Source organism: Nocardia acididurans (assembly GCF_016741815.1).
Taxonomy (GTDB): Bacteria; Actinomycetota; Actinomycetes; order Mycobacteriales; family Mycobacteriaceae; genus Nocardia; species Nocardia acididurans.
On record NZ_JAERRJ010000005.1, the window covers coordinates 398816 to 456153 of the forward strand.

Annotated in this window: 55 protein-coding genes; 26 read left to right on the plus strand and 29 right to left on the minus strand. The window is 68.5% G+C overall.

Translation table 11 applies throughout. From position 1 onward, the window contains the following. Positions 1-107: 107 nt before the first annotated feature. The 5 genes from proC to JK358_RS15090 form a co-directional block, all read right to left on the minus strand. On the minus strand, positions 108-929 hold the full coding sequence (gene proC / locus JK358_RS15070) for a pyrroline-5-carboxylate reductase (protein WP_201948036.1): 822 nt from the start codon (positions 927-929) through the stop codon (positions 108-110). A 151-nt stretch (positions 930-1080) separates the two neighbouring features. Continuing rightward, positions 1081-2004 (minus strand): thioesterase family protein, encoded by a 924-nt coding sequence (locus tag JK358_RS15075; RefSeq protein WP_201948038.1) that lies wholly within the window; start codon positions 2002-2004, stop codon positions 1081-1083. Between the two features lie 143 nt (positions 2005-2147). Beyond that, positions 2148-3071: a sugar phosphate isomerase/epimerase family protein gene (locus tag JK358_RS15080; RefSeq protein WP_307817525.1), complete on the minus strand. Its 924-nt coding sequence runs from the start codon at positions 3069-3071 to the stop codon at positions 2148-2150. A gap of 14 nt (positions 3072-3085) precedes the next feature. Beyond that, positions 3086-5122, minus strand: coding sequence for an Rv0497 family membrane protein (locus JK358_RS15085; RefSeq protein WP_201948040.1), 2037 nt, complete (start codon positions 5120-5122; stop codon positions 3086-3088). After that, the gene (locus JK358_RS15090) at positions 5119-6114 is read right to left on the minus strand and encodes a Ppx/GppA family phosphatase (protein WP_201948043.1); all 996 of its coding nucleotides are present in this window, start codon (positions 6112-6114) and stop codon (positions 5119-5121) included. Before JK358_RS15090 ends, JK358_RS15085 begins: the two co-directional genes overlap by 4 nt. Before the next feature lie 66 nt (positions 6115-6180). Here JK358_RS15090 and JK358_RS15095 point away from each other — a divergent pair, with 66 nt between their 5' ends. The 5 genes from JK358_RS15095 to JK358_RS15115 all read left to right on the plus strand — a co-directional run bounded on the left by JK358_RS15095 (position 6181) and on the right by JK358_RS15115 (position 9422). Next, entirely contained in the window at positions 6181-7041 is an 861-nt protein-coding gene (locus tag JK358_RS15095; RefSeq protein WP_307817527.1) for a DUF3109 family protein, read from the plus strand. A gap of 101 nt (positions 7042-7142) precedes the next feature. Further along, the gene (locus JK358_RS15100; RefSeq protein ID WP_201948045.1) at positions 7143-7796 is read left to right on the plus strand and encodes a hypothetical protein; all 654 of its coding nucleotides are present in this window, start codon (positions 7143-7145) and stop codon (positions 7794-7796) included. 40 nt (positions 7797-7836) lie between these two features. Further along, the gene (locus tag JK358_RS15105; protein ID WP_201948048.1) at positions 7837-8379 is read left to right on the plus strand and encodes a hypothetical protein; all 543 of its coding nucleotides are present in this window, start codon (positions 7837-7839) and stop codon (positions 8377-8379) included. A gap of 8 nt (positions 8380-8387) precedes the next feature. After that, positions 8388-8846: an Ig-like domain-containing protein gene (locus JK358_RS15110; protein WP_201948050.1), complete on the plus strand. Its 459-nt coding sequence runs from the start codon at positions 8388-8390 to the stop codon at positions 8844-8846. A 225-nt stretch (positions 8847-9071) separates the two neighbouring features. Then, a complete protein-coding gene (locus JK358_RS15115; protein WP_201948053.1) occupies positions 9072-9422 on the plus strand; it encodes a hypothetical protein in 351 nt (116 codons plus the stop codon). Between the two features lie 69 nt (positions 9423-9491). On the opposite strand, the gene JK358_RS15120 is transcribed toward JK358_RS15115, so the two are convergent. The 3 genes from JK358_RS15120 to JK358_RS15130 form a co-directional block, all read right to left on the minus strand. Then, complete coding sequence (locus JK358_RS15120; RefSeq protein WP_201948055.1) at positions 9492-10181, minus strand: response regulator; 690 nt, start codon at positions 10179-10181, stop codon at positions 9492-9494. Further along, complete coding sequence (locus tag JK358_RS15125; protein WP_201948058.1) at positions 10178-11428, minus strand: sensor histidine kinase; 1251 nt, start codon at positions 11426-11428, stop codon at positions 10178-10180. The genes JK358_RS15120 and JK358_RS15125 overlap by 4 nt, the downstream gene beginning before the upstream one ends. 165 nt (positions 11429-11593) lie before the next feature. Then, positions 11594-11980: a winged helix-turn-helix transcriptional regulator gene (locus JK358_RS15130; RefSeq protein ID WP_307817528.1), complete on the minus strand. Its 387-nt coding sequence runs from the start codon at positions 11978-11980 to the stop codon at positions 11594-11596. Positions 11981-12068: 88 nt separating this feature from the next. On the opposite strand from JK358_RS15130, the gene JK358_RS15135 reads away from it, so the two are divergent. Continuing rightward, complete coding sequence (locus JK358_RS15135; RefSeq protein WP_201948060.1) at positions 12069-12737, plus strand: NADPH-dependent F420 reductase; 669 nt, start codon at positions 12069-12071, stop codon at positions 12735-12737. A gap of 4 nt (positions 12738-12741) precedes the next feature. Here the strand turns inward: JK358_RS15135 and JK358_RS15140 are convergent, their stop codons facing one another. Then, positions 12742-14784 carry a CocE/NonD family hydrolase gene (locus JK358_RS15140; protein WP_201948063.1) on the minus strand — a complete coding sequence of 681 codons (2043 nt, stop codon included), beginning with the start codon at positions 14782-14784 and terminating at the stop codon, positions 12742-12744. Positions 14785-14934: 150 nt separating this feature from the next. On the opposite strand from JK358_RS15140, the gene JK358_RS15145 reads away from it, so the two are divergent. From JK358_RS15145 to JK358_RS15155, 3 genes are all read left to right on the plus strand, one after another. Continuing rightward, entirely contained in the window at positions 14935-15498 is a 564-nt protein-coding gene (locus tag JK358_RS15145) for a TetR/AcrR family transcriptional regulator (RefSeq protein WP_201948065.1), read from the plus strand. An 80-nt stretch (positions 15499-15578) separates the two neighbouring features. After that, complete coding sequence (locus JK358_RS15150; RefSeq protein ID WP_201948068.1) at positions 15579-16619, plus strand: medium chain dehydrogenase/reductase family protein; 1041 nt, start codon at positions 15579-15581, stop codon at positions 16617-16619. A 76-nt stretch (positions 16620-16695) separates the two neighbouring features. Beyond that, positions 16696-18033, plus strand: coding sequence for a carotenoid oxygenase family protein (locus tag JK358_RS15155; RefSeq protein WP_201948070.1), 1338 nt, complete (start codon positions 16696-16698; stop codon positions 18031-18033). Between the two features lie 83 nt (positions 18034-18116). On the opposite strand, the gene JK358_RS15160 is transcribed toward JK358_RS15155, so the two are convergent. The 6 genes from JK358_RS15160 to JK358_RS15185 form a co-directional block, all read right to left on the minus strand. Further along, entirely contained in the window at positions 18117-20168 is a 2052-nt protein-coding gene (locus JK358_RS15160) for a CocE/NonD family hydrolase (protein ID WP_201948072.1), read from the minus strand. A gap of 270 nt (positions 20169-20438) precedes the next feature. After that, positions 20439-21179, minus strand: a complete 741-nt coding sequence (locus tag JK358_RS15165; protein WP_201948074.1) for a phosphoglyceromutase — start codon at positions 21177-21179, stop codon at positions 20439-20441. Between the two features lie 4 nt (positions 21180-21183). Further along, entirely contained in the window at positions 21184-22104 is a 921-nt protein-coding gene (locus JK358_RS15170; RefSeq protein ID WP_201948076.1) for an ROK family protein, read from the minus strand. A 7-nt stretch (positions 22105-22111) separates the two neighbouring features. Further along, positions 22112-22648 (minus strand): type III secretion system chaperone family protein, encoded by a 537-nt coding sequence (locus JK358_RS15175; RefSeq protein ID WP_372440667.1) that lies wholly within the window; start codon positions 22646-22648, stop codon positions 22112-22114. 73 nt (positions 22649-22721) lie between these two features. Continuing rightward, positions 22722-24074: a D-inositol-3-phosphate glycosyltransferase gene (mshA, locus tag JK358_RS15180; protein WP_201948079.1), complete on the minus strand. Its 1353-nt coding sequence runs from the start codon at positions 24072-24074 to the stop codon at positions 22722-22724. Positions 24075-24190: 116 nt separating this feature from the next. Then, positions 24191-25015: an alpha/beta fold hydrolase gene (locus JK358_RS15185; protein ID WP_201948081.1), complete on the minus strand. Its 825-nt coding sequence runs from the start codon at positions 25013-25015 to the stop codon at positions 24191-24193. A 203-nt stretch (positions 25016-25218) separates the two neighbouring features. Between JK358_RS15185 and JK358_RS15190 the strand changes: the two genes are divergently transcribed. Continuing rightward, positions 25219-25953, plus strand: a complete 735-nt coding sequence (locus JK358_RS15190; RefSeq protein WP_201948083.1) for an SDR family NAD(P)-dependent oxidoreductase — start codon at positions 25219-25221, stop codon at positions 25951-25953. A gap of 170 nt (positions 25954-26123) precedes the next feature. Further along, positions 26124-27296, plus strand: a complete 1173-nt coding sequence (locus JK358_RS15195; protein WP_201948085.1) for a beta-ketoacyl synthase N-terminal-like domain-containing protein — start codon at positions 26124-26126, stop codon at positions 27294-27296. A 20-nt stretch (positions 27297-27316) separates the two neighbouring features. Here JK358_RS15195 and JK358_RS15200 read toward each other — a convergent pair whose 3' ends face one another. Beyond that, a complete protein-coding gene (locus tag JK358_RS15200) occupies positions 27317-28534 on the minus strand; it encodes a cytochrome P450 (RefSeq protein WP_232851284.1) in 1218 nt (405 codons plus the stop codon). Between the two features lie 135 nt (positions 28535-28669). Between JK358_RS15200 and JK358_RS15205 the strand changes: the two genes are divergently transcribed. From JK358_RS15205 to JK358_RS15220, 4 genes are read left to right on the plus strand one after another with little or no spacing between them, the layout of a single operon-like run. Then, positions 28670-29719, plus strand: a complete 1050-nt coding sequence (locus JK358_RS15205; protein WP_201948087.1) for a 3-oxoacyl-ACP synthase III family protein — start codon at positions 28670-28672, stop codon at positions 29717-29719. A 5-nt stretch (positions 29720-29724) separates the two neighbouring features. Then, positions 29725-30603 carry a beta-ketoacyl-[acyl-carrier-protein] synthase family protein gene (locus JK358_RS15210; RefSeq protein ID WP_201948089.1) on the plus strand — a complete coding sequence of 293 codons (879 nt, stop codon included), beginning with the start codon at positions 29725-29727 and terminating at the stop codon, positions 30601-30603. After that, positions 30600-31379, plus strand: a complete 780-nt coding sequence (locus JK358_RS15215; protein ID WP_504739712.1) for a glycosyltransferase family 2 protein — start codon at positions 30600-30602, stop codon at positions 31377-31379. The genes JK358_RS15210 and JK358_RS15215 overlap by 4 nt, the downstream gene beginning before the upstream one ends. Before the next feature lie 14 nt (positions 31380-31393). Beyond that, on the plus strand, positions 31394-32935 hold the full coding sequence (locus JK358_RS15220; RefSeq protein ID WP_307817532.1) for a class I adenylate-forming enzyme family protein: 1542 nt from the start codon (positions 31394-31396) through the stop codon (positions 32933-32935). Positions 32936-32966: 31 nt separating this feature from the next. Here JK358_RS15220 and JK358_RS15225 read toward each other — a convergent pair whose 3' ends face one another. The 3 genes from JK358_RS15225 to JK358_RS15235 all read right to left on the minus strand — a co-directional run bounded on the left by JK358_RS15225 (position 32967) and on the right by JK358_RS15235 (position 36757). Then, positions 32967-34283: a phthiocerol/phthiodiolone dimycocerosyl transferase family protein gene (locus tag JK358_RS15225; protein ID WP_201948091.1), complete on the minus strand. Its 1317-nt coding sequence runs from the start codon at positions 34281-34283 to the stop codon at positions 32967-32969. Positions 34284-34413: 130 nt separating this feature from the next. After that, the gene (locus tag JK358_RS15230) at positions 34414-35649 is read right to left on the minus strand and encodes a L,D-transpeptidase (RefSeq protein WP_372440669.1); all 1236 of its coding nucleotides are present in this window, start codon (positions 35647-35649) and stop codon (positions 34414-34416) included. Positions 35650-35713: 64 nt separating this feature from the next. Continuing rightward, the gene (locus tag JK358_RS15235; RefSeq protein ID WP_232851364.1) at positions 35714-36757 is read right to left on the minus strand and encodes a UDP-N-acetylmuramate dehydrogenase; all 1044 of its coding nucleotides are present in this window, start codon (positions 36755-36757) and stop codon (positions 35714-35716) included. 91 nt (positions 36758-36848) lie between these two features. On the opposite strand from JK358_RS15235, the gene JK358_RS15240 reads away from it, so the two are divergent. From JK358_RS15240 to JK358_RS15250, 3 genes are read left to right on the plus strand one after another with little or no spacing between them, the layout of a single operon-like run. After that, on the plus strand, positions 36849-37334 hold the full coding sequence (locus JK358_RS15240) for a DUF2505 domain-containing protein (RefSeq protein ID WP_201948096.1): 486 nt from the start codon (positions 36849-36851) through the stop codon (positions 37332-37334). A gap of 31 nt (positions 37335-37365) precedes the next feature. Next, positions 37366-37881: a DUF2505 domain-containing protein gene (locus JK358_RS15245; protein ID WP_201948098.1), complete on the plus strand. Its 516-nt coding sequence runs from the start codon at positions 37366-37368 to the stop codon at positions 37879-37881. 14 nt (positions 37882-37895) lie between these two features. Then, entirely contained in the window at positions 37896-38669 is a 774-nt protein-coding gene (locus JK358_RS15250) for a class I SAM-dependent methyltransferase (protein WP_201948422.1), read from the plus strand. Positions 38670-38684: 15 nt separating this feature from the next. Here JK358_RS15250 and JK358_RS15255 read toward each other — a convergent pair whose 3' ends face one another. Together JK358_RS15255 and JK358_RS15260 are read right to left on the minus strand one after the other, a co-directional pair. Continuing rightward, positions 38685-40187 (minus strand): hypothetical protein, encoded by a 1503-nt coding sequence (locus JK358_RS15255; protein ID WP_201948101.1) that lies wholly within the window; start codon positions 40185-40187, stop codon positions 38685-38687. A 66-nt stretch (positions 40188-40253) separates the two neighbouring features. Next, positions 40254-40856 (minus strand): type IV toxin-antitoxin system AbiEi family antitoxin domain-containing protein, encoded by a 603-nt coding sequence (locus JK358_RS15260; RefSeq protein WP_201948102.1) that lies wholly within the window; start codon positions 40854-40856, stop codon positions 40254-40256. Positions 40857-41440: 584 nt separating this feature from the next. On the opposite strand from JK358_RS15260, the gene JK358_RS40645 reads away from it, so the two are divergent. Continuing rightward, positions 41441-42127 carry an LmeA family phospholipid-binding protein gene (locus JK358_RS40645; protein ID WP_232851367.1) on the plus strand — a complete coding sequence of 229 codons (687 nt, stop codon included), beginning with the start codon at positions 41441-41443 and terminating at the stop codon, positions 42125-42127. A gap of 47 nt (positions 42128-42174) precedes the next feature. On the opposite strand, the gene deoC is transcribed toward JK358_RS40645, so the two are convergent. Next, on the minus strand, positions 42175-42834 hold the full coding sequence (gene deoC, locus JK358_RS15270) for a deoxyribose-phosphate aldolase (RefSeq protein WP_201948107.1): 660 nt from the start codon (positions 42832-42834) through the stop codon (positions 42175-42177). A 72-nt stretch (positions 42835-42906) separates the two neighbouring features. Here deoC and JK358_RS15275 point away from each other — a divergent pair, with 72 nt between their 5' ends. Together JK358_RS15275 and purU are read left to right on the plus strand one after the other, a co-directional pair. Then, on the plus strand, positions 42907-43458 hold the full coding sequence (locus JK358_RS15275; RefSeq protein ID WP_201948109.1) for a GNAT family N-acetyltransferase: 552 nt from the start codon (positions 42907-42909) through the stop codon (positions 43456-43458). Between the two features lie 106 nt (positions 43459-43564). Then, positions 43565-44455, plus strand: a complete 891-nt coding sequence (gene purU / locus JK358_RS15280) for a formyltetrahydrofolate deformylase (RefSeq protein ID WP_201948111.1) — start codon at positions 43565-43567, stop codon at positions 44453-44455. A 129-nt stretch (positions 44456-44584) separates the two neighbouring features. On the opposite strand, the gene JK358_RS15285 is transcribed toward purU, so the two are convergent. The 6 genes from JK358_RS15285 to JK358_RS15310 all read right to left on the minus strand — a co-directional run bounded on the left by JK358_RS15285 (position 44585) and on the right by JK358_RS15310 (position 50083). Then, positions 44585-45595 carry an alpha/beta fold hydrolase gene (locus JK358_RS15285; RefSeq protein ID WP_201948113.1) on the minus strand — a complete coding sequence of 337 codons (1011 nt, stop codon included), beginning with the start codon at positions 45593-45595 and terminating at the stop codon, positions 44585-44587. Positions 45596-45832: 237 nt separating this feature from the next. Beyond that, positions 45833-46849, minus strand: a complete 1017-nt coding sequence (locus tag JK358_RS15290; protein WP_201948115.1) for an alpha/beta fold hydrolase — start codon at positions 46847-46849, stop codon at positions 45833-45835. A 143-nt stretch (positions 46850-46992) separates the two neighbouring features. Beyond that, a complete protein-coding gene (locus tag JK358_RS39255) occupies positions 46993-47283 on the minus strand; it encodes a DUF2516 family protein (protein ID WP_307817533.1) in 291 nt (96 codons plus the stop codon). Positions 47284-47434: 151 nt separating this feature from the next. Continuing rightward, positions 47435-48109 (minus strand): heparin-binding hemagglutinin, encoded by a 675-nt coding sequence (locus tag JK358_RS15300; protein ID WP_201948118.1) that lies wholly within the window; start codon positions 48107-48109, stop codon positions 47435-47437. Further along, positions 48106-48648 carry a helix-turn-helix domain-containing protein gene (locus tag JK358_RS15305; RefSeq protein WP_232851285.1) on the minus strand — a complete coding sequence of 181 codons (543 nt, stop codon included), beginning with the start codon at positions 48646-48648 and terminating at the stop codon, positions 48106-48108. The genes JK358_RS15300 and JK358_RS15305 overlap by 4 nt, the downstream gene beginning before the upstream one ends. Positions 48649-48772: 124 nt before the next feature. Then, positions 48773-50083: a DUF445 domain-containing protein gene (locus tag JK358_RS15310; RefSeq protein ID WP_232851370.1), complete on the minus strand. Its 1311-nt coding sequence runs from the start codon at positions 50081-50083 to the stop codon at positions 48773-48775. A gap of 284 nt (positions 50084-50367) precedes the next feature. On the opposite strand from JK358_RS15310, the gene JK358_RS15315 reads away from it, so the two are divergent. The 3 genes from JK358_RS15315 (at position 50368) to JK358_RS15325 (ending at position 53875) form a co-directional block, all read left to right on the plus strand. Then, a complete protein-coding gene (locus JK358_RS15315) occupies positions 50368-51036 on the plus strand; it encodes a TetR/AcrR family transcriptional regulator (RefSeq protein ID WP_307817534.1) in 669 nt (222 codons plus the stop codon). A gap of 146 nt (positions 51037-51182) precedes the next feature. Further along, positions 51183-52613, plus strand: a complete 1431-nt coding sequence (locus tag JK358_RS15320; protein WP_201948122.1) for an ABC1 kinase family protein — start codon at positions 51183-51185, stop codon at positions 52611-52613. 20 nt (positions 52614-52633) lie between these two features. Further along, positions 52634-53875: a saccharopine dehydrogenase family protein gene (locus JK358_RS15325; RefSeq protein ID WP_232851286.1), complete on the plus strand. Its 1242-nt coding sequence runs from the start codon at positions 52634-52636 to the stop codon at positions 53873-53875. Between the two features lie 47 nt (positions 53876-53922). On the opposite strand, the gene JK358_RS15330 is transcribed toward JK358_RS15325, so the two are convergent. Next, positions 53923-55422 carry an NHL repeat-containing protein gene (locus JK358_RS15330; protein ID WP_201948126.1) on the minus strand — a complete coding sequence of 500 codons (1500 nt, stop codon included), beginning with the start codon at positions 55420-55422 and terminating at the stop codon, positions 53923-53925. Positions 55423-55695: 273 nt separating this feature from the next. Here JK358_RS15330 and JK358_RS15335 point away from each other — a divergent pair, with 273 nt between their 5' ends. Together JK358_RS15335 and JK358_RS15340 are read left to right on the plus strand one after the other, a co-directional pair. Next, the gene (locus tag JK358_RS15335; RefSeq protein WP_201948129.1) at positions 55696-56436 is read left to right on the plus strand and encodes an ESX secretion-associated protein EspG; all 741 of its coding nucleotides are present in this window, start codon (positions 55696-55698) and stop codon (positions 56434-56436) included. Positions 56437-56486: 50 nt separating this feature from the next. Further along, positions 56487-57338, plus strand: coding sequence for a polyphosphate kinase 2 family protein (locus JK358_RS15340; RefSeq protein ID WP_201948131.1), 852 nt, complete (start codon positions 56487-56489; stop codon positions 57336-57338).

A 57338-nucleotide genomic window follows, 5' to 3' on the forward strand; every position in this document is an offset into this window, starting at 1 on the left:
CGCAAACCGCCTCGTACGCGTGGCGCCGGTTGGGTGCCGAACCGATTTTGGTCGTCCCCGGCGAGTTACCCGGCCCGCACGAAATCAGTTGTCACCTGATAAAGACGTTAGTCGGCCAGCGCGCCCTGTTCGGCGGAACGGCGTTTTGCCGCATTCAGCGCCTCGTGGAAGGCCGAACGCACCGCGCCGCGCTCGAGTTCACGCAACGCCGCGGCAGTCGTTCCCGCAGGCGAGGTGACGGCCGCACGCAACTCCACCGCAGACTGGCCGGACTCCTCGAGCAGGGCGGCCGAACCGAGCATGGTCTGCACGACGAGCTGGGTGGCCACATCGCGGGTCAGACCCAGGCCGACGGAGGCGTCGATCATCGCCTCGACGACGAGGAAGAAGTACGCCGGGCCGGAACCCGATACCGCGGTCACCGCGTCCATCTGCGACTCGGAGACGGTGACGACCTTGCCGACCGACTCCAGTACCTCGGTCACCAGGGCCAGCTGCTCCTTGCGGGCGTAGCGGCCGGGCGCGATGGCGCTCATGCCCTGGCCCACCAGCATCGGCGTGTTCGGCATGACCCGCACCACCGGGAAGCCCGCAGGCAGCTTGTTCTCGAAACGCGAGGTGGGCACGCCCGCGGCCAGCGACACCAGCACGGCCTCGCGCTCGCCGTTGGAGAGCTCTACCTTCGCCAGATCGGTCAGCACCGGGTCCACGTCGTTCGGCTTCACCGCGACCACGATGAGATCGGCACCGGTGGCCGCGTCGGCCACCTCGCCGGTAACTCGAATGCCGAACCGCTGCGCCAGCAACTCACCGCGCGCCGCGACCGGCTCCACAACCACCAGATCTTTGACGGCACGCCCGGATTCGAGCAGCCCGGCGATCAACGCCTCCCCGATCCGGCCTCCGCCGATCACCGCAATCCTCGTCATAGGACTCAAGGCTAGCGGTGTACCCACGGTGCGCGTTAAGCCCGTATCCCAAGGCGACAACTGATTTCGTGAGATCCGGGTAACTCACCGGGTACGGCCGGAATCGGATCGGCTCAGACCGCAGGCACGCGTTGTCAACAGGCGACGGCTCTCACTGGTGCGCTGAGGGCTCGGAGAGGCGGGAAGGTATGAGGGCGAGCTGACGACTCTGGGCGACGACGGCTCCGGTGGAGTCGACGACGATCTGGTCCTCGTCGAACATGCGGCCGCCGACTTCGCGGCTGGTGGCGATGACGCGCAGCCAGCCGGGGGCCGGGCGGCGGCGCAGGTAGGTGGTGAGCTGCACCGTTGGGGACCAACCGAATCGGCCGAGGTTGAAGGGGACGGGCGGGCTCATGTCGGCGGCCATCATGGCGAAATAGGCTGCTACGTCAGGGTTTTGCTCATCGCCCGCGCGGGGGCGGATCCACAGCCGCAGGGCCGGGTCGCCCTGTTTGCCGCAGATGAAGCGGGCCCATTTGCCGTCGAGTGCGACCGAGGAGCCCTGGGCCACATGGACCATCTCGCCCATGGGGTTGGAGTCGTCGTAGTGCAGCGCCAGCGGGCCCGGTTCGGCGGTCATGTCGTCGGCGTGATCGGCCGTCCACGCGGGCTCCGAGTCGTCCAGGTGGCTGAACGTGAAGGCGGTGTGGACGAGGGTGCGGCCGTTCTGGATCAGGGTCGAATCCACCAGGCAGATCTGGCGACCGATCTTGCGGATGCGGACCTCGTACTCGACCTCGCCCGGATCGGGTGCGCCGAGGAAGTCGGTGCTGGCCGCGATGGGGAACATGGCGGAGTGATCGGGGGCGGTGCGGCGCAGCCAGGTGGTGGCGGCCGCGGCGCTGCCGGCGACCATGGTGCCGCCGTGCACCTTGGGGCCGATGGTCCAGATCGGGTCGATGACGCCCTGGAAGCGGCCGACGGCCGGGTCGTCGGAGGGCAGGTCGGTCAGGGTGCAGACGCGGGTGAAGGGCGCGTCGTCCGCGAGGTTCGCGGCGCTCGCGTCGAGATCATCGGTCAACTCCACTGTCATCCGCTGGTCCTCTCCGATCGGTCGGTTTGTACAGCGTACAAGCGTGGTACGCGCGTACAAGCCGGTCGTGGGATCAATCACAGGGCAAACGCCGGACGGATGACACGCGAGGCCGGCACGCGCCGGGCAACCCCGGCGGGCGATCAGCCGCGACGAGCGCCGGTCGGCTCCGGCTCGGGCATCGGCGTCACCCCGTTGAGGTGCTTGCGGGCGAAGGTCAGCGCACGGTGCAGCATGGCCGCGCGGGCCATGGTGGTGCGCGCCATCTGGGTGTTCACCTCGATCACGGCCTGACCGTCGAACCCGTTGTGCACCAGCACTTCACAGAGTTCGGCGACAGGCTGGGTGCCCTCGCCGGGGATGAGGTGCTCGTCGGTGGCCGCGCCGCGACCGTCCGCCAGATGCAGGTGGGTGAGCCCGGATCCCATGCGGGAGGCCAACTCCAGCGGATCCATGCCCGCCGTCGCGGTGTGCGAGGTGTCCAGGGTGTAGTGCCGGAACCCCGTATCGGTCGGATCGTAGGACGGGCTGAAAGTGGTCAGGGACGGCCCCGGCCCGCCCCGCCGCTCCAGCCGCTTGATCGACCCCTCACCGCGGAAGAACGAGTCCGCGCGCATCGGGAACATGTTCTCCACGGCGACCGAAACCGGGCTGGTGTCTTCGAGTTCCGCGACCAGCCGCACGAAATTGTCGGCGTAGCGGCGCTGCCAGCGGAACGGCGGATGCACCACCACGGTGGCCGCGCCCAGCGCCTCGGCGGTGTGCACGCTGCGGGTGAGCTTGGCGCTCGGGTCCGACCCCCAGACCCGTTGCGAGATCAGCAGACACGGCGCGTGCACCGCCAGCACCGGCACCCCGTACTTGCGGCTGAAGGACTGCACGGTGGAGATCGACTGGCTGGCCGGTTCGGCCCACACCATCAACTCGACTCCGTCGTAACCCAATTCGGCCGCGTACCGGAACGCGGCCTCGGTGTTCTCCGGATATACCGATGCCGTCGACAGCCCGACGCGGACTTCCCTTCGCCCCGCCCCGTTCTCGATGCCCCCGTGCACGCTGTTCCCCACTGCCCGCTCCCTGCTCAGTTCGTACTGAGTAGAAAGGCTAGCGGTCCGAGCGTCACAAAGACGCCCACGACGACGGCAATCACAGTGCTGAAAATGTCATCGGTGCGACGCAATACGCGAACGAGTGCGACCAGTCCGAGAATCACGATCATCGCCAATGCCAGGGCAACCCACGGGAGCAATTCCCACATGCGTTCAAATCCCTTGAACAGCAACATTCCCGCGATCGCCGCACCCGCGCTCTGGCCGCCCAGAATCATCCATTGACGGCGATTCTCCTCGTCGTCGGACAGGCGGGCGCGACCCGGCTTCGCGGCGCCCGCACGCGCGGACGCGGCGCCGGAGCGGGAAGCCGCCGAGCCGAGGTCGGCGCGCGCGGCGCGGGTGCGCTTCGCGGCGCGGGTGGCCACCGCGGAGAGTCGTCCGACCATCGAGCCACCGCGGTCGTCCGGATGGTCCTCGTGGTCGTCGAAGTCGTCGTGCTCGTCCCGGTCGTCGAGTTCGTCGACCGGTTCGTAGACGTCGGTCAGATGCTCGTCCGGATCCGGCTGTGCCCGATCCGCCCCGCGTCGCCGCGAGCCACCGGCCCGGCGTTTGCCACCCCGTCGCGAATTCTGTTCGGCGCGTTCCTCTTCGCGATCGCGCGCATCGCGTAGCAGATCTCCGGCAACCGTCTCGCCGGACAGCAGCTGCTGATCCTGTTCGGCCAGCGACCACGCGGCGGTCGGCACCGCCGCCTGCTCCGCGCGTTCGGGTGCCGCGTCCGCTGTGGGCGCTTGGCGTCTTCGCGCGGACCACGCGGGCAGGCCGCCGCCGTTGCGGGCGTCCTCACGTTCGTCGCGGCGGGCCGGGGCCGCGCCGTTCTGGGCGGGCTGCTCGCCACGCCAGCCGCGCGTCTCACCGTGCTGCGGCTGATCCTCGGGGTGCCGGTCGCGCCGGGACTGATTGCCCGAGCGCCAGCCCGGGATCTCCCGCGAGGACGGCTTCTCGCGCACCGGCTCCGCGCCCTGCCAGCCCTGTGCCTCCGCGCGCTGGTCGCCGTTCCAGGACGGCGCGTCCGGGCGCTGGTCGCCGCTCCAGGACGGCGCGTCACCACGCTGGTCGCCGTTCCAGGCTTGGGGCGCACCGCGATTGGCCTCGCGGCGCAGTTCCTCGTGCAGGCGGGCCTGCTGTTCGTCCTCGTCGCGGGCCTCGGCCTGCCTGCGCGCCGACCGGGACAGGGGCGCGGCCTGGGTGGGCGCGGGGTCGGGGGTGGTCGGCCAGGCGGGGCCGTCGAGGGGGGCGCGGGTGGCGTCACCGCGGAAGGGGCGGACCTCGGTGGTCTCGTCGTCCGGGTCGAAGCGGCGGCGCCGGCCGCCCTCGCTGGGCGCGCTGGGTGCGGCGGTGCCGTCGATTTCGTCGAGGGAGACGTCGGCGTCGAGCGGATCGGGTTTGCGGCGGCGGCCGCCGCGGGAGGGGGCCGCCGGGGCGGCGTAGCCGTTGAGCGGGTTCGAGCCGTTGAGCGGGTCGACGCGGCCGTTCAGGGGGTCGGCGTAGGCGTCGAGCGGGTCGGCGTGGCCGTTGCGGGCGCGGCGTCCGCCGGTGGGCGGTGTTTCGGTGGGCGGCCACTCGATTCCGGTGGAACCGTAGCCGCCCTGCTGTAGTGACTGATCGGCGCGCTCGGGGTCGTAGTACGAGATCGGTCCGGAGAGCGGTGAATACGAGGGCTCCGGATCAGGTACCGAGTAGGCGGAGTAGTCCGGCTGGGGCTCGGCGGAAGGAGCGGAATAGTCCGAAAAGTTCGAATAATCAGAATAATTCGAGAAGTTCGAAAAGTTTGAAAAGTCCGATTCACCGGAAGCTGGTTCGGGTACCGACTCGACCGGATCGTCCTCCGGGGCCGCGTGGGACCTGCCGCCCGCACGCACCGCCGGAATCTCCCCGGAGAGTTCCGCGACGGAAATGCCGCGGCCACTTCGTCGTCTGCGCCCTCCGCCTGCGGACGGCGCGCCCTGTTGCCCATTCCGCGCCAGTAGTTCGGCGACGGAAAGCTGATTCGCATCCTCGGTCATCGAGACACCGTTTCGATCGGTCCCGGCAGGCCGTCCGCATCGGGACGTCCGGCCAACGGTTCGCTGTCCAGGTCGGTATCAAGTTTTCGCAGGATCAATCCCTCCCGCAGTGCCCACGGGCAGATTTCGAGCGTATCCAGAGACAATGCCCGCATACTCGCCTCCGCGACCAGCGCGCCGGCCACCAGCTGCTGCGACCGATCAGAACTCACGCCCTCCAATTCTGCCCGGTCCGCGGCTGTCATTCTCGAAATAAACGCGATCAGCTGCCGCAGGCCGGAACTGGTGAGAGTACGCCGAACTCGCGGACCCGCAACCGAGGGGGCGGCGCCGGTGAGACGGGCCAGGGATCGGAAGGTCTTGGAGGTGCCCACCGCCAGGTCCGGGCGACCCACCTCGAGCAGCTGTTTCGACGGCAGCACGAGCTCGGCGTCGAGCCAGTCGCGCAGCACCGCCACGCGCCGTTTGCCCGGCGGGTCGTGCTTGAGCCAGTCGCGTGTCAGGCGTCCCGCGCCCAGTTGCAGCGACAGCGCCACATCCGGCACCTCGTCGGCGCCGTTGCTCATCTCGAGCGATCCGCCGCCGATATCCAGATTGAGGATTCGCGCGGCGCTCCAGCCGTACCAGCGGCGCACCGCGAGGAAGGTGCTGCGGGCCTCGTCGGAGCCGGAGAGCACCCGCAGGTTCACCCCCGTTTCCGCGCGCACCCGGGCCAGCACCTGCTCGGAGTTGGTGGCCTCGCGGACCGCGGACGTGGCGAAGGCCATCAATTCCACGCATCCGGAAGTCTTTGCGATACTTGCGAATTCGGCCACAGTCGCGATCAGTCTGGTCGCGCCCGCATGGGTGATGCGGCCGTGGTCGTCCATGTTCTCCGACAGCCGCAGGGCGGCCTTCGTCGAGCTCATGGGCATCGGGTGGCCACCACGATGCGCGTCCACCACGAGCAGGTGGACGGTATTGCTTCCCACATCGAGTACACCGAGCCGCACATAGAACAAGGTACTGGGTGCGTCGCCACTTCAGGCCAGGCGACTGAGCTGTTAGCGTTCCGCGTTGTGACGGCAGGTGCATCGGCGAGTGGTCCGACCGGGCTTCGACCAGCGACGAAGATCGACCCCGCGCCCGAAGTAGAGCTCGACTTCCCCCGCGAATGGCTCGAGTTCGTGGATCCAGCAAATGACGAGCACCTGATCGCGGCCGACCTGACCTGGTTGCTGTCGCGCTGGACCTGCGTCTTCGGCACCCCCGCGTGCCAGGGCATCATCGACGGACGCGAGAACGACGGGTGCTGTTCACACGGGGCATTCCTCTCCGACGCCGAGGATGGCAAGAAGCTGCACAAGGCTGTGAAAATGCTCACAGCGCAGGATTGGCACCTCATGGCGCACGCCCAGGACGACCAGGGCCGGGTGCGCAAGAAGCTGTATCTGGAAGAGGACGACCTCGACGACGAGCCCGCGCTGCGCACCCGTCGTTTCGACGGCGCGTGCATCTTCCTGAACCGGCCCGGGTTCGAGGGCGGCATCGGCTGCGCGCTGCACACCATGGCCCTGCGCAAGGGTTTGGAGCCGCTCACGGTGAAGCCGGAAGTGTGCTGGCAGCTGCCGATCCGCCGCACCCAGGAGTGGGTGGACCGGCCGGACGGGGTGGAGATCCTGCGCACGGCCATCGGCGAATACGACCGGCGCGGCTGGGGGCCCGGCGGTCTGGACCTGAACTGGTACTGCACCGGATCGCCGGACGCGCATGTGGGAACACGCCCGGTGTGGCAGGCGTACGCACCGGAATTGATCGAGCTGATCGGGCAGCCCGCCTACGACGAACTGGCCCGGCACTGCAAGCGCCGCGAGGGCCTCGGCATCATCGCGGTGCATCCGGCGACGGTGATCGCCGAGCGGAAGGCTGCCGAGGCGTAGCCGACCCGCCGGTAACTTTCTGAAAACTAGGAATTTCAGAACACGTTTCACTTACTGTGCGCTTGACCGACACCGAGTTGGTCAAGCGCACAGGAGAGCACATGAGCAACACCCCCGGCCGCCGCCACCTCGGCATCGGTCTCGCCGGACTCGCCGTCGCGTCCGGAATCGCGGTGGTCCTCGCCGCACCCGAACCGGCCACCGCCAACGCCGCCGTCGACGGCATCCGCATCGCCGGATCGGACTTCAAGGTCGGCCAGACCTACACCCTCACCGCCGATCTCAGCGGCGCGTCCTTCGGCCTGCTCATCTACTGGAGCGACAACGGCGTGGCCATGACCAGCCCGGCCGGCACCGTCCCGTGGCCCGCCTACCACGACGAAGAGGCGTGGACGCCGAAAACCCCCGGGCAGCACACGATTACGGCCAAGCAGGGCAGCAGCACCAAATCCATCGTCGTGACCGTGAGCGACGGGTCGACCACGACCGCGCCGCCGACCACCACGAATCCCCCTGTCACCACGACGAATCCGCCCACCACGACCGAGCCCCCGGTCACCACCACGCCGCCGGTGACCACGACGGAACCGCCCGTGACGACCACGAATCCGCCGACCACCACGGAACCTCCCGTCACCACGACGGAACCGCCTGTCACCACGACGAATCCGCCCACCACGACGGAACCGCCGACGACCACCACCAAGCCCAACACCGGCGGTGGCGGCAGCGTCGACCAGCTGTTCCCCTTCTGACCTTTCTCGAATCCCCTTGGGGCACACCGCAGGAGCACCCATGCGCAACACCATGACCGGGCGCCGGATCGGGGCCGGCATCGCCGGTCTCGCCGTCGCCGCCGCGACCGCCGCCGTCGTCGCCACCTCGCCCACCGCGGGCGCGGAGGTGGACGCCATCACCATCACCGGTGCGACCGAATACAAGGTCGGCAGCAGCTACACCCTCAGCGCCAGTCTGAGCGGGGCCTCCATCGGCCTGCTCGTCTACTGGTCCGACAACGGCGAGAGCCTCACCCCGGCGGGCAAGGTGCCGATGCCGGTCGGGCAGGCCAGCCTGGCCTGGATCCCGCGCAGCGCCGGGCAGCACATTCTCACCGTGGCACAGGGCGGCAGCACCAAGTCGATCGTCGTGACGGTCACCGACGACGCGAACCCGCCGACCACCGCGCCGACGACCCCGCCCGCGACGACCGCGCCGCCCGTCACCACCGAACCGACGACACCGCCGACGACCACCAAGCCGGGCAGTGGCAGCGGATCGGGCAGCAGCAGCGGCAGCGGCCTGCTGAACGGGCTGCTCGGCGGCAGCAGCAGGAAGTAGGGGCGAGGATGCGCAGCACCGACACCCGGATCATCGCGCGGCGCGCCGCGGGCACGGCCACCGGCCTCGCGGCACTGGCCGCCGTCGCCGTCCTCGCCGCGCCGTCCGCGCTCGCCAAGGTGGATTCGATCTCCGTCGACGGTGCGAATCACGCGGTCGGCAAGCAGTACACGATCACCGTGAAGCTCAGCGGGGCCGCGGCCGGACTGCTCGTGTACTTCACCGACAACGGGAACTTCATCGGCGGCCCGAAGGTGCCGTGGCCGCCGGGCAGCGCCACCATCTCGTGGACGCCGTCGGAGAAGGGGCAGCACGTGATCACCGCCGAGCAGGGCGGGTACACGGCCTCCACCGTCGTGCAGGTGGGCGACGAGCCGATCGGCTCCGGAAGCTCCAGCAGCGGAAGCGGATTCGGGCCCGGCGGGCCGCTGGGCAGCGGCAGCAGCGGCACCACGCCCGGCAGATGACCGTGCGCTGTGGGACTCGTCACCCTCTTCGTGACGAGCCCCACAGCGTGCCCGGGTGTACAGCAGGTGAATTCGCCGCCGATCATGCGGAATTCGAATCAGTCTGCGTGAAAAGCGGTTTCGAATGTCTTCGCAGCCGGTGACCTCGCGCGGTGAGTTGCCGGAAGTGCGCGCGACACCCGTGGGCTATGGCGAGTTCACCGGAGCGTGTTAGAAACCCGAGCCATGATCAAGAAAACCCTCGCCGTCGCTGCCGTGACCGCCGGCGCTGTGCTCGCGCTCGCTCCGCTGGCCGGCGCAGAGCCCGCCGACCCGGCCAAGTTCTCCGACGCCACGGCCGCTTTCGTGCCCTACAACGACCTGAACGTGCTCCAGGCCAAGGATCAGGGCAAGCTCATCATCGTCAGCCCGTACGGCACCGGCCGCACCATCGCCTGCCGCGGCAACGGCCAGGACGTGGCCTACTACGACTGCATGCAGAACGACTCCCTCGGCTGGATCAAGCTGAACCAGACCGAGCTCCCCGCCCTCGGCAAGGCGTGGGTCTACACCGGCGAGTCCGACCCCAACGCTTGATCCACAAGACCGAAGAGAACGATCGAGCCCGCTGCCTTCGCGCAGCGGGCTCGATCGTTTTCCGGGTTCCTAGGCTTCCAGTTTGTAGCCCAGGCCGCGCACGGTGACCAGGTGCTCGGGCTTGGCCGGGTCGGCTTCGATCTTGGAGCGCAGGCGCTTCACGTGCACGTCCAGGGTCTTGGTGTCGCCGACGTAGTCGGCACCCCAGACGCGGTCGATGAGCTGGCCCCGGGTCAGTACGCGACCGGAGTTGCGCAGCAGGTACTCCAGCAGGTCGAACTCCTTGAGCGGGAGGGTGACCGCTTTGCCGTTCACCTGGACCGTGTGCCGGTCCACGTCCATGCGGACGGGTCCGGCCTCCAGGACGCTGGTCTCGCCGCCGTTGTCGGGCTCGTCGCCCGCGCCGCGGCGCAGCACCGCGCGGATGCGCGCGATGAGTTCGCGGGAGGAGTACGGCTTGGTGACATAGTCGTCCGCACCCAGCTCCAGGCCCACCACCTTGTCGATCTCACTGTCGCGCGCGGTCACCATGATGACCGGGACGCTGCCGCGGGCTCGCAGCTGCTTGCACACGTCGGTGCCGCTCATGCCGGGCAGCATGAGGTCGAGCAGCACGATGTCCGCGCCGGACCGGTCGAATTCCGCGAGCGCGGAGGGCCCGTCACCGACCACGGTGACCTCGAACCCCTCCTTGCGCAGCAGGAACGCGAGCGGATCGGCCAGCGACTCCTCGTCCTCGACGATCAGCACACTCGTCATCGGGTTGCCTCCACACCGTTGGTTCTGGCCCGCCCGGCGGGGCGCGAGCCGTTCTCTTTCTTCACCGCCGGAGTGCCGGCGGAAAGCCTCTTGTCGCCCGCGCCGTTCAGGTCGGCGGGGTGGGCCGGGATGCGCAGCGTGAACGTGGACCCGGTGCCCAGTTTGCTCCACAGGGTGATCTCACCGTTGTGGTTGGCGGCCACGTGCTTGACGATAGCCAGCCCGAGCCCGGTACCGCCGGTGGCGCGCGAGCGCGCCTTGTCGGCCCGGAAGAATCGTTCGAAGACCCGTTCCTGGTCTTCCTTGGCGATGCCGATGCCGCGGTCGGTGACGGCGATGTTCACGTATCCGCCGCGCAGCGCCCGGCTCACCGAGACATGGGAGCCCTTGGGCGAGTACGCGATGGCGTTCTCGACCAGGTTGGACAGGGCGGTCACCAGCAGTGTGGTGTCGCCGAGCACCTCAAGTCCGCTGTTGAAGTCGGTGCTCACGGTGATGCCCGCGGCCTCGGCCACATTGCGGGACCGTTCGATGGCCTGGGTGACCACGGTGTCCACGTCGACGGCCTCGAGTTCGGGCAGCTTCTCCGCGCCCTGCAGGCGGGACAGCGCGATGAGCTCGGTCACCATCTTGCCCATGCGGCGGGCCTCGCCGTGCAGGCGCTCACCGAAGTGGCGCACCGAATCCGGGTCGTCCGCGGACTCCAGCAACGCCTCGGCCAACAGGCTCATCGCGCCGACCGGGGTCTTGAGTTCGTGGCTCACATTGGCGACGAAGTCGCGCCGGGTGGCCTCCATGCGGGCCTGCTCGGAGTCGTCGTCGGCGAAGAGCACCACGAAATTCGTGTTCTCCTGCGACAGCGGCCGGGCCACACCGCGAACCGCCAGCCGCGCCCGGCCGGGCAGCGGGATCTTGGCGGTCAGCTCGAATTCGACGTCCAGCCCGGTGACGAGCACCTGTTCGACGGCGGCCCAGGCGCGTTCGTCGAGCAGCCGGTCGTGCACTATGCCCAGCTCTTCGGCACGCGGGTTCACCAGCACGACGTCGCGGTACTGGTCCACGACGGCGATGCCGCTCTCGGAGGCGAGCACGATGAGATCGAGCACCTGCGACATGGTGAGTCCGGTATCGGTGGCGGCGCGCAGCCGCTCCTGCCGGGCGTTCACATACGGGATGAGCAGTCCTCCGACGGCCAGCCCTACAACGGCCGCCAGGACTGCCAACAGCACGGCCTGTGGAACGCTCACAGTCTGAATCGTACGGTCGCCGACGGTCGGTCAAACCCCGGGTGCAGGAAGTTTCACGCAGGTCACAGCTACTTAGACGGGTGTTCCCCCCGCGTTTACGCAATGTTCGCGTTCGGCGTGGCGGAAATCGAGCAGCTGTGCCGCAATCTTTTCCGCCCGCGCGATTCAGTCGTCCGGCTCGCCGTACAGCGCCGCCCGCACAGTGTCCCCGTGCCGATCGGCCCACTCCCCCAGCGCGAAGATCGGCACCAGCAGATCGACGCCCGCCGAGGTCAGCCCGTATTCCACCCGGGGCGGCGCCTCCGCGTACCGGCGACGCTCCAGCAACCCCATCCGCTCCATCCGCCGCAGCGTCTGCGTGAGCATCTTCTGACTGATCCCCCCGATCCCCGCCCGCAACTCCACCGGCCGCATCGGCCCGTCCCGCAGTGTGTACGCGATCACCATCAGCCACGAGTTCCCGAACAGATCCACCGCCAGCCGCGCCGGACAGTCCGCCTCCCGCTCCCCGTAATCCGGAAACCGCACCGGCCCCGGCGTCTCCACTGTCACCCCACCACCCTGCCACCGCCGTTGCACACCCGCGGGTGCCCATCGGAATTCCTACCGTCGACCTCGTCACCCCGACCAAGGAGTCCCCATGCGCATAGCAATCCTCGGCGCCGGCCAGATGGCCCGAGCCCTCGGCGCCGGCTGGTCCGCCGCCGGCCACGACCTCGCCATCGGCGCCCGAAACCCGCAGCAGGCCAACGACACCGCCGCCCACATCGGCGGAACCGCCTACGCCACAACCATTCCCGAAGCAGCCGCGTTCGGAGAAGCCGTCCTCCTGGCCCTCCCCGTCCCGGCCCTGTCCGCAGTCCTCCGAGCCGCGGCCCCCCACCTCGCGAACCGCACCCTCATCGACTGCACCAACGCCTACTCCCCCGACAGCTTCGCCCCCGGCAGCCCCGGCTTCACCCTCACCGAATCCGCGGTCGCCGAACGCATTGCGGCCACAGCCCCGGACGCCTACGTCGTCAAAGCCTTCAACCTCTGCGCCGCCGAGGTCTGGTCCTCCCCCACCCGCGACTTCGACGGCCGCCCCCTGGCCGTCCCTCTCTGCGGCGACGACCCGGCCGCCCTGGACACGGTCGCGTCCCTCGCCGAAGATCTGAAGCTCCGCCCGATCCGCGCAGGCGGCCTGGCCCAGACCCGGTACCTCGAAGCGACCTCCGCTTTCATTGTCGGCCTGTGGTTCTCGGGCCACGACGCCCGAGCCGCCTTCCCACCTCTGGAGGCCGCCTTCGCGGTACCCGACGGCGACTGAGCGGTCACCAGCCCGGGGTGCCGCGGACCGGGATGTTCACGTAGCTCGGTTCGGCGGGATCGAGCAGGAGGTGCTGGGGGCGGAGGCCGGTGTCCATGAGGATGGCCAGGGGTGGGAGGCCCTTGGGGAAGTTGCCCGCGTAGACGTCGACTCGTAGCCGGTGGCCCGGTTGGAGGACGGCGTCCACGCCCGCGATCGAGATGTCCAGTGCGACGGGGACTCCCGGTTGGGTGGGTTGGCGGGTGGACAGGGAGAGGTCGGGGACCGGGTCGGTGTAGTCCCCGTTGGGGAGGCGGGTGCTGCGGGATTCGTCGAGGGCTCGGAGGGAGGCGACGAGTTGGCCGGAGGAGAGGGTTGTCGAGGTGCCGTCGGGCGCTACGTCGTTGACGGTGGCGACCCAGTAGCCGTCGGTGGCGTCGTGAACCGTGTTGAGGTGTACGGCTATCGGGCCGGATAGCGTGGTTGGTTCGGCTACCGGGGAGCTGGTGAAGGTGAGGCCGTTGGATTCCCAGATGCGGGAGTCCTTACCGCAGGCGTCGATGATCGAGACTATGCCGATGGTTTCCTGGGCGGCGTCACGGGAGCAGAGGCCGGTGAGACCCGGTGCGACGGTGAGGGTTTCGGGCCACTCGGTGGGGGCGTCGACCAGGGAGCCGTCGTGGACGCTGTGGCCGCCCGTGCCGGAGGGGATCGGGGAGAGGTACATGCGCCGGTACTCGGTCTCCTCCTCCTGCGGGAATCCGGAGGCGGTGATCCAGGTGCCGCCCTGTTCCTTCATGGTGACGGGGCCGTAGGTGTCGATGCCGTTGTCGATGCCCTTGAGCCACTTGTCGAACCAGGCGCGCTGCAGGACGTCCATGCGGGGTGGCTGGCCGGGGCGGCCGGATTCGTTGCCGTTGGAGATGTGGTAGCCGTCGCCGATCAGGATCTGTTTCTGGCCGGCGGGGAGGGGGATGCGGCGGAAGACGTCGGCCTGGGAGGCGACGAAGACGTCGTGCCAGCCGCCGGAGATGAAGGTGGGGACGGTGATTCGGGCGGGGTCGGTTTCCCAGGCCTGGCGCATATCGCTGCCGGAGTCGAGGAGTTGCTTCACCTTCGGGCTCAGCTGGTCGATGTTCGGTTGCAGGAACACTTCCAGCAGGGCGTCGACGAAGGTGAAGGGATCGGACAGGCGGTCGGCCAGCCACTTCATGTCGAAGCGGCCCTGGAGCAGGGCGGTCATGTCCGGGACGAGTTTGCCGCCGTTCACGGCCGCCAGCCACATGGGCATGAAGGCGACGCCGATCGCGCCGCCGGGGGCCACCAGGTCGCGGAAGGGGTTGCGGCTGGGCACGACCGGGAAGATGGCCTTCAGCGCGGGCGGCTGCTCGGCCGCGGCCTGCAGCTGGTTGAGCCCGGAGTAGGAGACGCCGGTCATGCCGATGTCGCCGGTGGACCAGGGCTGCCGGGACGCCCAGTCGATGGTTTCCAGGGTGTCCTGCTGTTCGCGTTCGCCCAGCAGATTCCAATTGCCCTGGGAGAAGCCGGTTCCGCGGACATCGACGACGACCTGGGTGTATCCGGATCGGATGAGTTGTCGGTCGACGGTGAAGGTGCGGATGAGTCCGCCGCCGAGCGCCTTGGTGAGGTCGGTGAGCCCGGAGATCGGGGTGCCGGTGAGGTCGAGGTTGCGCGCCAGCTGGACGATCAGGTCCGACAGGACGGGGATGGAGAAGGCCGAATCCCCGATCATGGAACCGAGTTTCGTGTACGGGGTGAAGTTCACGATGGTCGGTGTGGGGGTGTCGATCGGACGGCCCGAGGCGTCGGCCGGGTGGTAGACATTGCTCTTCAGGACGGTGCCGTCGCTCATGGTGATGGGCACATCCCATTCGATGTACACATTGGGATAGAGCTGTGGATTGTCGTGTGTGGCAGCCCATTCCGCGCCCGCCGCGCCGCCGTCCGGGCCGGTGGCCGTGACGGCGGCGGCCGTCGGGGTGACGAACTGGGTGAACGCCAGCGCCGCGGCGGCGACGGCGAGCAGGGATCTCGACAGGAGACGCATAGTGCCCCAACCACTTTCCGAACTGCGGACTTCGATCCGAACCTAGGACAGCCCGAAATAGTCTGGGACAGTTCGCCGAAACTTGGTGAATGTGCACAAGTCGTTCGCGAGGGTTGTCACGCCGACGAGAGTGAGTGTACAGTCACTCACATGACGAAGCGCGGAGCCACCCTCTCCACCTCCGACGTCCGGCGCGAGGCCGTCCTCGACGCCGCGATCACGGATTTCGCCAAGTCCGGCTACCGCGGCACCTCGATCAACACCGTGGCGGTCACGGCGGGCATCTCCCCCGCCTACGTGTTCAAATTGTTCCCCAGCAAGACGGAGTTGTTCGTCGCCGCGATCGACCGCTGCTACGAACTGGTCGAACAGTCGCTGGCCAAGGGCGCGGCCCGCACCCCCGACGGCGACGCGGAGCAGATCCTGTACGAAATGGGCGGCGCCTACGCCGAACTCATCGGCGACAAGAGCCTGCTCATGCTGCAGGTGCACGCACAGTCGGCGGCCGATGTGCCGGAGATCGCCGAGGCCGTGCGCCGCGGCCTGCGCCGGGTCACCGAGTACGCGCAGCGCCGCTCGGGCGGTTCGGACGCGCAGGTGCAGCGGTTCATGGCCTACGGCCAGCTCTGCCACCTGATCGTCACTCTCGGCCTCGAACACGAGCAGGCCCCCTGGGCCACCGCGCTCACCGCAGGCATCCGGCACCCGAACTAGCTTTTCACGCCCTCCGACGAGGGCGTCTTCATCACCCTCCGAGTGATTGACCAATCACTCACGCCAGAAAGGATCGACCGATGTCGACCACCACCACCGCCCTCGAAGTCGTTCTCCCCGGCCGCGTCGAACCGCATCAGCTCGAACTCGCCCACCGCGAACTGCCGCCGCTGCGACCGGGCCAGGCGCTGCTGCGCGTCGAGGCCACCGGCGTCTCCTTCGCCGAACAGCAGATGCGCCGCGGCAAGTACTACGACCAGCCCGCCTTCCCGTTCGTCCCCGGCTACGACGCGGTCGGCACGGTCGTCGCGGTCGGCGGGGCCGCGGACGAGGCGCTGATCGGCCGCCGGGTCGCGGCGCTCACCAAGACCGGCGGATGGAGCAGCCACCTGATCCTGGAGGCCGCGGACCTGATCCCGGTCCCCGCCGAACTGCCCGCGGACGCGGCGGAGACCTTCGTCGTCAACGGCATCACCGCCTGGCAGATGCTGCACCGGATCGCGAAAGTCCGTGCCGGGCAGACGATCCTGGTGCACGGCGCGAACGGCGGCGTCGGCTCCACCCTGGTGCAGCTGGCGCGGCTCGCCGGCATCCGGGTGATCGGCACGGCGTCGGCGCGCAATGCCGAGGCGGTGCAGGCCCTCGGCGCGCTGCCGGTGGACTACCGCGGTGACGTGGTGCGACAGGTGCGCGAGTACACCTCGGACGGCGTGGACGCGGTCTTCGATCACGTCGGTGGCCCCGGCATCGTCGACTCCTTCGAACTGCTCGCCCCCGGCGGCACGCTGGTCGCCTACGGCAGTGCCTCCACCAAGGACGAGGAGGGCAACTCCCGGCTGCCCGTGCTGGCGCTGCTCGCCCGGCTGATGTGGTGGAACCTGCTGCCCAACAGGCGTTCCGCGCACTTCTACAACATCTGGGCCGGACAGCGCCGGCTCACCCGCTTCCGCAATCAGCTGCGCGAGGACCTGACCGCCGTACTCGACCTGGCCGCCCGCGGCGACCTGCACGCCCAGATCGCCGCCCGATTCCCGTTGCGCGAGGCCGGAAAAGCCCTCGCCCTCGCCGAATCGCGCACGGTCACCGGCAAGGTCGTGCTCGTCGCCGACTCCGAGGACTGAGCCCGGCCGGGCCGTTCATCCACAGCCATCCACAGTTCTTGCCGCACAGCCCGATCCACACCTGAGAAGGACCGCCATGCTCTCCGCCCCGTACCTCACCGGCCACTACGAGCCCGTCGCCGACGAGGCCACCGCCCATGACCTGACCGTGCGCGGCGCGATCCCGCCAGAGCTGAACGGCCGCTACTTCCGCAACGGCCACAACCCGAAACCCGGTGACATCCCGACGCATTGGTTCAAGGGCGCGGGCATGATCCACGGCCTGCGGCTGCGCGAGGGCCGCGCCGAGTGGTATCGGAACCGCTGGGTGCGCACCCCCGCCCTCGACGGCGCGCCCTGCCACCGGGCGGACGGCAGCATCGACCTCACCGCCAGCGTCGCCGGCACGCACATCATCGAGCACGCCGGGCGCATCCTGGCACTCCAGGAGGCCAACCTGCCGTTCGAGCTCACCCCCGAGCTGGACACCGTGGGCGCGTACGACTTCGGCGGCAGACTGACCACCGCCATGACCGCCCATCCCAAGGAGGATCCGGTCACCGGCGAACTGCACTTCTTCGCCTACTCGCCGGTCGCGCCGCATCTGATCTACTACATCGCCTCCGCCGAGGGTGTCATCCGGCATCAGCGGACGGTCGAGGGCGCGGGCCCGTCGCTCATGCACGATTTCGCCGTCACCGCGAATTACGTGGTGTGGCTGGATATGTCGGTGGTCTTCGATCCGGCGGAGACCTCCGGCATCCCCTACCGCTGGAGCGACTCCTACCAGCCGCGCATCGGCCTGCTGCCCCGCTCCGGCGGTGGCGAGGTGATCTGGTACGACGTGGAACCCGGTGCGCTGCTGCATGTTTCGAACGCCCACGAGGACGAGCACGGCCGCGTGATCGTGGAGGGCCCGCGTTTCGACCGCCCGGCGTGGGAGTCGTCCTGGAAGTGGTGGGTCGGCGCACCCGGCTACCCGGTCTCTCCGAACGGCGGTGCGCTGCACCACCGTTACGTCCTCGAGCCCGGGAAGTCCACGGCCCGCGAGGAACTCCTCGACACCCTGATCACCGATTTCCCGACCGTCAACGAGAACTATCTCGGCCGCCGCAACCGGTACAGCTATGCCGTCGCCTTCCCCGGTTCGGGTCTGGACGGTATGGGAATCGTCAAGTACGACAACGACACCGGTGCACGAGCCCTGTGGCGGGGCGGTCCCGGCCGGGTGCCCGGCGAAGCCGTCTTCGTCCCCGCCGCCGACGCCACCGGCGAGGACGACGGCTACCTGCTCACCCTGGTGAGCGATGCCGCCGCGCGCACCTCGGAACTGCTGATCCTGGACGCCCACGATCTCACCGCGCCGCCGGTGGCGGTGGTGGAACTCCCCCGCCGGGTCCCGGGCGGCATCCACGGTTCGTGGATCGAGGATTGAATTCCCTTGCCCCCCATAAAAGAAAACCCCGGGTGTGCGCGACATTGAGCACACCCGGGGTTTTCACTCCCGATGAGACGGAATCACCAACCGGAATTTCCGCGGACCGGGATGTTCACGAAGCTCGGACGGTTCGGGTCCAGCTGCAGGTGCTGCGGCTTCAGACCGGTATCGATGATCATGGGCAGGATCGGCACGCCCTTCGGGAAGTTGCCCGCGTAGACGTCCACGCGCAGCCGGTGTCCCGGCTTCAGCACGGCTTCGGTAGCGCCCAGGGCGATATCGAGGGTGGTGGCCTCGCCCGGCACCACCGGCAGCGCGCGCTCGATCGAGGTGTAGGACCGCGGATCGGTGTAGTCGCCGTTGGCCGAACGCGAGCTCAGCGATTCGTCGACCGCGCGCAGCGAGGCCATGAGCTGCCCCGAGGTGAGCACGGTGGAGGTGCCGTCGGGGGCGACATCGTTGACGGTGACGGTCCAGTAGCCGTCCTCCGCGTCCTGAACGGTGTTGAGCCGCACCGCGATCGGACCCGAGATCACGGTGGTGTCGGCGACCGGCGCACTGGTGAAGGTGAGCGCGTTGGTCTCGGCGACGCGAGAGTCCTTGGCGCACACGTCGATCAGGTTCAGGAACCCGGCGGTGGCCTGTGCCGCGTCGTTGGAGCAGATGGTGGTCAGGCCGGGCGCGACCGTCAGCCGGGTGTCGTCGCCGTTGGCGTCGCCGGTGAGCGAGCCGTCGTAGACGCTGCCCGCGGTGCCGCTGATCTGTCCGGAGAAGTACATGCGCCGGTGTTCGGCGGCCTCGGAAACCGGCGCGGATTCACCGAATCCGTTCTGCGTGATCCAGCCGCCACCCTGCTGCTTGAGGGTCACCGGGCCGTAGGTGTCGATGCCGTTGTCGATGCCCTTGAGCCACTTGTCGAACCAGGCGCGCTGCAGCACGTCCAGGCGCGGCGGGGCGCCCGGCTTGTTCACGTCGGCGCCCGAGGTGACGTGGTAGGTGTTGCCCATGAGCAGCTGCTTCTGCCCGGCGGGCAGCGGAATCTGGTTGTAGATCTGGGATTCCGAGTAGGTGAACAGGTCGTGCCAGCCACCGACGACGAAGGTCGGGACCTGGATGTTGGACGGATCGCCCAGCCACGCCTGGCGTGCCGAGGACAGCTCGTTGAACAGATCCTTCAGGCGCGGATCGGCATTGGCCATATCGGTGGTGGTGTAGGCGGCCATGAGCACGTCCATGTAGGTGAACGGGTCGGCGGCGCGGTCCTGCAGCCACTTGAAGTCGAATTTGCCCTGGGCGACGGCGACCAGGTCGGGCAGCAGCTTGGTGCCGTTGATGGCGGCCAGCCACAGCGGAATGAAGTTGAAGCCGAAGCCGCCGCCGGGCGCGAGCACATCGTCGACGAGGTCGCTGCCGGGCACGATGGGGAAGATGGCCTTCAGCGCGGGCGGCTGCTTCTCGGCGGCCTGCACCTGGTTGATGGCGCTGTAGGACAGGCCGCTCATGCCGATGCGGCCGTTGGACCAGCCCTGCCGCGACGCCCAGTCGATGACCTCGACGGTGTCCTGCTGTTCGCGCTGGCGCAGCATGTCCCACTGGCCCTGCGAGAATCCGGTGCCGCGCACGTCCACGACGACTTGCGTGTAGCCGGACTTGATGAGCTGGCGGTCGACGGAGAAGTTGCGCAGCTGGCCGTTGCCGACCGCGTTGAGCAGTTCCCCGAAGCCGGTGATCGGGGTGCCGTCGAGGTTGATGTTGCGGAACGCGGTGAGCAGCGCGTCGCCCAGACCCGGGATGGCGAAGGCCGAATCCGCGACATTGGACACGAGTTTCGTGTACGGGGTCAGGTTGACGACGGTCGGCGTCGGGGTGTCGATGGGACGGCCCGAGGCGTCGGCCGGGTGGTAGACGTTGCCCTTGAGGACGGTGCCGTCGCTCATGGTGATCGGCACGTCCCATTCGATGAAGACGTTCGGGTATTGCTGGGCCCCGTCCTCGGCGGCGGTCCAGGCCGCGCCGAGTGCGCCACCGTCAGGGGTTCCGGCCGTGGGGGCCGCATCCGCTGTGATGCCGGTCAATGGGACGAGCAGCGCGGCGACAGCCGTGGCCACTGTGGCCCGTAGAGCGTTCCTCATCGAACGTGATCCACCTCTCGCAAAATGGTCGAACGACCAGAGCATATCTACTCCGAAGTAAGTTGCAAACTCCGGGTTACAGACATCCTTTTAAAGGGGCAATTGTTCGGCAAATTCGAAATCAATTGGCAAGAAATACCTTACGGAAGCGTATTGTGACCGCAATCACAGCGGCGTTCATTTCAAAATACCAGCATGTGGTGCGGGAAAAACGAAAAACGCGCTGCAGCCGAATAATTCGGCTACAGCGCGTTTGGTGTTACCGGAAAACTACTTCTTGCCGCCCTGATTGGCGACCGCGGCGGCGCCGGCCGCCGCGGCCTCGGGATCCAGGTACACGCCCGGACCCAGCGGACGCAGGTTCTCGTCCAGCTCGTACTTGAGCGGAATACCCGTCGGAATGTTCAGCTCGGCGATGTCCTCGTCGGAGATGTTCTCCAGGTGCTTCACCAGCGCGCGCAGCGAATTACCGTGCGCCGCAACGAGAACCGTCTTCCCCGCGCGCACATCGGCGGAGATGGTGTCCTCCCAGTACGGCACCATGCGGGCCACGACGTCCTTGAGGCACTCGGTCTTCGGCACGTCGATGCCGGCGTAGCGCGGATCGCCTTCCTGGCTGTACTCGTCGCCGTCCTCGATCGGCGGCGGCGGGGTGTCGTAGCTGCGACGCCACAGCATGAACTGCTCGTCGCCGTATTTGTCCTTGATCTCCGCCTTGTTCTTGCCCTGCAGCGCGCCATAGTGCCGCTCGTTCAGACGCCAGTCCCGCACCACCGGAATCCAGTGGCGGTCGCACGCGTCGAGCGCGTTGTTGGCGGTGCTGATCGCACGGCGCAGCAACGAGGTGTAGACGATATCGGGCAGAATGCCCTGCTCGGCCAGCAATTCACCGGCGCGCTTGCCCTCGGCGACACCCTTGTCGGTCAGTCGCACGTCCACCCAGCCGGTGAACAGGTTGAGGGCATTCCATTCGCTCTCACCATGGCGGAGCAACACGAGGGTGTACGTCATGGCCTCATCCTCCCACGGGGGAGAAGTCGCACGGATACGTGGTGCCGTCGCAGGCCAGCAGGCCCGCGCCCATGATGGTGGCCTGGTCGGTGAGCTCGGACGGCAGCACCCGCAACTCGCGCAGGAAGGTGAGCCGGGCATGCCGGGCGACCGTCTCGCGCAGCGGCCGCCACAGCGGTTCCCCCGACTGCGCGAAGCCGCCGCCGACCACCACCAGATGCGTGTCGAGAAGGGCTGCGGCCGAGGCGATCGCGTAGCCGAGCGCCGTGCCCGCCCGGCCCAGCGCGGCCACGGCGATCTCGTCACCCGCGTGCGCGGCCTGCGACAGCTCCACCCCGGTGGATCCGGTCCAGCCCTGCCGCCGCGCCCAGCGCACCGACGACGGCCCGCTGGCCACGGCCTCGACACAGCCGAAACCACCGCAGGCACAGGGTTCTTCGTTACCGGGCACGATGATGTGGCCGATGTGCCCGGCATTTCCGGTGCGGCCCACCACGACCCGGCCCTCGGAGATGACGCCGCCGCCGATGCCGGAGGACACCGTCAGGGCGAGCACGCTCGGCACGCCGCGCGCCGCGCCCCAGTGCTGTTCGGCCAGCGCCAGGCAGACGCCGTCGATGGCGAAGCGAACCTCGGCTCCCGGGAACACTTTTCGCACCGCGTCGACCAGCGCGAAACCGGAGGCCCACTCCGGGATGTTGATGGGACCGGTTGTGCCGGTGCGCACGTCGACCGGACCGGCCGAGCCGATGCCGACCGCGCTCACCTCCGCGCCGTCGGCGACACGCAGCAGCAGTTCCCGGCAGCCGTCCCACACGCCCGATGCCGGAACCGGGATCCGTTCGATCCCTCCCACGACACCGTCCGAATCCACGGTCCCCGCAGCGAATTTGGTCGCACCGATATCCAGTGCCAGCAAAGTCATGCCGGGCTCAGGGCTGGTCGGCGGAGTCTACGAGATGTTCGAAGGCACGCAGATTCGTCAACGACTCTCCGCGCGAGACCCGCCATTTCCATTCCTTCCGAATGGATTCGGCGAATCCGGTTTCCAGCAGCACGTTGAAGTCGGCGTCCACGGCCTCGAGGATCTGACCGAACCAGCGGTCGAGTTCATCGGCGGTGACGCAGTGCGAGGACATGCGGCCGAGGAGGTAGATGTCGCCGAGATTGTCGAGCGTGTAGGCCACGCCGTACAGCCGCCGATTGCGGCGCAGCATGAATTTGTAGACGCCCTCGAAGTTCTCGTCCGGCTTGCGGCAGACGAAGCTCTCCATGCGCACGCCGTGATTGCCGACCGAGACGATGACGTTCGTCTTGAGTTTGCGCTCGCCGGGCAGCACCACCACGAACATGTCGGGACGCTCACGGCTGTACTCGATTTCGCGATCACGCAGCGTCTCGTCGATGAGTTCCGCGGTGGCCACGGCCGTCTCGTTCATGGGCGAGGTGGGCAGGGTCGGGTCACTCATGCCGCGACCTCGCTGCGCTCGGCCACGACATGTGCGACGCACGCTGTGCCTTCGGTTCGCTCGCTGCGCTCGCTCACAGACGTGCCACTCCCATCCGGCGCCGCCAGAGCGCCCGCGATCTGGCCTGATTGCTGTCGGTGAGCAGGCTACTCCGCCGGGTGCGCAGGTCGCGGAACCCGGTCAGCGCGGCCGAGTAGCTGTCCAGCAGGCCGTCGGCGGTATGCGCCCAGGAGAAGTTCGACGCGTGTTCCACGGCGGCCGTGCCCATTTCGCGCAACCGGCCCGGGCTGTCGAGCAGCGACCGCAGCGCCGCGGCCCAGTCGGGGGTGCGATGACCGGGTACCAGCAGGCCCGAAACACCGTCGCGCACAGCCGTTCCCAGCCCGCCCACGTCGGCGGCCAGCACCGGCGTGCCGCTGGCCTGCGCCTCGATGGCGACCAGGCCGAAGGATTCGTTGTAGCTGGGCACCGCCACCAGATCCGCGGCCCGGTACACCTGCACGAGCTTGTGCGGCGGCTGCGGCGGCAGGAAGGTGACGTGGTCGGCGATGCCGAGTTCGGCCGCCAATTCGATGAGCGCGTCGGGCCGTTCCAGACCGGAACCCGAGGGTCCGCCCACGATGAGCACCCGCAGCGGGCGCTCCGGCTCTCGCGCCAGTACCTCGGCGGCGGCGCGCACGAGCACGTCGGGGGCCTTCAGCGGCTGGATGCGCCCGACGAAGGCGACGATGCGCTCGTCCAGCGGCAGCCCGAGTTCCAGGCGCGCGGCGGTGCGGTCGCCGGGACGGTAGCGGGACAGGTCCGCGCCCGGCAGCACGACGTCGATGTGGTCGGCGTCCGCGCCGTACAGCTGGACGAGTTCGCGGGCTTCCTCGCCGGTATTGGCGACCAGCCGGTCGGCCTCGGCGACGATCTGCTTCTCGCCGATCTCGCGGGCGGCCGGTTCCGGGGTGTCGCCCTCGGCCAGATGCGCGTTCTTCACGGCGGCGAGGGTGTGCGCGGTGTGCACCATGGGCACCCGCCAGCGGTCTCGCGCCAGCCAGCCCACTTGGCCGGAGAGCCAGTAGTGCGAATGAATGAGGTCGTAGTGGCCGACCGGATGCCGGGCCTCGGTGCGCAGCACCTCGGCCGCGAAGGGGCACAGCTGTGTGGGCAGGTCGGTCTTGTCCAGGCCCTCGAACGGCCCGGCCACCACATTGCGCACGAGCACGCCGGGCGCGGCCTCGACCACGGGCTCGTCGGCGGAGGAGGTGGCGCGGGTGAAGATCTCCACCTGGGTGCCGCGTTTCGCCAGTTCGATGGCGGTCTGCAGGACGTAGACGTTCATGCCGCCGGCGTCGCCGGTACCCGGTTGGGCCAGTGGCGAGGTGTGCACCGACAGCACGGCAATCCGATTCGGCCGTAGGTCGCTACGTTGACTCACCACCAGTCCAGTGTGCACGCGGAAGGTAGCCGGGCCATCATGAGTTCCCCCACCAAGTGAGCTCGGTCACAAAGGGATTCATCGGCGTATGCGAGCGGTTCGCGAACCGGCCGCCCGGTTCAGGCCAGGTTTCCGGCGAATTCGGCGACCTCGGCGACGAACCGCTCGGGATCCTCGATGAACAGGCCGTGCTGGGAGCCCTCCCAGTAGGAGGCGCGGGCATTCGGCACGGTCTCGGCGATGTAGCGGCCGTTCTCCACCGGCACCACCGGATCCTCGGTGCCGTGCATCACGAGCACCGGAACATCCAGGCCACGCAGGGTGTCGGTGTTGTCGACGGTCCGGTAGAACAGCGCCTTGCGCACCCGAGGCAGCGTGCCGATGCTGCCGCCGAACAGGCGCTGCGCGTCACCGCCCTTGTCGCGGCCGGGGCCGGTGTTGGCATTGCCGAAGGCGGCGAACCCGCGCATGGCCTTGCCCGCGCTCTCGTCGAAGACATCCGGGATGGCCTTCTGCATGGCGGTGCCCGTGCCCGCGCCCGGCACGCCGGGACCGATGCCCGCCAGAGATCCGGTGTAAACCACACCCGACACGGCCGCGGTGCCGTACGCCGCCAGGTAGTCGGTCTGCACGATGCCGCCGTAGGACCAGCCGAGCAGGATCGCGCCTGCGGTGATGCGCTCCCCCGCGAGCACCGCGGCGACATCCCCGGCCCAGTTCTTCGGATCGTCGTATCCGCTCTCGGGAGTCCCCGAGTAGCCGTGCCCGCGCAGGTCCATTGCGATCACCCGGAACTTTTCGGCGAGCAGTTCCTCGGCCCGCCCCCAGTTGCGCAGGTTCCCGGCCCACCCGTGCAGCAAAACCAGAGGTCGCGCACCCTCAGGGCCACTCACCCGGTAGACGATGCTGGTTCCGTCGGCACTGACCACTTCACGAATCGGCATACCCGCCAGGCTAGTCCGCCTCTCCGCGCCTTCAGCGCACAGCTGAGAGCCGCAAAAAGCCATGCACGCGTGCCGACGTTGGGAGCCGATCCGACTCTGGACGTACCCGATGAGTTACCCGGATCTTGCGAAATCAGCTGTCGCCTTGCGATGGTCGGCAACCTCGCCGCGCCGACAGGACACGCCGTGTTTAGGCTCTGGGCATGAGCACTCGTACCGCTGTTGTGACCGGAGCCAGCTCGGGGATCGGTGAGGCCACCGCCCGTGAGCTCGCGAAGCAGGGGTACCACGTGTATGTCGGCGCACGGCGGGTCGACCGGCTGGAGAAGCTGGCGGCGGAGATCGGCGGGACGGCGCTGCCGCTGGACGTGACCGACGAGGAGTCGGTGCGGGCGTTCACCGAGGCCGTCGAGCGGGTGGATGTGCTGGTCAACAATGCCGGTGGGGCAAAGGGATTGGCGACGGTGGCCGAGGCCGATCTGGACGACTGGCGCTGGATGTGGGAGACGAATGTGCTCGGCACGCTGCGGGTCACCAAGGCGCTGCTGCCCAAACTGATCGATTCCGGGGACGGGCTCATCGTGACCGTCACCTCGGTGGCGGCGTTCCACGCCTATGACAATGGTTCCGGCTACACCTCGGCGAAGCACGCACAGGCCGTTCTGCACCGCACGCTGCGCGGCGAGCTACTCGGAAAGCCGGTGCGGCTCACCGAGATCGCGCCGGGCGCGGTCGAAACCGAGTTCTCCCTGGTGCGTTTCGACGGTGACGAGGAACGGGCCGCGAAGGTGTACGACGGGATCGATCCGCTGGTGGCGCAGGACATTGCGGAGATCGTGGGCTTCGTGGCCTCGCGCCCGCCGCACGTCAATCTCGACACCATCGTCGTGAAGCCGCGCGATCAGGCCGATCCGGGTCGCTTCGCCCGCCGCGGCTGATGCCCGGCGGGGTCCTCGCGGCCCGGCCTCTCACCCGTCACGGGTGACCTCGCGAACTTCCGGCAGCTTTGGTACGCCCTGTGCGCTGCGGTTCGGCCGTGTCCTTCTTATGATCGTTCACAATGACTTGTCGGACCGTCCAGTACGGCCGGGCGCGCGCTTGGAGAACGATGTCGCAAAACGCAATTCGCAACAGGGCGGTGATCGCCGGCATCGGTGCCGTCACCGGCTACGGATGGGGCCGGGAGGCTCTGTGGGACGGCCTGCTCAGCGGAAAACCCGCCGCCAAGCTACATCCTGGCTACGGTCCCGGGCAGGATCAGGACTGGTGGGCCGCCCTGATCCCGGACGACGGCGGCGCACCCGGCGACACCGGCAGCAAGTTCCTGCGCGCCCTGCTCGCCTCGACCCGTGAAGCCGTCGCCGACGCCCGCGCGCGCAGCTGGCAGCCCGGCCGCACCGTCGGCCTCATCCACGCCGTCGTGCTCGGCGACGCCTACGACTGGACCGACTTCCACCGCAACGGCCACTGGACCCGGCGCAGCCGCGAATACCTCCCGCTGCTGCCCTCCACCCCGATCTCACTGGTCATGCAGGAGAACGGTTTCCACGGCCCCACCATGAACGTCACCTCCGCGTGCAGCTCCGCCAACGCCGCCCTCATCACCGCCAAGATGTGGCTGGACCACGGCTTCGCCGACGATGTCGTGTGCGTGGCCACCGACCTGACCTGCGCCCCCGAACAGGTCGACTACTTCGCGCGGATGGGCGCGGCCGTGGTCGACGCCGACCCGCTCGACGCCTGCCGCCCCTTCCAGGAGGGCAGCCGCGGCTTCGGCTTCGGGGAGGCGTCGGCGGCCTTCGTCGTCTCCCGCGACGCCGGGCACCCATACGCCGGCGTCCTCGGCGGGGCCATGACCAATGACGCGCACCATGTCATCTCGGTGGATCCCGGCCACGAACGCGTCCTCGACTGCGTGCAGCGCGCCCTCACCCTGTCCGGCGTCACCGCCGACGAGGTGCGCTACTACAACACGCACGGCCCCGGCACCCAGCAGTGCACCGAGGCCGAATTGTCGGTCCACGAGCATATTTTCGGCGGACGCCCGCACCTGTACGCGCTCAAACCACTGGCGGGGCACTGCCAGGCGGCGTCGGCGGCCGTGGAGGTGGCCGCGGCGGCGCTCGGCTACGAACGCGGCGTCCTCCCGTCCGCCCCTATCGTGGCGCAGGCGCATCCGAATCTGCTCGACGGCGCAACGCCTTTCGAGGGCGGCCTGACGCTCAAGGTCTCACTCGGCATGGGCGGCAACAACTCCGCCGTGATGCTCGGCGCGGCCTGATCCGCCCCGGCGGCAGGGTGTCACCCGGCCAGGCGGATCCGCAGGGTTTCGTAGGTCGGGATGAAAACCTTTCGGCGGTAACGCCGTTCGACGACCTCGAACGGTCTGCCCGCCGCCGTGAGCGCGTCCAGCAGCCCGGTCAGCTCCGAATGCACCAGCTGCGCACCGAGACACAGGTGCCTGCCGCCGCCGAACCAGAGCTGCCGGGTCTGCGCGACATAGTCGCGGTGCACCCGGAAATCGCCGACGGCATTGGTGATCGACCAGGTCAGGATCTTGACGTGCTCCCCCGCCCGCAGCTGCCGCCCGGCCACCTCCACATCGGCGGTGACGGAACGCCCGACCAGGTACGCGGGACTGGTGACGCGCAGGGCCTCCCGCACCGCGTCCGGGAGGCGCTCCGGCGCGGCCAGCAACGCGTGCTGTTCACCGCTGTCGTGCAGTAGGGCGACCATCCGGGTCATGGCGCTGGCCAGGGTGTCGGTCCCGGCGACCGCCATGAGAATGGCCAGGCCGGAGGCGTGCTGGAGGGGCAGCCCGAGTTCGCGGCAGCGGCCGAGGGTGGTGTTCGCGTCCGCGCGCTCGTAGGCGGCCGGGACCGAGATCGCGAGTTTCCCGGCCAGGGTGCGCGCCCGCGCGACGGCCACCGGGTCGAGCGTAGTGGAGGCCATGGTGCCCATGGCCAGGTTCACCAGTTCCTCCACGTGGTCGAAGAGGATCCGGAAGGGCTCGTCCGGATCGTCGCCGTGGTCGGCGAGTTCGAAGACGGCCGCGATATCGGCGGGCGTCATGCCGACCAGATCGGAGACGCTGCGGCCCACCAGGACCCGCGCCCGCTCGGCGATGTCGACGGTGCGGCCCGCGTCCAGGTCGACGGTGAGCTGCTGCAGCGCGTCTCCGATGACCCGGTGCACCAGGTCGTCGGTGTGCTTGGCGGCGAACAGGTCTCGCACCCGGGTGCGGAGTTCGGTGTGGCCGGGCCCCTCGAAGAGGTCCTCCACCCACTCCCCGACCACCTGCGCCCACCAGTGCCCGGCCGCGCCCTCGGAGACGATGCTGAAGTGCGCGCTGTCGTTGTAGATCTGCCGGGCGACGAGGGGGTCGGCGACGAACCAGCCGAGTTTCGGGATCTTGCGGATCGGCCGGGCGGCGCGGCCCGCGAGCAGCAGGGCGGGCAGCCAGGGTTGTCCGGCGGCGAGCAGGGCGAGTTCGTGGCGGGCGGCGGGGTTCAGGAACATCGGGACTCCAGCGCTATCGGTGTTGCGCTGCAATGTAGTTCAGCTCACACAGTGTGAACTGAGTATTTTTCACTACAGGAATTTGGGCACTGCTACGGTCACCGCAACCGGGGGGCCGCTTGGAGAGTAGTGCACATGGTTCGACCACGTATCGAAGCGCTGGGATCATATCTGCCCGGTAAGGAAGTCTCGACCGACGAGCTGCTCGCACAGCTCGCCATCGAATCGCCCATCGACCTGGAACGCGTCAGCGGGGTGAAACACCGCCGCCGCTGCGACATGGACGAGCACGGACAGCCCGAGGACTCGTTCACCGTGGCGCTCGCCGCCGCCCGCACGGCCCTCGCCGGATCCCGCTACGACGCCACGGATCTGGACATCGTCATCTCCTGCTCCATCACCCGCATCCGCGGCGAGGAATTCTGGGTGGAACCGTCCTTCGCCCTCGCACTGCGCAATGAACTCGGCGCGCACAGGGCCGTCCACTTCGACGTGTCGAATGCCTGCGCCGGCATGCTGACCGGAGTTCTGGTGCTGGACCGCATGATTCGTGCGGGAATCGTGAAACGCGGGCTCGTGGTGTCCGGGGAATACATCACGCCCATCGCCGATACCGCGGTACGGGAGATGTCGGAGAAATACGATCCGCAGTTCGCGTCGCTGACCGTCGGCGACGGCGCGGCCGCCGTACTACTCGACGACCAGGGCACCGACAGCGAGGGCATCGACTACATCGAGTTGAATACCAGCGCCGCGTTCGCGCAGCTCTGCCTGGGCATGCCCAGTGACCGCAGCAGCGGAATCGCGCTGTACACCGATAATCGCGCCATGCACAACGAGTCCCGGTATCTGCTGTGGACCACCCGCCAGCGCGACTTCCTCGCCGAACGCGGCAGCGACTTCACCACCGAGGGCTACGACCATATGATCCATCATCAATTCAGCGGCCCCGCAGTGGAATTGATCAACAAGATAGCGGAACGGGAATTCGACGCCGCCATGCCGCCCTCCTCGGCCGTGCTGGAGCGATACGGCAACACCGCATCCACCTCGCATTTCGTGGTATTGCACGACGCGGTGAAACAACAGCGGATAGGTTCCGGAGCGAAAGTACTGATGGTGCCCGCCGCCTCCGGTGTCGTAGCCGGGTTTCTGTCGGTGACTCTCGGCGAACTGCGGGTGTGAGGCATATGGGAATCGTCATTTCGGCCGTAGCCGTGGAAACCGGCGGAGGCTCTTCCATCGAACAGGCCGCAGCGGCCACCCGGCGCGCCATCGCGGAAGCGGGCGCGACCCCCGAACAGATCGACGCGCTCATCAACACCGGCGTCTACCGGGACTGGAACATGGTGGAACCGGCCATGTCCGCGCTCATCCAGCAGCAGGCCGGTATCGGACTCGAATACCGCACCGGCGATACGCCGTGCCTGTCCTTCGACCTCATGAACGGGGCCTCCGGCGTGCTCAACGCCGTGCAGGTGAGCCAGGCGCTGCTGGAAGCGCCGACCGTGCACCGGGTGGTGGTCGTCTCCGGCGACGCGCATCCCTCGAAATCGACCGCGCCGCAACGCGGTTTCCCGATCAAGCCGGTCGGGGCGGCGCTCGTGCTGGAGAAGCGCGACGGACCCGCCGGGTTCGGCGCACTGCACGTCAGCGCGACGGACGGGCGCACCACCGCGGCCGGATTCGTGCGGCTGCCGGATATGGGAGTCACCGGACGCTCCAGCATCATCGTCGACCGCTCCACCGACACGGTGGACGAACTGCTGCACCACGCGGCGAGCGCGGCGAGCGAAGCGCTCGACGTCGCGGATGCGGCTCCGGAGCGAATCGTGCTGCTGTGCAACAGGTCCACCCCGGACTTCCCGCAGCTGCTCGCGCAACGCCTCGGGCTGCCCGCCACCGCCATCTGCACCGACGACACCGAGGGCGACGCACACACCTCGGCGCTGCCCGCCGCCTATCTGGCGGCCCGCGACAACGGACGACTCGACGACGCCGACCTGGCGCTGTTCGTCGCCGCCGGAGCCGGACCCTCGGCCTCGGCCATCGCCTACCGACTACCGTGAGCCCACACCGGGAGACCCCCATCGTGACCAGCCTCTGGGTGATCGTGCCCGCCTACAACGAGGAGCAGGGCATCACCGCCACCTTGGAAGCCCTGGCCGCACAGCACGATCCGAACTTCACCCTCGTCATCGTCGACAACGACTCCACCGACGCCACCCCGAAGATGGTGCGCGCCTTCGCCGACGCGCACCCGGCCATGCGCATCGAGGTGATCACCGAACAGCGCAAGGGCACCGGCGCGGCCGCCGACACCGGCATGCGGCACGCCATCGCCGCCGGGGCACAGCGACTGGCCCGCACCGACGCCGACTGCCTGCCCGCACCCGACTGGACCACCCGCATCCACGCCGCCTTCGACTCCGGACTGCGCCTGGTGAGCGGGCAGCTCGTCCCCCGCACCGACGAGGACGTGCGCTGGATCGACCGCCAGATCATCAGGGCCGCACTGGAAATCGCCTCCACCTTCGGAAAGTTCCGGCCCGGCAACCAGGATCCGCGCTACCTCGGGCCGTACGTCATGACCCCCGGCTGCAATATGGCCATCACCGCCGAACTGTACGAGGCGGCAGGCGGATTCCCGCGCACCGCCATCGAGGAACTGCACGAGGACCGCGCCCTGGTGAACGCCGTCCGCATGCTCACCACCGACTACGGCCTGCGCCGCGATGTGCGCGTCTACGGGTCCAACCGCCGCGTGCGCGCCTGGGGCGTGCGCCGCACGCTGGAGTGGTACGCCGACCACCGGTACAAGCCCGAGCAGGTGGATATCCGGTGAGCGATGGAGGCGGTGTGGATTCCGGGCAAAAGCAGGCGCTCGCCGCCGACTTTCTCGAACTGCTCCGAGAACGGGCTCGGCTACAGCCCGACGCGCCCGCGCTCGGCATGGTCGGCGCGGCCCCGCTCACGTACGCGGAGCTCACCGACCGCATCGCCGGGGTGGCGAACCGGCTGCACGACAGTGGTTTCCGGCCCGGAGATCGGCTGCTGTTCTCCATCCGGCCGTGCGTGGACGCGGTGGTGCTGGTGTTCGGCACCATCGCGGCGGGCGGCACCATCGTGTTCGTGGATCCGGGGGTCGGGCCGGAGCTGTTCGCGAAGCGGATCGGACTCGTCCAACCCGCCTGGGCGGCAACGGAATCCCTGCTGTATCTGCTGAGCGGGCCGCTGCACCGGATCGGGCGCGCACTCGGGCTGTCGCTGCCCGCGTTCGGGCGGCTGCCGGTTCGCCACATCCACAGCGGATGGCGTTTGCCCGGAACACCTTCCGGTTCCATCCCGGTTCGGCAACTGCTGCGGCACGAGCGTTCCCAGGGAACGGCGACGACCATCGCCGACCCGGAGGCCGAAGCGTTGATCGTATTCACCTCGGGCACCACTGCCGCACCGAAAGCCGTTGTGCACACGCGCGGTTCGCTCGGCGCGGGGCTGGCGGCCATGGCCGGGCGGACCACGCTCGGACCGGACGCGCACCTGTGCACCGAACAACTGATGATGGGGCTGCCCGCGTTGATGGCGGGCGCGCGGTGGTCCATGCCGCGATATCCCCGGTTCGGTACCCATATCGACCCGATCGGATTCGCCCGCGCGCTGGACGACGCCACCCATGCCTTCTTCACGCCCGCCGATCTGGCGGTGGTGCTCACCGCCCTGGAGGAAGGCCGGCTGCGGCCGCCCGGGCGACTGCGGGAGATCTCGCTCGGCGGCGCACCCGTGACCACCGCCCTGCTGCGGCGAGCCCGCGCCGCACTACCGGACAGCGAATTCCTCGCCATCTACGGCATGACTGAAATCCTGCCCGTGGCAATGACTTCCGGCTCCGCGAAACTCGCCTTCGCCGGTGCGGGCGATCCACTCGGCCCACCGGTGCCCGGCGTGCGCGCCCGCATCGCCGAAGACGGCGAACTCATCCTCTCCGGACCCAATCTGTGCAGCGGATATCTCGGCGAACCCGCACTGCGCGAAATCGCCACCGGCGACCTCGCCCGGTTCGAGGGCGACACCGTGATTCTCATGGGCCGCAAGAAGGACATGATGATTCGCGGGAAGACCAACATCTACCCCGGCCTCTACGAACCCGCCATCGCCGGTATCGAGGGCGTGCGGCAGGCCGTCATGGTCGGTCTCCCTGACGAAGTCGGTGACGAGCGGATCGTGCTCGCGGTGGTCGCCGAACCGGGCAGCACCGATATCGTGGCCCGGCTGCGCCGCGAATTGCCCGGCGTCATGGACATTTCCGCGCTCCCCGACGATATCGTCGTGGTCGCGGAGATCCCGGTCAGCGGCCGGACCCGCAAACCCGATCGGGCCGCGTTGCGCGGCGCGCTCGCCTGATCACCGCGACGGCGCTCGGCGCGCCGGTCGGTCACGCCCAGGATTCCGGGCGGTCCTCCAGTCGCGCCAGCACCCGGTCCGCGAAGGCTTCCGCCTCGCCGGCCGACAGCACGCCGTCCACGTAGCAGAATCCGAGCGCCATTTCGTCGTGCGCGGTCACCACCGCGACCGTCAGTCCGCTGACACACGAATTCGACGCGCCGAAGGTGAGATCCGAGATCTGCCAGGATCCCACCGCCACCGGGAACTCCACCCGGCCCAGATTGGTGACCGACACATTCCAGGTGGCGCGCCGATCCACCATCTCGATGGTCTTGCGCGCGGATTCCATGGTCTTGGGCGTCCCGTACCGCATCCCGGACATGGTGGCCAGATGCCGCCGCTGCTTCACGCCGCGATCCAGCTGCTGCTTCACCGACCGCGCCGCCTTCCACAGCGACTCGGCCGGGCCGAATTTCACGAAGCCCGCGAGAACCGGTGCGTAGATGCCGATTTCGTCGGCGTCCGGGGCGGGGTCGAGTTCGTCGCGGAAGTCGACGGGCGAGCCGATGCCCGCCACGCCCGGCGCGCCCGGATTCACGGTGTCGCCGATGGCCAGCGCCACCGCGCCCGCCAGCGCGCCGTGCACCGACACCTCGGACTTCTTGCAGTCCTCGACCAGAGCGCGCAGCCGTGCGCCGTCGAGCACCCGGTGCACGACCCGGGTGCGGCGTTCCTCCAGCGGCACCACCGACATCTCGCCGAGCCGCCGTGGTTTGCGCAGCCGGCCGGACACCTGATCGGTGAGGGTGAGGTAGGCGTACCGCCAGAACCCGCGCGCGCCCTGCGGGATCAGATCGTCCGCGGGCGGGACGGGGGCCCGCTTGGCCACCGGCTCCGCATCCGGTTCCGCCGCAGCGTATTCCACCAGTTTGCGCAGCACCGCCATGAGCGAGCGACCGTCCGCGATCACATGTGAGATCGTCAGGATGATGTCGTGGTATTCACCGGAGGTGTCCTCGCGGCTCACCACGTCGATGATGCGGGCCAGGCCCTCACCCACCTCGAACGGTGTCGCCATCTCCGAGTTGAGCGCGTGCAGCCACGCCCCCGACGCGCGCGCGGGCAGCCGGAACACCGGAATCTCCGGATCCGGCACCGGCGCGATCTCCGGGTTGCTGCCGTGCATGTCCCGCACACCCGAACGCAGCAGCGGGTACTCGTCCAGCAGGGCGTCGGCGGCGCGTTCCAGCTGCCGTAACGTCACCCGCCCGTGAATGCGTACTCGCCCACTGCAATTCGAGGGCGAGATGTTGTCGATGAGCCAGAACCAGCGTTCCGAGGGGCTCAGCGGACGTGTGTCCTGCATTGCCGCCGAAACCGACCAACCCGCAACCACCAACCGACCTCTCCGCCACTAGTCCACTCGCCGCAAACGATAACCCGATCATCGGTTTGCGGTCGGGGGAAGTCCGACTTCGGTGCTGTGACAGCGTGTGTCAGCGACTTCCGCCGGGGGCCTGCGGCGCCAGCGGCGTGGCCGAAACGACCGATTTGGGTTCGCCCTGGAGCGCGGACATGCTCAGCCAGGTCGGCCAGTCGATGGTCCAGTCGTAGATGTCGCCGTCGGCGGCCGAGAGCTGGATGCGGGTGCCGGTCACCTCGACCGGGTCGCCGTACATCGCGGTCGGGAAGTACTGTTGCGCGTCCGCGGTGGACAGATTGATGCAGCCGTTGGTGACATTCGTATTGCCCTGCGCGGCAGCCGATTCCGGATTGGCGTGAATGAACTCGCCATTGTTGGAGATGCGCACCGCCCAGCGTTCCCGCACATTCGTGTAGTACGGCGGATTCGACATCAGGAAATCCTCGTACTTCTCCGACACCACGTGGATGCCGGAGCGGGTCACATTGCGGTCCTCGTTGCCCTCGCCGTAACTGCACGGGAAGTCGAAGACCGTCTGGCCCTCGCGCACCACCTGGATGCGATGCGACTGCGCCGGGGCCTGCACGATCTGCGCGCGGCCGATGGTGAAGTCGACGGTCAGGTCCGAATCGCCGAAAGCGCCCTCGCCCATGTCGACGCCGTAGAGCTTCGCGCCCACCTTCACGGTGGTGCCCGGCACCCAGTACTCCTTGGGCCGCCAGTGCACGCGCGAGCCGCCCATATTGTCCGGCAGCCACGCCCACGCGCCCTCGTTGGCCGGGGTGGCGGTGACGGTCAGCGCGCGCTCGACCGCGGCCTTGTCGTCGATGTGGCCCTTGAACTGGAGGATGATCGGCGCGGCGATGCCGACCTCCTGGTTGTCGCCGATGTTCACGGTCGCCGGATTGGTCGACTTCGGGCTGACGGTGGTGAAGGTGCCCTCGATCGGCACGGGCTTGTTGTCGGTGCCCACGGCGGTGCCCGACCAGGTGTAGGTGATGCCGTAGCCGAGCGGCTCGCCGGCGGTGAACTTGCTGCGGTCGGCGTTGAAGTCGCCGGTGACCTGCTTGCCGTTCGGGTTGGTGAGCGCCACCTGGTCGATGCGACCGCCGGTGACGGTGACCGCGACCGCGGTGGTCGGGTTGATGTCCTGCGCCGCGTCGGCGGGCTCGAAGGTCACCTTCGCCACGGGGCCGGGCTCTTTGCCGGGGGTGCTGTCGTTGTCGGTCGCGCACGCGGCCGCCAGCGCCGCTGATCCCACCAGTGCGGTCCGAATGGCCACCCGCCGGGACAATCCAGGTCTGCTCACTTCCTCGACCCTACTCCGGCAAACCGACTGCCCAGGTCGCGGCGGGAGTGGCCCGGACCACGCGCTACAGGGCGACTCCGACGGTCACCGGCTCCGGTTCCAGCTCGATGCCGAAGCGTTCGGCAACTCCCTGGCGAACCGTGCGGGCGAGGTCGGTCAGATCGACCGCGGTGGCCGCACCCCGATTGGTCAGGGCCAGCGTGTGTTTGGTGGACAGGCGGGCCGGAGCCTCGTCGCCCGGGAAACCCTTGGCGAAGCCGGCCCGCTCGATCAGCCACCCCGCGGAGAACTTCACGCCGCCGTCCACGGGCCAGGTGGGGACATTCACATCCGCGCCGACATGTGTGGCGATCGCCTCCCGCACCGCCGCCACCTTGCTGTCCGATACGACCGGATTGGTGAAAAACGAGCCCGCACTCCAGGTGTCGTGATCGGCCGGATCCAGCACCATGCCCTTGCCCGCACGCAGCCTCAGCACCTCGGCGCGCACCTGCGCGGCCGGACGCGACTCGCCCTCCTCCGCACCGAACGCACCCGCCAGCTCCCGATACCGCAGGGGTGCACTGGAACCATCCGCACGCAGGGCGAATTCGACCGCCAGCACCACCGCGTCAGCGGAATGCTTGAGCACCGAGGTGCGGTAACCGAAACCCAGATCCTGTGGCCGCACCCAGCGGATCTCCCCCGTCCTGCGATCCAGCAAACGCACCTGACGCAATAGCTGCGCCACCTCGACCCCGTACGCGCCGACATTCTGCACCGGCGTCGCACCCGCGGAACCCGGGATACCGGACAGGCACTCCAGCCCGCCGAACCCCTCGGCCACGGTCGCCGCGACCACCGTGTCCCAGTCCGCGCCCGCCTCGGCGACGACCCGGCCCTCCCAGATCTCCACATCCCGGGTGGCGATGCGCACCACCACGCCCGGAAATCCCGCGTCGGCGATGAGCAGATTCGAGCCGCCCGCCACCAGCAGCACCGGAATCTCCGCCGCGTCCAGCGCGCGCACCGTCGCCACCAGCGCTTCCGTGGTCTGGCATTCCGCCACGATGGCCGGACCGCCCACCCGCAGGGTCGTCAAGGTCGCCAACGGCACCGCGTCGTGCAGCCGAGCCCCGGTCCCTGCCAGCAGGTCCCGCACGTGTTCGAACGCCACCACCCGAGAAGTACGCACGGCAAAGACGGTAGCGTGTCGCACCATGGCGACACCTCTGGCCTTCACTGCGCACTCCACACATTCGATGACCGCCGTGCGCGCGGCATTCGCCAACGAGCAGTACTGGAAGGACCGCATCGAAGCGGTCGGCGGCCCCAACGCCCGCATCGACTCGCTGCGCATCGACGGTGACAACGTCCGGGTCGAGATGACCCAGACCATCCCGGCCTCCGAACTGCCCGCGCAGATCACCAACATCAAGCCCAACGGCCTGATCATCCCGCGCATCGAGACCTGGCACGGCAACGGCGGCACCGTGGAGGCCCACGTGGACGGCGCGCCCGCCAACATCAACGGCTCGCTCACCGTCAGCGGCGACGACAAGGGCTCCAGCTTCGTGGTGGACGCCAGCATCGACGTGAAGATCCCGCTCTTCGGCAAGAAGATCGAGGCCGCCATCCAGCAGCACCTCACCGAACTGCTCGAGCGCGAAGCCGAGTTCACCGACAATTGGCTCAGTTCGCACTGACGGGAGCAATCCCGCAGTAATCTGAGCGATCGTGCCTCGTCGACTGGACTATTCCGCGCGCTATCCGCTGCACACCACCAAAGAGGTGTACGCGGCCCTCATGAACCGCGACCTCTGGGACGCGCGCATCGAGGAGATGCGGAAATACTCGCCGAACGACATCATCAGCCTCGACTCCGGCGATTCCGGCATCACCGTGACCCTGCGGCACGTGCTGCCGCGCGAATCCCTGCCCGAGATGGCACAGGCCGTCATGCGCAAGGACATGATCATCACCCGCCGCGAGACCTACGGGCCGTTCGGCCCCGAGGTCACCGGTGAGTACACCGCCGAAATCCCCGGCGGCCCCGGCACGCTCGGCGGCACCATGCGCCTGTTCCCCACCGAGACCGGCTGCACCCTGCGCACCTCCTCACACGCCGAGGTGCACATCCCCTTCTTCGGCCGCAAACTCGAACAGGTCATGCTGGTGAACCTCATCGACCTCTTCCGCGCCGAAGCGGAAGTGACGAAAACGTGGCTGGACCAGCAGAACCCCGTCGGCTGACCCGACGCGGAACGGTGGTGCCGCCCATCGGCACCATCACCCGCGGCACCACCGGCATCAACCGGCTGCGCCGCAGCGACCGCCGCCTGGCGCACGACGACGACATCATCACCCGGCTGCGCGCCACCCCCGACCCGCTGATCGTGGACCTCGGCTACGGCGCCAGCCCCGTCACCACCCTCGAACTCGCCGCCCGCCTGCGCACCATCCGCCGCGACATCCGGGTCGTCGGCCTGGAAATCGACCCCGCCCGCGTGGTCCCCGGCCAGGACGGCGTCGAATTCGCCCGCGGCGGTTTCGAATTGGCGGGCCTGCGCCCGATCCTGGTGCGCGCCTTCAACGTCCTGCGCCAGTACCCGGAATCCGCTGTCCCCGAAGCCTGGTCGACCATCCTGTCCGGCCTGCAACCGGACGGGCTGCTCGTCGACGGCACCTGCGACGAGCTCGGCCGCCGCGTCGCCTACGTGATCCTCGACCGCAGCGGCCCGCTGTCGCTCACCCTCGCCTGGGACCCCTTCACCGTCGACCAGCCCTCCGACATCGCCGAACGACTACCGAAAGCCCTGATCCACCGCAACATTCCCGGCGAACCCATCCACACCCTGCTCACCGCCGCCGACCGCGCCTGGTCGCACGCCGCGCCGCTGGCCCCCTACGGACCCCGCGTCCGCTGGCGAGCCGCCTCGGACCTGTTGCGGCAGCAGGGTTTCCCACTCCGCCACTACCGCCGCCGCCTGCGCGACAACATCCTCACCGTGCCGTGGTCGGCGGTCGCACCGCTCGACTGACACGCAGGTACCAGCTCAGCGCAGGTGCAGGCGGCGCTCGCCGAAATCGCGGATCCCGTCGATATAGCCGGTCACCGTGGCGGGAGCCACCAGGGAACGCGGGGCGAAGGGCTGACGCCACAGGCCGCCGTGCGCGGCACCGTCGGTGAAGAGGGATTCGGGGTTGGCGGTGGCGGCGGGCGGGGCGAACAGATCGGCGACGAGTTTGGCGGCCATCAGGGTGCGGGCCGCTTCGGGCGTGAAGACCTCGATGCCGAAGCGGGACACGGCACGGTAGGCGGCCGGTCGCCACGGTGTCTCACGCAGGTGATCGGTCCAGGTGGGTGGGGCCACCGTATACGAGACCGGGTGCCCGGCGGCGCGGGCCAGGACCGCGCGCCAGCGGGGAAGGCGTTGCGCCAGAGCGTAATCCGGACCGGACAGGAACGGGAGATTGTCGAACAGGCCCCAGGACTCGCCCTCGGCGTCGACGATCGGGTCCGTGTAGTTGGGGCTGTAGAGCGAGCTCGGGGCGATACGGTGCAGGAAACCCCTTGCCGCGCCCCGGAATCCGCCCTGCGACAGGCGTTCGCGTGCGGCCGCGACCACGTCGGCGGGGACGGCGTAGCAGTCGGTGGCGGAGCCGGGAAAGGCCAGAGCCGTCGCCGGATCACGGCGCAGCAGGGCTTCGGTCAGCACATCGGCGGCGGCGGCGAGGCGCACACCGGCCGAACCGGGAGCGCTCGCGTACAGGCCCAGCGCGGGACGCGCGTCGGACTGCGCGGTAATCCACCGCACCAGCGCCGGAAAGGATCTCGCGATGTCCACGCCGGGTCCGGCCTCGGTCACCGGGAAGCGCACGGTGCCCGCACCGGCCCGGATCTGCTCGCGCAACCGACTCCAGCGCGCGCGGCCCGGCCGGTCCACGGCGAGCAACTCCGCACCCCAGGACAGCAGTGGTTGCAGGGGACCGAGTTCCGCGCCCGCGCCGAGCAGCGTGAGCCGGAAACCGGGGAGCCGCAACCACTCCGGATGGTCGACGACCTGTCGCACCGCGGTGATGAAGCCCGGTTCCAGGATGCCGCGCTGCTGCCAGTCGTCGAGCTGGTCACGCAGTTCGCCATCGGCCAGCACCCGGCCGTGATACGGAATCTCCAAGCGCGCCACCGGCGTACCGGCCCCGGTCAGGGTCTCGGTGCCGAGTTCCACGCTGGCCGCCGCGGCGGCCACATCCACCTCGCCCAGCGCGACGACCGTGCGGCCGGCCGCGAAGCGCAGCATGGTGCGCACCGACCGCAGACCCGCGTCGGCGACACCGCGCGAAACCGTCGGGGAACTCACCGCCAGCGCGGTCATCCCCTGGAAGACCCGGTGATAGGTGCGCCGCCAATCGCGGCTGGTCTCCACCGATTGCGCGAGATCCGCGTCGTACGGGCGCACGGCATCCGCGACGACGGCCGCCGTGACCATATCCGCGATGCGATCGGGCGGGCCGGGCGGAAAAGCCAGATCCCACACGCCATAACCAACCGACCCCATGATCAACGACAATGCCACGAATATCGGCGCGGCAAAACTCGAAAATCGGCGCAGTCAGGACCGGTGTCACACACGAGTCAGCGCGCGATGCAGCCGGGCGGCCGTCGGCGGCGGTAAAGCCGCACTGGCGGAACGAATTTCGGAACGCGCACAGCGGTGGATGGCGACCGCGTCGGCCACCACCTCGTCCAGTGCCGCCTGACTGATCCCGGCCTCGGCCAGATCCAGCACCGTGCGCAGCGGCGTGGTAACCAGGAAGGTGCCCGCCGACTCCACGTCGTTGCGGGCGAACGCCCGGCGCAGCACCACCAGCCGGGGCGAGAGCGGGAAACGGCCCACCCGGGCCGACATGTGCACGAAGCGCGGGCGTAGTCGGCCCAGACCGTGCAGCTCCGCGGCACTGTGATGGGACACCGCCGCCGCGCCGTCGAACCAGGCCGACCACATGGCGTACTCGTCGAGCGGGCCGTCCGGCCAATCGCCCAGCCGCAGCAGACCCACCCCCGCCCGGAGCACCGTGCCGTCCCGCAGACCATCACGGATCCGGTTCTCACATCCGGTGCGCAGCACCTGCCGGGTCGTGAAATACCCGGCGTGCCGACCGGCCAACTCCTGCAACGCCTGCCAACCCTGCTCCGGATCGGGCTCCGCCGCGGACTTCCCAGCCATGTCACTCAGGCTACGCCGACACGCTGTGGGTTACGTCACATTCCACGGCGAGTGCCGCGACACCTCATGGGAAGCACAGAACTCACACAGAAACCTCGGGAACAATCGGCCCCATGAGTTCGAAGCCCACCGGCAACGACAATGTCGACCCGAAGACCGAGGCGCTCGGCGACGGCACCGCCGCCGACCAGCAGAATCCGGGCGTCAACGAATGGTGGCAGGAGACCGGCGAGCAGCCCACGCAGGTGCTGGGCCCGCGCGACTCCGAGCAGCCCACCACGGTGCTCGGCTCGCAGGACGCCGACCGGTCCACCGAGGTGCTCGGCTCGCAGGACACCCCGCAGCCCACCGAGGTGCTACCCGCGGGCAGCGCCGCCGCGCCGCACGGCACCGAAACGCTCGACGCGAGCCAGGCGCGCGGCCCGCAGCACACCGAGGCCTTCAGCGCGGGCGAGGCGGCGGCGTATGCGGCCGGGGCGCAATCGGTTTCGGATCAGGGTCAACCGCCGGTCCCGCCGCCCCCGGGCACTTCCGTTGGCGGACAGGGAGGATCGGGTTCCGTACCACGAAAACGCCGGACCGGCTTGATCATCGCCATCGTGGCGGCGCTGGTCGTGGTCGGCGGCCTGGCCGGCGGCGAGGCGTACGCCCGCAACAAGGTGTCGAACTGTATCGCCGCCGGGTTCGAGAAGCAGATGGGCTCCAAGATCGACGTCGCCTTCGGCGCGAAACCCATGCTGCTCACCATGTTCGACGGCAAGGTCGGCAAGGTGACCGTCGACAGCGACGACACCAAGTTCGGGCCCGCCCAGGACATGGTCGTGCACGCCACCTTCAACGACATCGAACTGAAAGACGGTGGCCGCCAGGGCGGCACCATCGGCAGCTCGTCGGCCGATGTCACCTGGAGCAACAACGGCATCGTGAAGACGTTGGGCGGCTTGGTATCCGGCGCGACCTCCGATCCGAACGCCGACACCCTGAATTTCGCCGTGCTCGGCGGCATCGCCGAACTGCAGGTGAAGCCGAAGGTCGTCAACGGCAAGGTCGACGTGGAGACCATGTCGGCCTCGCTGCTCGGCTTCGGCCTGCCCACCGACCTGGTGGACGGCATCGTCGACCTGCTCTCGGAGAGCCTGCAGACCTATCCGATGGGCATGCAGCCCACCAGCGTCGAGGTCACCAAGGACGGCCTGCACATCACCCTGAAGGGCGGCCGGGCCGACCTGGACGCCCCCGCCGAAGGCCAGCAGACCGACTTCACCTGCTGAGGCGTGAACGCCGATGGGCCGCCCGTTCCGGGCGGCCCACTCCGTTTTCAGTCCGAGAAGCCTTGCAGGACTTCACGAGACTTCGACAGGCCCAATCGGGTTGCCCCCGCGGCGATCATCTCGCCCGCCTGCTCCGAGGTGCGGATGCCGCCGCTGGCCTTCACGCCGAGGCGGCCGCCGACGGTTTCCGCCATCAGCCGCACCGCGTGCGCGCTCGCGCCGCCCGCGGGGTGGAATCCGGTGGAGGTCTTCACGAAATCGGCTCCGGCCTGTTCGGCGCGGCGGCACACCTCGATGATCTGCTCGTCGCTCAGCGCCGCCGATTCGATGATCACCTTGAGCAGGGCGCGATCCCCGATCGCCTCCCGCACGGTGATGATGTCGCCGAGCACCGCGTTGTAGTCGCCCGCGCGCGCCGCGCCCACGTCGATGACCATATCCACTTCCGCCGCACCCTGATCCACGGCCAGTCGCGCCTCCGCGCCCTTCACCAGCGAATGATGTTTGCCGGAGGGGAAACCCGTGACGGTGGCGACCACGAGACCGGGCGCACGCACCGGCAGCATGGACGGCGAGACGCAAATCGCGAACACGCCTAGCGCGCGTGCCTCGTCGATCAGCGCGTCGACATCCGAAGCGGTCGCTTCGGGCGCGAGCAGGGTGTGATCGATCATCGCCGCGACGTCACGGCGGGAAATCTCAGCCATGAGCACCGAGTTTGGCATATCGGTGGCGAATTTCGTTGCGAGCCGCCGCCACCGTCAGGGACACTCGATGGTGTGCTGATCCGTCGTGAACGTACCGGCGACGCCGCCGCGATCGACGCGGTGCACCGCAGCGCCTTCGCCGCTCAATACGCCAACGCCAACGGCCGCGCCGACGACGCGGCCCACCCCGCCGTCGAACCGGTCGAGGTGGCTCTGGTGCGGCAGCTGCGCGACAACGCCGCCTGGATGCCCACCCTCACCATGGTCGCCGAGGTCCACGACGACATCGTCGGCCACGTCTGCCTCACCCGCGCGGGCATCGGGCCCTTCCCGGTGCTGGCCCTCGGGCCCATCGGCGTGCGCACCGACCATCAGGGCGCCGGCGTGGGCGGCGCGCTCATGCACGCCGTCCTGGGTGCGGCCGACGCGCTCGACGAGCCGCTCATCGGCCTGCTCGGCCACCTCGACTACTACCCGCGCTTCGGCTTCGTGCCCGGCATCCGCCTCGGCGTCTTCCCGGATCAACCCGACTGGACCTCCCACTTCCAGGTCCGCCCGCTCGCCGCCTACGACGCCGAGATCAAGGGCGAGTTCCGCTACGCCGATCCGTTCTACGAACTCTGAGCAGGCAGCAAACGCGGGGCGACGTAACCTCCCGAGCCTCGTGAGCGAAGCCCCTGGGAGGGTCCCGGAGCGTCCGTGACCCCGCTCTCCTGGGAGAATGTCCTTCATGAGTTTCACCCCCGGCAGCCCCGACGACCGTCGCTACGTGCTCACGCTGGGCTGCCCGGACCGTCCCGGCATCATCGCCCGCATCACGTCCTTCATCGCCGATTTCGGTGGATCGATCGTCGAGGCGGGCTATCACTCGGATCTCGAGACCGGATGGTTCTTCACCCGGCAGGCCATCAAGGCGGCCACCGTGCCCTTCCCGCTCGAGGAACTGCGCGACCGGTTCGCCGCCGTCGCCGCCGAGCTGGGCTCGGAAACCGACTGGCAGGTCCACGACTCCGGCGAACGCCGCCGCGCCGTCCTGCTGGTCAGCAAGGACGGCCACTGCCTGCACGACCTGCTCGGCCGCGCCACCAGCGGCGAACTGCCCGCCACCATCGAGGCCGTCATCGGCAACCACCCCGACCTGGCCGAGATGACCGAAGCGCACGGCATCAAATTCCACTACGTGCACTTCCCCAAGAACCCCGCCGACCGCGGCCCGGCCTTCGAGCAGGTCCGCGAACTCGTCGACTCCCACGACCCGCACGCCGTGGTCCTGGCCCGATTCATGCAGGTCCTCCCCGCCGCACTGTGCGAACACTGGGCGGGCAAGGCCATCAACATCCACCACAGCTTCCTGCCGTCCTTCGTCGGCGCCCGCCCCTACCACCAGGCCTTCGCACGCGGCGTGAAGCTGATCGGCGCCACCTGCCACTACGTCACAGCCGAACTGGACGCGGGCCCCATCATCGAGCAGGACGTCAGCCGCATCGACCACGCCGACACCGTCCGCGACATGGTCCGCCAGGGCCGCGACATCGAACGCGTAGTCCTCGCGCGCGGCCTCCGCTGGCATCTGGAAGGCCGCGTCCTGGTCCACGGCCGCCGCACCGTCATCTTCAACTGAACCCCCGGGTCGACGAAACACAATGCCCCGCTCGTGCTTTCGCACGAGCGGGGCATCTGCGTCAGGGCGCGTTCCCTGCATGCAGGGGGGATACGCAGGGCCGCAGCCCCTTTCGCCCTTCAGGTGGTTTTATCCCGCGACGGCCGCGCGGGCGGTGAGGCCGCGGCGGCTCATGCGGATGACGCGGTGCAGTTCGGTGTTGAAGGCCTGGGCCGCTTCGATGTTCACCAGGTGCCCGGTGGGCAGGATGGTGTAGCGGTCCAGGTAGCCGGCGTCGGCGAGGACGTCGGCGATCTCGCGGGAGTGGATCTCCGGGAGCAGGCGGTCGTGCGAGCCCGCGATGACGCTGGTGGGCACCGCGAGGTTGGATGCCGCGCCGTGCAGGTCGAGCTTCAGCAGGCCGCGGGCCACGGCCGCGCGCGCCGACGGGCGGCAGGAGCGGACGATGGAGACGCCGAAGTCGACCGCGTCGGCGGTGGCCTCCGGGTTGGCCAGGCGGGCCTTGGCGATCACGTTGACCGCGCGGCCGCCGGGCAGCGGCAGCGGGGTGCCGAACATAACCTTGGCCAGCCAGTTGGGCGCGGGCACAAGGTCGTTGAAGATCGGGAGCACGGTGGCCCGGCCCGGGATCTGGCGGGCGGCGGTGGTGGCCAGCAGGACGGCGGAGGCGCGCTTGGTGACATCGGCCGGGTAGTGCTTGGCCCACGCCTGGATGGTCATGCCGCCCATGGAGTGGCCGACCAGTACGGCGCGCTGGCCGGGCCGCAGCACGGCGTCGAGCACGTCGTTGAGGTCGTCGGCGAGCTGTTCGTCGCTGAATCCCCGGGCGCCCGGCGTGCTCTCGCCGTGGCCGCGCTGATCGTAGGCGACCACGCGGTATTCCCCGGCGAACGCGTTGATCTGCGGGTTCCAGTATTCGATGGCACAGGACCAACCGTGGATGAAGACGATGACATCGCGATCGGCCGGGCCGTAGGCGTGCACGCGCAGGCGCGCGCCGTCGGCGGTGGCGACGGGGATGACCTCAGGCGAGATCCGCGGGGTGTTGAACGCCTCGGTCGCGTAGGTGCGGGACCGCAGTGCGGTTCGGAAGGGGGCGGTCAGCGCGTCGGCGCCCGCCTCAGGCAGCTTCACCAGCATGAGCACTCCTTTGTGTTCCAGGGCACACTACCGCGTTAGCAGTAGTGCTAGCTAGAGCAAGCGGCAAGATTCTCGATCCTTTCGCCCGCGGCCCGCCTTTCCGGGATACCCGTTCCGACGCAACGGCATTCGCATTCCGGTCAGCGGGCGGGGGTGAATCTCTGTTATCTACAACACATCCTGCGGCATGAATATGCCCCGGATAAGGACCCCCAGGGGTGGGCGAACCCCACCCCGTCAGGCCCCCACCGCCCGCGCGGCCCCGAATGCCTTCGCGGCGACCCGGGCGAGTTCCTCGTTGAACTCACGGTAAGCCTCGACATTGCCGAGATGTCCGGTCGGCAGCACCCGGTACCCGTCCAGAGTGCCCGCGTCCCTGAGCATTTCGACGATCCGCTCGGAGTGCACCTCCGGCGTCATATCGTCCAGTGATCCGGCGACGACGGTGGTCGGCACCGACAGGTTCGCCGCGCCGCGCCCCACATCCAGGTACGACAGCAGTGTTCCGAACCGCCCGCGCACCGCCGCCGGGCAGGACCGCACGATGTTCTGGCCGAATTCGGCAATGTCGCCAACGGAATTCAGGCTCATGATCTGCCGCCGGAACAGCCACTGCACCGGAGCGAGGGGCGGGAAGACGATCCGCCCGCTCAACCCCATGAGCCCGATCACGAAGGGCAGCTTCACCATTCCGCGATTGAAGAACGGCACCACGGTGGTCTCGGCGATCAGGTTCCCGGGCGCGGAATTGCTGAGCAGCACCGCGACGGCCTTCTCGGAAACCTGCCCGGGATGGCGACCGGCCCAGGCCTGAATGGTCATGCCGCCCAGGCTGTGTCCCACGACAACGGCCTTCTGGCCCGGCTTCAGCGTGCCGTCGAGCACCGCTTGCAGATCGTCGGCGAGCTGATCGGTGGTGAGCGCCGCGGTCCCCTCTTCGCTCTCGCCGTGCCCGCGCACGTCGTAGGCGATGACGCGGTAGTCCCCGGCGAAGGCGTTGATCTGCGGGTTCCAGTACTCGAGGCAGCAGGTCCATCCGTGCACCAGCACGATCACATCGCCGTCGGCGGGACCGTAGGCATGCACCCGCAGATGCGCCCCGTCGGAGGTGGTGACCGGTACGACCTCGTAGGGCCCGGCCGGCGGATTCAGATCCGCGTTCCCGTAGGTCCGGTTGCGCAGGTCGACCCGATGCGCTCGCATCAGGTCGCGGACCCGCTGGGTGAGGTCCGCTCGGGTAGGCAGCACTGCCATTGGACACTCCTTTGTGTTACTGCTCGATACAGTAACCCGTGCCACAGGGTGCTAGCTAGTGCAAGCACTCAAAAAATTCGGCCGCCACCCCCTGACCGGGGATGACGGCCGAAAATTCGAACGTTTCGCGCTAGCAGCCCGCGCTACCAGCGCGGCCCACGCTGGATCTCGTCCACCTTGGGGCGCACATCGGCCAGATACACGCCGGTGGCCACGATCGCGATCAGGCTCAGCAGGCTGTAGGGCACCTGCCCGATCCAGAGGAACAGCAGCGCCACCGCGAGGATCGCGATCCAGGCCGGTTTGGTCAGCTTGTCCACCGCGGTGAACGCGTCCGGCCGCTGCCGGATGGCATGAACGAGTGCGAACACCGTCATGCCCGCCGCAGCCAGCTGTAGCAGCAAGAGAAGGGTGCCCGCGAAGTTTGTGTTCACCCGACCGAGTTTAGTTGGCCGAGCGCCGCTTCGGCGGGACGACAGCGCCCCGCGACCGGACGACGGCGGCTCGCACACCGGAACGACAGCGGCCCCGCACATCGACATGTGCGGGGCCGCGGTACGGCGACGGCGAATTGCCGTGCGCCGCTTACTTCTTGGCGGCCGGGGCGGCCTTCTTGGCGGGCGCCTTCTTGGCCGGGGCCTTCTTGGCCGGGGCGGCGGCCTTCTTGACCGGGGCCTCGTCGGCCGGCTCGGACACGGTGGTCACGCCGACGACCTCGGCCTCGACGGTCTCGACGGCCTCGGCGGCGTCTTCCTTGGCGCGGCCCAGCAGCGGCGCGACCTGGTCGTTCACCTTGGCGAGCACGTCCTGGGTCTGCGCGACGAGGTCGTTCACGACGGACTCGACCTGCTCGTAGCGGCCCTCGAAAGTCGGGTTGGCGCGCAGCTTCTCGACGGTCTCCTCGCCGCGGGCGGCCAGGTCGGCGTACAGGTCGAGCAGCTGGTGGTAGTACTGGTCGACCAGCTTGCGCAGCTCTTCCGGGGTGGCCTTCTCACGCAGCTCGGCCAGGTCCTCGGGGAGTTCCGAGGGCAGGGCGGCGACGCGCTGGCGGATGACCTCGATCTGCTCCTGCACGTCGGCCGGGAGGTTGGCGATGCGCTCGCGGGCCTCTTCGACCCGGCCGGTCACGTCGGCGGTCGCGGCGCGGTCCTTGATCTGCGAGTAGGCGTCGAGGACGGCAGCGTAGATGGCATCGCCGGCGCCGACGGTGGCGTAGATCGGCTTGGTCACGGTAGCGGTGGTGATCTTCGGTTCGGTCATTGCTGTTCGCTCTCCTGGCGTGGCGGAACTTCGGTTTTGCTAGGCGGAACCTCGTTGTCCCATTTCCCCCCGGGAACGCCCCCTGCAAGGTTCGTTGCGTCCCCTTCGTTCTCGCTCGCACCGTTTTCCCGGCGGAACGATTCGTAGATGTCCAGGAGGACCTGCTTCTGACGTTCGGTGAGACCGTCGTCGGCGAGCAGGGCGTCCCGGACGGGACCATGCGGCCGCTGTTCGAGGTAACCGGCCCGCATGTACAAGACCTCCGAGGAGACCCGCAGACCCTTGGCGATCTGGGCGAGTACCTCGGCGGACGGGTTTCGCAGTCCGCGCTCGATTTGACTCAGGTACGGATTGCTCACCCCCGCCAGCTGTGCGAGCTGGCGCAGCGAGACCTGGGCGGCCTCGCGTTGCGCCCGGATGAAGCCCCCGATGTCGTGGGCCGCGTTGGCTACGCGGCCCGTCCGATCCCCGGCGTCGGCATCGGCGGACGTCTCCGCTGCGCCTTCGTTCGGTTCGGGAACCTCGGTGTCGTGCTTCATCACTCACCTTCCGGCGGTTGTACGGTCAATTCTAGAGAAGGGTGCTAACTCTTGCAAGCAGTCTGCTAGCACCATTGCGGCAAACGAGCAGCGCGCACGCCCGCACGCCATTCTGGACAATTGTTCAGCCTTGGAACAGCAAATGTGAAACGGTGTAAATCGCCAGGCCCGCCAGGGATCCGACGACCGTGCCATTGATACGAATGAATTGCAGATCCTTGCCCGCCGCCAATTCGATCTTGCGGCTGGCCTCTTCCGCATCCCAGCGAGCAACCGTGTCGCTGACCAGCGTCGCGAACTCGGCGCCATAGTTGGCGACGAGATATCGGACCCCGCGCTCGAGCCACCCGTCCACCTTGTCGCGCATCGCCGGATCTGTCGAGAGCCGCTCGCCGAGCTGCTGCACGTTCTCCGATACCTTCCGGCGCAGGGTGGAGTTCGGGTCGTCGGCCGACTCCAGAATCATCCGCTTGGCCGCCCGCCAGGTGGCGTGCGCCATACCGGTGATCTCCTCGCGGCCCATGAGCTCGGCCTTCACCTTCTCCGCCTTTTTGATCAAGGCGTCGTCGTATTGCAGATCGTGCGCGAATTCCTCGAGGAAGCGATTCGCCGCCAAACGTACTTCATGATCGGGCTGCGTGCGGACCTTCCAGGTGAATTCCACCAATTCGCGATAAATTCGTTCGGCGAGAAGCGAATTCACGAATTTCGGAGCCCAGCCCGGAGCGTCCCGGTTCACGATCCGGTCGATGGTCTCCTGGCTGTCCAGCGCCCACTGGTGCGCGCGCTCGGCCAGCAGGTCCAGCAGCGGGGCCTGCCGGTTGTCCTTGATCAGCTCGTTGAGCACCTTGCCGATGGGCGGACCCCACTCCGGTTCGGCGATGCGCTTGACGATGGTCTGGTCGATGATCTGCTCGACGTCCTCGTCGCGCAGTACGCCCACCACGGCGCGCAGAATGGTGGCGCTCTCGTCCGACACGCGCTCGGCGTGCACGGGATCGGCCATCCAGCGGCCGAGCCGGAACGAGATCTGGGCCGAATTCACCTTCGCCGCCACGGCATCGGGCGAGAGGAAATTGGTGCGGACGAAATCGCCCAGGCCCGCGCCCAATTGGTCTTTCTTCTTGCGGATGATGGCGGTGTGCGGGATCGGCAGGCCGAGCGGATGGCGGAACAGCGCCGTCACCGCGAACCAGTCGGCGAGCGCGCCGACCATGCCCGCCTCGGACGCGGCCCGCACGTAGCCGACCCACTCGCCGCCGCTGCCACGCGATTCGATGAAGCGGCAGACGAAGTAGATGATGGTCGCGACCGCGAGGAAAGCGGTGGCGATGATCTTCATCCGAACGAGTTCGCGCTTCTTGCCTTCCTCGTCCAGGAGGTCGGCGAAGGCGCCGCTCGGCGCAGCGGTCTTCGGGGTCGTCGGTTCCTTCATGTCGAGTACCCCGGCACTGCCGGCAGGTTGCTCCATATGTTCCATTCTGCGTGCATCCCGACTCTCCGGGGCCGCGCAGGGGCTTCGCCCCCGAACCTCCGGCACGTTGCATTCCTCACGTTGCGGGTGGTATCCGGGCCGTCCTGAACTACGACACGCGGTCGCATGCGAGGCTTAAGCTGGAATACACCCAGCATGCAACGCGACCGAGGGAGCCTCCGCTGTCCACCAAAAGCACCGTAAGCGCAGCCGTCGACGCGGCTTCCGCCCGGACTGGCGGCCGCGTGGACGGCCGTAAACGTCGCTGGCAGCAGCACAAGATCGATCGCCGGGAAGAACTCGTCGACGGCACCCTGGCCGCCATCCGCAAGCGCGGCGGCGACGCCGGCATGGACGAGATCGCCGCCGAGATCGGTGTGTCGAAAACGGTTCTGTACCGGTACTTCTCGGATAAGCAGGATCTGACCCGCGCCACCATGGAGCGGTTCATCGAGACCACCCTCATGCCCCGCATCTACGCGGCCATCAGCGACGATCTCGACGAGTACACGCTGGTCCGCAATACCCTGGCCGCCTATGTGCACACGGTCGACGCCGATACCGACGTCTACCGCTTCATCATGGGCAACGGCTCCTCCACCGACACCTCCACCCTCGCAGATTTCGAGAAGCTGTTCGCGCAGGTGGTGTCGGCGGTCATCGTGGACAAGGCCTACGACCGCGGCGTCAATACCGAAGGCGCCATGCTGTGGGCATACGTCCTGGTCGGCGGCGTGCAGCTGGCGACGGACTGGTGGATCACCAACCGCACCATGTCCACCGAGGAAATGCTCGACTACCTGACCATGATGGCGTGGAGCGCCGTCGAGGGCATGATGCGCACGGGCGGCGACCGGCACTGGTTCAACGCCCAGCGGCACGTGCTGCCCGACCCGGAGAACAAGAAGCCCTGAAGCCGGCAACTGGTCAAAGGTCCTGGGATTCTGCACTGGGCCGGGAGATCAGGTTGTGGTTAGGCTGAACCTCGGCGGGCACAGGCGTATGTAATCCGCCACATCGCGGCACCAATGGGGGCGCCGGGTCCAATGGAGGGTCACTGATGGCGAAAGAGCTGCCCACATCCAGGCTTGCGCGGGGGACCAAGCTCGGCATGGCGGTTGCCGGGAATGCCATACGGGCGCAGAAAACTCGGCGGTCCATGCGTGGTCGGTCCGAGGCCGTCCGGGAGCGCATGGCCGAGGAGTCGATGATCCGGGCCACCGAGCAGATGGTCATGGTGCTGGGCACCATGAAGGGCGTCGCCATGAAACTCGGGCAGATGCTGTCGGTGCTGGATCTGGATCTCGTGCCGCCGGAGCATCGCGAGCGGTTCCAGCGCAGGCTGGCCGTCTTGCGCGACAGTGCGCCGAGTGTGTCGTTCGATGTCATGCGGGCGGTCATCGAGGAGGACTTCGGCAAGACGCTGGAGGACGTGTTCGCGGAGTTCGATCCGGAGCCGATCGCGGCGGCCTCCATCGGGCAGGTCTACAAGGCGACGCTGCACGACGGCCGCGAGGTCGTGGTGAAGGTGCAGTACCCGGGTATCGACGCGGCCGTGCGCGCGGATCTGAAGAACCTGGCCATGTTCCGGCGCATCCTGCAGTCGGCGATGCCGTGGGTGACCCCGGCCGTGCTGGACGAGCTGCGGCTGAATCTGGAGAGCGAACTCGACTATGTGGCCGAGGCGAACACCCAGAAGCAGATCGCCGCGATCTACCAGGGGCATCCGTTCATCGTCGTGCCGGACACCATGCCGGAGCTGTCGACCACCCGCGTGCTGGTGAGCGAGTACTTCGCGGGCACCGGTTTCGAGGAGATCCGGCAGCTGCCGGACGCGGACCGCAATCGGATCGGCGAGATCATCTACCGGTTCTACGTGGGTTCGCTGTTCACCTTCAACGAGTTCTGCGGTGACCCGCATCCGGGAAATCTGTTGCTGGGCAAGGACGGCAAGGTCGCCTTCCTGGACTTCGGCCTCTACAACCGGATGGATCCGGAGCACGTGCAGTTCGAGGCCGTCTGTATTCGCGCCGCCGCCGAGGAGCAGGCGGAGGAGCTGCGCGATCTGATGGTGCAGCGCGGCGTCATCGATTCGCCGGACGCGATCTCGCCGGAGGAGTGCCTGGAATACGTTCTCGCGGCGTGTGAATGGGCGCTGGTGGATCAGGATCTGACCATCACCCCGGAATTGGCTTCGGGCGCTTTCGTACTCGCGGTGGACCCGCGCGCCAGCGAGTTCGCGGGCATGAAGGAGCAGAATCTGCCTCCGGAGCACCTGTTCTCGCGCCGCGCCGACTTCCTGACCTTCGGCATGCTCGGCCAACTCGAGGCCACCGCGAATTGGCATCGCATCGCGCGGGAATGGCTGTACGGGGACGCCCCGGTCACCGAACTCGGTCGTGCCCACCACGAGTGGATGGCGAGCCGCCCGGCTCCCGAACCCACCACGGCCACAGCGAAGAAGCCGCGGAAGCGGACCGCCAAAGCTTGAGCGAGCAGATGGGAAAGAACATGGCAGACAGGGAATTCGACCTGGTGCTGTTCGGCGCGACGGGTTTCGTCGGCAAGCTGACGGCGGAGTATCTGATCGAGGCGGCTCCGGCCACGGCGCGGATCGCGCTGGCGGGACGCTCGCCGGAGAAGCTGGCGAAGGTGCGGGCCGAGCTCGGCCCCGGCGCGGCGAACTGGCCTCTGGTGCAGGCTGATTCGAACGATCAGGCGAGTCTGGACGCACTGGCCGCGCGGACCAAGGTCGTGGTCACCACGGTCGGGCCATACCTGCGCTACGGCCTGCCGCTGGTGCAGGCGTGCGCCGAGAACGGTACGCACTACGCGGATCTCACCGGTGAGCCGCTGTTCATCCGCGAGTGCATCGACCGTTTCGGCGAGCGGGCCGCCGAGACCGGCGCGAAGATCGTGAATTCCTGTGGCTACGACTCGATTCCATCGGATCTGAGCGTCTACCAGCTGTACCGGCGCAGCGTCGCGGACAACACCGGCGAGCTCACCGACACCACGCTGGTGGCCTGGTTGAAGGGCGGCGTCTCCGGCGGCACGGTGGATTCCGGCCGCGCCATGATGGAGGCCATCGCCGCGGATCCGTCCAAGGGTTCGGTCATGACGCATCCGTATTCGCTGAGCCCGGACAAGTCCATGGATCCGGATGTGGGCCGCCAGACCGATCAGGCCCTGACCAAGGCGTCGAATATCGATGCGAGCCTGGACGGCTGGGTGGCGACCTTCGTGATGGCCGCGCACAACACCAAGATCGTGCGCCGCTCCAACGGCCTGCTGGGCTGGCCGTACGGCAAGAACTTCCGCTACCGCGAGGTCATGAGCGTGGGCTCGTCGACGGTGGCCCCGCTGGTGGCCGCGGGTGTCGCGGGCGGCATCGTGGCGACGATGGCGGCGGGCGCGGTGCTGTCGCGGGTGGCGGTGGGCCGCAAGCTGCTCGATCGCGTGGTGCCCAAGCCGGGTACCGGCCCGAGCGAGAAGGCCCGCCGCAGTGGCTGGTTCACCATGCGCACCTTCGCGAACACCACCTCCGGCGCGAAGTACGTGTGCACGTTCGCCGGTCAGGGCGACCCGGGCTATCAGGCCACCTCGGTCATGCTCGGTCAGTCCGGTCTGGCGCTGGCCTTCGACGAGCTCCCGGAGCTGGCGGGCATTCTCACGCCGGCCTCGGCCATGGGCGACGCGCTCACCGAGCGGCTGCGCGGGGCCGGGATCACGGTCGAGGTCGAGAACGCCTGATCGCGGCAAGGAATTCGGCCCCGCCTCGGAAGAGGCGGGGCCGCTTGCTATTTCCCGTCGCGCAGCTTGATCAGGCCGCCGAGCACACCCAGGTAGGCGGCTCCGTCCGGTCCGATGGCGAGTCCGGCGTAATTGTTGTTGTACTGCGGTCCGGTGCCGGACAGCCGCTGCCACACCAGTTTTCCGGTGCGGAAGTCCAGGGCGGTCCAGTACCAGGGGTCGGTGATCTCGTTGCCCTTGGTGTAGGCGTAGATCAATCCGGTGGCGAGCGAGAGCTTCGGCACGACGGTGGGCGCGGCGACGGTGTCGTTGGTCCACACCAGGTGGCAGCCGTTGCCGTCGTCGTCGATGTCCACACGCGCGAATCCCGGTGTGGTGGTGCGTCCGCCGAGGGTGGCCTCGGGCCCGGTGTAGCCGTAGTTGTTCTCGACGATGAGCGACTTCCCCGCGCCGATGAGCGAATTCTCGGTGTTCCCGGCGCCTTTGGCGAAGACAGGCACCGAGCACACCTCGCGCTGCGCGGTGTCGCGCGCGGTCCGGTAGACGACCACGTTCATGGGGTCGGAGTTGTCGGTGATGGCCACGTAGCCGCCGGGCAGGAGGGTGGGGGTGGTGCCGGTGCCGTCGTCGACCTGTCCCGGTTTGTGCTGTCCGCTGTTGCCGTAGGTGACGCGCCAGGTGATCTCCGGTGTACCGCCCGGCCCGGCGTCGAAGCGCAGCAGTTCGCGGTTGGTGGCGATGTACACGTCCCCGTCGACGCCGACGGCGAAGGAGTTCTCGATCTGTCCCTCGCTGCCCTCGCCGAGCCGGATCACCTGTACCGCACCGGTTTCCGGGTCGATGGTGCCGACGACGCCGTTGGTCTTGGCGACGAACCAGAGCAGCCCGTCGGAGTCGGGCAGTACCGAGTTGAGGGTTTCGCCGGGCCACAGCACGCCGGTCAGGTCGTAGTCGCGTTCCAGCGTGAACCCGTCCGCCGCGGCGTTTTCCGCGAGTACGAGCACGTGTCCGCTGCTGGAGCCGACGACCGCGCGGTCCTGGTCGTCGAGGTAGAAGTACGCTCCGCCACCGAAGTTGGTGAAGGCTCCGGGTTTCAGGAATTCCGCCGGTCCTTTGCCGGGCAGGGCGTATCTGCCGAGCACCCGCATCTCGGCGGGGTCGATGAGGTACAGGCCCGGGTTCAGTCCCGGGCAGGTGGCGACGATGCGTCCCGCGCGGTCGAATGCCACGGACCCGCATTCGCTGCCGAGCAGCAGCGAGTCGACGCGGGTGTCGTTGCCGAGTGGTCCGGGCCGGGTGTAGGTGTCGCTCATCCAGCCGTCGTTGTGGATGCCGGAGTTGCCGCTCGCGGCGAGTCCCGGATGCTGGGGGACGGGCGGAATGCCGGTGACGGGCCGCGGCGCCGCGGGCGCCCCGAGAAATTCTGCGCCTCCGGGCAGCGCGGGGATGGGTGCGGCGGCCGCGATGCCGGTTCCGGTGAGCGCGGCGGTGAGCAGTCCGGCTCCGGCGAGTCGGGTGGCGTGTGCCCGCAGCGACCGGGATTCCATGTCTTACCTCCGGCTTTCCGCTTGCGGCACAATCCCGCACACAATCTTTGGTCGATCGACCAGAACGGATGGTCGCACACCGGGCCCGCATACCCAACAGTGCGTCACGTCACATTCCGCCCGCGCGCACGACCGCCCGCGCCCGCAGTTTCTCTCCGGTATGGTCGCGAACGGGACGGAGGGTCGGACCGAAGAAAGGGGGACGCCCGAAATGTCCGCACAGGACATCGGGTCAGGCTCGGCAGGCCCCGACTCCGCTGGGGGTCGGTCACTGTGAAATGGATCCTGACCCCGGATGAGTTCGCGCTGGTCTGGACCCGCGAAACCGATATGGAACGCCGCCCCTACCCGCTCGACGGCCTCACCCTGTCCCCCGAATTCGATTGCGACGCTCCACGACTGCGGCACCGCTACCTGCGCCGCACCGATCCCGATCTGGCCGCCGCGCTGATCCTGTGCGCGCGCAGCGACACCACCACCATCACCCTCTACGGCGAGCAGAAGGCCGGCCCGGACCCGCGCCGCATCCTGGCCTTCGCCGCGGTCGCCCAGCAGCGGGCGGGCATTCTGGTCGCGCAGCCGGACGCGGTGACCGTGCGGGTGTGCCCGGCCGAGAGCCTGGGCCGCGAACTGGTGGAGATCATCGGCTCGGCCCCCGCGGGCACCCTCGAGACCATGACCGAACCGCACGCCGCCGTCCTGCACGGCGAACCGACCGCCGGGCGCACTCCCCCGCGCCGGGAGGGTCCGGGTCAGCACCCGAACGGCGGGCCGGACCGGCACACCGGCCCGGATCGCTTCCGGCGCAAGCTGCGTCAGCCCGTCGACGGCCGCGGATTCATCACCGTCACAGTCGAACCCGCGAATCCGCTGGCCCCGCCCACCCGGCATCGCACCTGGCTGGACTTCTCCGGGGACGGCCGCTATCTGCTGACCACGGCCGCCGATCTCACCCTCACCCCCGTCACCGACGAGCAACTCGCCGACCACCTCATGCGCCTCGCGCGTGTCTGATTTCGGCGAGTCCGCCCCCACGGCCGCGCCGACCGTGCTAAACGTGTCGAATGGCGAAGGCGACTACCTGGTCGAAGCCGGCTTCCAAGGCGCTGCGCGCGGCGGGCGTCAAGGTCGGCAGCATCGACACCTCGGCAACTCCGGGATTCAAGGGCGACAAGCGAGCCGGTGAGAAACTGCTCGCCGAACGTCAACTGGTGCTGTCGGATCTGCAGGAGCGGTTGTACGCCAACGGCCGATCCGGTGACACCCGCAGCGTGCTGCTGGTGCTGCAGGGCATGGACACCGCGGGCAAGGGCGGCATCGTCCGGCACGTGATCGGCTCGGTGGATCCGCAGGGCGTCGATCACGCGGCCTTCGGCGTGCCGACCGCCGAGGAGAAGAAGCACCACTTCCTGTGGCGTATTCGCAAGCAGCTGCCCAGGGGCGGTCAGATCGGCGTCTTCGACCGCTCGCACTACGAGGACGTGCTGGTGGTCCGCGTGCACGAGCTGGTGCCGCCGGAGGTGTGGGGCAAGCGCTACGACGAGATCAACAAGTTCGAGCGCAAACTCGTGGACGAGGGCACCACCATCGTCAAGGTGGCCATGTTCGTCTCCCTGGACGAGCAGAAGAAGCGGCTCATGCAGCGGCTGGAACGCGCCGACAAGTATTGGAAGTTCAATCCCGCCGATATCGACGAGCGCGCGTACTGGCCCGCGTATCAGGAGGCGTACCAGGCGGTCCTGGATCGCACCGATACCGATTTCGCGCCCTGGCACGTGCTGCCCGCCGACGCGAAATGGTATTCGCGCCTGGCCGTCACCGAATTGCTGATCGAGGCCCTGCAGGGTCTGAAACTGGATTGGCCTGCCGCGCAGTTCGATATCGAGGAGCAGAAAAAGCGCCTGGCGAAGGCGTGA

Coding starts and splice junctions, on each gene's coding strand:
- JK358_RS15160 (WP_201948072.1), bottom strand. CDS start 20,168: ATGAGGAACGCTCTACGGGCCACAGTGGCCACGGCTGTCGCCGCGCTG.
- JK358_RS15170 (WP_201948076.1), bottom strand. CDS start 22,104: ATGACTTTGCTGGCACTGGATATCGGTGCGACCAAATTCGCTGCGGGG.
- JK358_RS15290 (WP_201948115.1), bottom strand. CDS start 46,849: ATGGCAGTGCTGCCTACCCGAGCGGACCTCACCCAGCGGGTCCGCGAC.
- JK358_RS15140 (WP_201948063.1), bottom strand. CDS start 14,784: ATGCGTCTCCTGTCGAGATCCCTGCTCGCCGTCGCCGCCGCGGCGCTG.
- JK358_RS15190 (WP_201948083.1), top strand. CDS start 25,219: ATGAGCACTCGTACCGCTGTTGTGACCGGAGCCAGCTCGGGGATCGGT.
- JK358_RS15165 (WP_201948074.1), bottom strand. CDS start 21,179: ATGACGTACACCCTCGTGTTGCTCCGCCATGGTGAGAGCGAATGGAAT.
- JK358_RS15135 (WP_201948060.1), top strand. CDS start 12,069: ATGCGCATAGCAATCCTCGGCGCCGGCCAGATGGCCCGAGCCCTCGGC.
- JK358_RS15255 (WP_201948101.1), bottom strand. CDS start 40,187: ATGGGGTCGGTTGGTTATGGCGTGTGGGATCTGGCTTTTCCGCCCGGC.
- JK358_RS15110 (WP_201948050.1), top strand. CDS start 8,388: ATGCGCAGCACCGACACCCGGATCATCGCGCGGCGCGCCGCGGGCACG.
- JK358_RS15120 (WP_201948055.1), bottom strand. CDS start 10,181: ATGACGAGTGTGCTGATCGTCGAGGACGAGGAGTCGCTGGCCGATCCG.
- JK358_RS15240 (WP_201948096.1), top strand. CDS start 36,849: ATGGCGACACCTCTGGCCTTCACTGCGCACTCCACACATTCGATGACC.
- JK358_RS15200 (WP_232851284.1), bottom strand. CDS start 28,534: ATGTTCCTGAACCCCGCCGCCCGCCACGAACTCGCCCTGCTCGCCGCC.
- proC (WP_201948036.1), bottom strand. CDS start 929: ATGACGAGGATTGCGGTGATCGGCGGAGGCCGGATCGGGGAGGCGTTG.
- JK358_RS15115 (WP_201948053.1), top strand. CDS start 9,072: ATGATCAAGAAAACCCTCGCCGTCGCTGCCGTGACCGCCGGCGCTGTG.
- JK358_RS15150 (WP_201948068.1), top strand. CDS start 15,579: ATGTCGACCACCACCACCGCCCTCGAAGTCGTTCTCCCCGGCCGCGTC.
- JK358_RS15340 (WP_201948131.1), top strand. CDS start 56,487: ATGGCGAAGGCGACTACCTGGTCGAAGCCGGCTTCCAAGGCGCTGCGC.
- JK358_RS15330 (WP_201948126.1), bottom strand. CDS start 55,422: ATGGAATCCCGGTCGCTGCGGGCACACGCCACCCGACTCGCCGGAGCC.
- JK358_RS15225 (WP_201948091.1), bottom strand. CDS start 34,283: ATGCAGGACACACGTCCGCTGAGCCCCTCGGAACGCTGGTTCTGGCTC.
- deoC (WP_201948107.1), bottom strand. CDS start 42,834: ATGGCTGAGATTTCCCGCCGTGACGTCGCGGCGATGATCGATCACACC.
- JK358_RS15185 (WP_201948081.1), bottom strand. CDS start 25,015: ATGCCGATTCGTGAAGTGGTCAGTGCCGACGGAACCAGCATCGTCTAC.
- JK358_RS15305 (WP_232851285.1), bottom strand. CDS start 48,648: ATGAAGCACGACACCGAGGTTCCCGAACCGAACGAAGGCGCAGCGGAG.
- JK358_RS15310 (WP_232851370.1), bottom strand. CDS start 50,083: ATGAAGGAACCGACGACCCCGAAGACCGCTGCGCCGAGCGGCGCCTTC.
- JK358_RS15285 (WP_201948113.1), bottom strand. CDS start 45,595: ATGCTGGTGAAGCTGCCTGAGGCGGGCGCCGACGCGCTGACCGCCCCC.
- JK358_RS15075 (WP_201948038.1), bottom strand. CDS start 2,004: ATGACAGTGGAGTTGACCGATGATCTCGACGCGAGCGCCGCGAACCTC.
- JK358_RS15205 (WP_201948087.1), top strand. CDS start 28,670: ATGGTTCGACCACGTATCGAAGCGCTGGGATCATATCTGCCCGGTAAG.
- JK358_RS15105 (WP_201948048.1), top strand. CDS start 7,837: ATGCGCAACACCATGACCGGGCGCCGGATCGGGGCCGGCATCGCCGGT.
- JK358_RS15155 (WP_201948070.1), top strand. CDS start 16,696: ATGCTCTCCGCCCCGTACCTCACCGGCCACTACGAGCCCGTCGCCGAC.
- JK358_RS15195 (WP_201948085.1), top strand. CDS start 26,124: ATGTCGCAAAACGCAATTCGCAACAGGGCGGTGATCGCCGGCATCGGT.
- JK358_RS15175 (WP_372440667.1), bottom strand. CDS start 22,648: ATGAGTGACCCGACCCTGCCCACCTCGCCCATGAACGAGACGGCCGTG.
- JK358_RS15145 (WP_201948065.1), top strand. CDS start 14,935: ATGACGAAGCGCGGAGCCACCCTCTCCACCTCCGACGTCCGGCGCGAG.
- purU (WP_201948111.1), top strand. CDS start 43,565: ATGAGTTTCACCCCCGGCAGCCCCGACGACCGTCGCTACGTGCTCACG.
- JK358_RS15320 (WP_201948122.1), top strand. CDS start 51,183: ATGGCGAAAGAGCTGCCCACATCCAGGCTTGCGCGGGGGACCAAGCTC.
- JK358_RS15260 (WP_201948102.1), bottom strand. CDS start 40,856: ATGGCTGGGAAGTCCGCGGCGGAGCCCGATCCGGAGCAGGGTTGGCAG.
- JK358_RS15085 (WP_201948040.1), bottom strand. CDS start 5,122: ATGACCGAGGATGCGAATCAGCTTTCCGTCGCCGAACTACTGGCGCGG.
- JK358_RS15300 (WP_201948118.1), bottom strand. CDS start 48,109: ATGACCGAACCGAAGATCACCACCGCTACCGTGACCAAGCCGATCTAC.
- JK358_RS15325 (WP_232851286.1), top strand. CDS start 52,634: ATGGCAGACAGGGAATTCGACCTGGTGCTGTTCGGCGCGACGGGTTTC.
- JK358_RS15210 (WP_201948089.1), top strand. CDS start 29,725: ATGGGAATCGTCATTTCGGCCGTAGCCGTGGAAACCGGCGGAGGCTCT.
- JK358_RS15100 (WP_201948045.1), top strand. CDS start 7,143: ATGAGCAACACCCCCGGCCGCCGCCACCTCGGCATCGGTCTCGCCGGA.